At 66.5% G+C, this 41,802-nt stretch carries 39 protein-coding genes and 1 pseudogene; 31 read left to right on the top strand and 9 right to left on the bottom strand.

Going from position 1 to position 41,802, the window contains the following annotated elements; genetic code table 11:
* Both NK1_RS29730 and abc-f read right to left on the bottom strand, forming a co-directional pair.
* Window positions 1-405 (bottom strand): LbetaH domain-containing protein (locus NK1_RS29730; RefSeq protein WP_501193610.1); only part of this gene is annotated, 405 nt, incomplete at its 3' end.
* 53 nt (window positions 406-458) lie between these two features.
* Window positions 459-2,066 carry a ribosomal protection-like ABC-F family protein gene (gene abc-f / locus NK1_RS29735; RefSeq protein ID WP_063014071.1) on the bottom strand — a complete coding sequence of 536 codons (1,608 nt, stop codon included), beginning with the start codon at window positions 2,064-2,066 and terminating at the stop codon, window positions 459-461.
* Between the two features lie 150 nt (window positions 2,067-2,216).
* Here abc-f and NK1_RS29740 point away from each other — a divergent pair, with 150 nt between their 5' ends.
* The 6 genes from NK1_RS29740 to NK1_RS29765 all read left to right on the top strand — a co-directional run bounded on the left by NK1_RS29740 (window position 2,217) and on the right by NK1_RS29765 (window position 6,851).
* On the top strand, window positions 2,217-2,840 hold the full coding sequence (locus NK1_RS29740) for a TetR/AcrR family transcriptional regulator (protein ID WP_063014073.1): 624 nt from the start codon (window positions 2,217-2,219) through the stop codon (window positions 2,838-2,840).
* A gap of 461 nt (window positions 2,841-3,301) precedes the next feature.
* The gene (locus NK1_RS29745) at window positions 3,302-3,874 is read left to right on the top strand and encodes a hypothetical protein (RefSeq protein ID WP_063014075.1); all 573 of its coding nucleotides are present in this window, start codon (window positions 3,302-3,304) and stop codon (window positions 3,872-3,874) included.
* A 471-nt stretch (window positions 3,875-4,345) separates the two neighbouring features.
* Window positions 4,346-5,152, top strand: a complete 807-nt coding sequence (locus NK1_RS29750) for a GAF domain-containing protein (RefSeq protein ID WP_218023192.1) — start codon at window positions 4,346-4,348, stop codon at window positions 5,150-5,152.
* 183 nt (window positions 5,153-5,335) lie between these two features.
* Window positions 5,336-5,686, top strand: coding sequence for a hypothetical protein (locus tag NK1_RS29755; RefSeq protein ID WP_063014077.1), 351 nt, complete (start codon window positions 5,336-5,338; stop codon window positions 5,684-5,686).
* Window positions 5,664-5,987: a hypothetical protein gene (locus NK1_RS29760; protein ID WP_063014079.1), complete on the top strand. Its 324-nt coding sequence runs from the start codon at window positions 5,664-5,666 to the stop codon at window positions 5,985-5,987. Before NK1_RS29755 ends, NK1_RS29760 begins: the two co-directional genes overlap by 23 nt.
* Before the next feature lie 558 nt (window positions 5,988-6,545).
* Complete coding sequence (locus tag NK1_RS29765; RefSeq protein ID WP_063014081.1) at window positions 6,546-6,851, top strand: hypothetical protein; 306 nt, start codon at window positions 6,546-6,548, stop codon at window positions 6,849-6,851.
* Window positions 6,852-6,952: 101 nt separating this feature from the next.
* Here NK1_RS29765 and NK1_RS35205 read toward each other — a convergent pair whose 3' ends face one another.
* Window positions 6,953-7,588, bottom strand: a complete 636-nt coding sequence (locus NK1_RS35205; RefSeq protein WP_167354320.1) for an NERD domain-containing protein — start codon at window positions 7,586-7,588, stop codon at window positions 6,953-6,955.
* A gap of 388 nt (window positions 7,589-7,976) precedes the next feature.
* On the opposite strand from NK1_RS35205, the gene NK1_RS34795 reads away from it, so the two are divergent.
* From NK1_RS34795 to NK1_RS34070, 5 genes are all read left to right on the top strand, one after another.
* Window positions 7,977-8,246: a hypothetical protein gene (locus NK1_RS34795; RefSeq protein ID WP_063014085.1), complete on the top strand. Its 270-nt coding sequence runs from the start codon at window positions 7,977-7,979 to the stop codon at window positions 8,244-8,246.
* Between the two features lie 486 nt (window positions 8,247-8,732).
* Window positions 8,733-9,590: an alpha/beta fold hydrolase gene (locus NK1_RS29780; RefSeq protein ID WP_063014087.1), complete on the top strand. Its 858-nt coding sequence runs from the start codon at window positions 8,733-8,735 to the stop codon at window positions 9,588-9,590.
* A 955-nt stretch (window positions 9,591-10,545) separates the two neighbouring features.
* On the top strand, window positions 10,546-11,223 hold the full coding sequence (locus NK1_RS29785; RefSeq protein WP_063014089.1) for a PAS and ANTAR domain-containing protein: 678 nt from the start codon (window positions 10,546-10,548) through the stop codon (window positions 11,221-11,223).
* 421 nt (window positions 11,224-11,644) lie between these two features.
* Complete coding sequence (locus NK1_RS35465; RefSeq protein ID WP_063014091.1) at window positions 11,645-11,965, top strand: DUF4158 domain-containing protein; 321 nt, start codon at window positions 11,645-11,647, stop codon at window positions 11,963-11,965.
* Window positions 11,923-13,641 (top strand): Tn3 family transposase, encoded by a 1,719-nt coding sequence (locus NK1_RS34070; protein ID WP_281189202.1) that lies wholly within the window; start codon window positions 11,923-11,925, stop codon window positions 13,639-13,641. The genes NK1_RS35465 and NK1_RS34070 overlap by 43 nt, the downstream gene beginning before the upstream one ends.
* Window positions 13,642-13,723: 82 nt before the next feature.
* Here the strand turns inward: NK1_RS34070 and NK1_RS29800 are convergent, their stop codons facing one another.
* The 4 genes from NK1_RS29800 to NK1_RS29815 are packed head-to-tail and all read right to left on the bottom strand — an operon-like array spanning window position 13,724 to window position 16,344.
* Window positions 13,724-14,149 (bottom strand): alpha/beta hydrolase family protein, encoded by a 426-nt coding sequence (locus tag NK1_RS29800; RefSeq protein WP_063014092.1) that lies wholly within the window; start codon window positions 14,147-14,149, stop codon window positions 13,724-13,726.
* Window positions 14,098-14,673: an alpha/beta hydrolase gene (locus tag NK1_RS29805; RefSeq protein ID WP_063014093.1), complete on the bottom strand. Its 576-nt coding sequence runs from the start codon at window positions 14,671-14,673 to the stop codon at window positions 14,098-14,100. Before NK1_RS29805 ends, NK1_RS29800 begins: the two co-directional genes overlap by 52 nt.
* A 1-nt stretch (window position 14,674) precedes the next feature.
* Window positions 14,675-15,871: an FAD-dependent monooxygenase gene (locus tag NK1_RS29810; protein WP_063014094.1), complete on the bottom strand. Its 1,197-nt coding sequence runs from the start codon at window positions 15,869-15,871 to the stop codon at window positions 14,675-14,677.
* Entirely contained in the window at window positions 15,868-16,344 is a 477-nt protein-coding gene (locus tag NK1_RS29815; RefSeq protein ID WP_063014095.1) for a GbsR/MarR family transcriptional regulator, read from the bottom strand. Before NK1_RS29815 ends, NK1_RS29810 begins: the two co-directional genes overlap by 4 nt.
* 972 nt (window positions 16,345-17,316) lie before the next feature.
* Between NK1_RS29815 and NK1_RS34800 the strand changes: the two genes are divergently transcribed.
* Window positions 17,317-17,928, top strand: coding sequence for a hypothetical protein (locus NK1_RS34800; RefSeq protein WP_167354321.1), 612 nt, complete (start codon window positions 17,317-17,319; stop codon window positions 17,926-17,928).
* A 289-nt stretch (window positions 17,929-18,217) separates the two neighbouring features.
* Here the strand turns inward: NK1_RS34800 and NK1_RS29820 are convergent, their stop codons facing one another.
* Together NK1_RS29820 and NK1_RS29825 are read right to left on the bottom strand one after the other, a co-directional pair.
* Window positions 18,218-18,640, bottom strand: a complete 423-nt coding sequence (locus NK1_RS29820; RefSeq protein ID WP_063014096.1) for a hypothetical protein — start codon at window positions 18,638-18,640, stop codon at window positions 18,218-18,220.
* Window positions 18,641-18,927: 287 nt separating this feature from the next.
* Window positions 18,928-19,431, bottom strand: coding sequence for a hypothetical protein (locus tag NK1_RS29825; RefSeq protein ID WP_157104501.1), 504 nt, complete (start codon window positions 19,429-19,431; stop codon window positions 18,928-18,930).
* A gap of 186 nt (window positions 19,432-19,617) precedes the next feature.
* On the opposite strand from NK1_RS29825, the gene NK1_RS29830 reads away from it, so the two are divergent.
* From NK1_RS29830 to mobF, 19 genes and pseudogenes are all read left to right on the top strand, one after another.
* Window positions 19,618-20,193, top strand: a complete 576-nt coding sequence (locus NK1_RS29830; RefSeq protein ID WP_063014100.1) for a hypothetical protein — start codon at window positions 19,618-19,620, stop codon at window positions 20,191-20,193.
* A 634-nt stretch (window positions 20,194-20,827) separates the two neighbouring features.
* Complete coding sequence (locus tag NK1_RS29835) at window positions 20,828-21,565, top strand: hypothetical protein (RefSeq protein ID WP_063014102.1); 738 nt, start codon at window positions 20,828-20,830, stop codon at window positions 21,563-21,565.
* Window positions 21,553-22,689 (top strand): class II glutamine amidotransferase, encoded by a 1,137-nt coding sequence (locus NK1_RS35915; RefSeq protein WP_501193611.1) that lies wholly within the window; start codon window positions 21,553-21,555, stop codon window positions 22,687-22,689. Before NK1_RS29835 ends, NK1_RS35915 begins: the two co-directional genes overlap by 13 nt.
* Window positions 22,599-23,648: a hypothetical protein gene (locus tag NK1_RS29840; RefSeq protein ID WP_245660933.1), complete on the top strand. Its 1,050-nt coding sequence runs from the start codon at window positions 22,599-22,601 to the stop codon at window positions 23,646-23,648. The genes NK1_RS35915 and NK1_RS29840 overlap by 91 nt, the downstream gene beginning before the upstream one ends.
* Window positions 23,636-24,394 carry a class II glutamine amidotransferase domain-containing protein gene (locus NK1_RS29845; protein ID WP_063014106.1) on the top strand — a complete coding sequence of 253 codons (759 nt, stop codon included), beginning with the start codon at window positions 23,636-23,638 and terminating at the stop codon, window positions 24,392-24,394. The genes NK1_RS29840 and NK1_RS29845 overlap by 13 nt, the downstream gene beginning before the upstream one ends.
* A gap of 82 nt (window positions 24,395-24,476) precedes the next feature.
* Window positions 24,477-24,719 carry a hypothetical protein gene (locus tag NK1_RS29850; protein ID WP_063014107.1) on the top strand — a complete coding sequence of 81 codons (243 nt, stop codon included), beginning with the start codon at window positions 24,477-24,479 and terminating at the stop codon, window positions 24,717-24,719.
* 158 nt (window positions 24,720-24,877) lie between these two features.
* On the top strand, window positions 24,878-25,558 hold the full coding sequence (locus NK1_RS29855; RefSeq protein ID WP_063014109.1) for a hypothetical protein: 681 nt from the start codon (window positions 24,878-24,880) through the stop codon (window positions 25,556-25,558).
* Window positions 25,558-26,319, top strand: a complete 762-nt coding sequence (locus NK1_RS29860) for a DUF2786 domain-containing protein (protein ID WP_063014110.1) — start codon at window positions 25,558-25,560, stop codon at window positions 26,317-26,319. The genes NK1_RS29855 and NK1_RS29860 overlap by 1 nt, the downstream gene beginning before the upstream one ends.
* The gene (locus tag NK1_RS29865; RefSeq protein ID WP_063014113.1) at window positions 26,316-26,816 is read left to right on the top strand and encodes a TIGR04338 family metallohydrolase; all 501 of its coding nucleotides are present in this window, start codon (window positions 26,316-26,318) and stop codon (window positions 26,814-26,816) included. The genes NK1_RS29860 and NK1_RS29865 overlap by 4 nt, the downstream gene beginning before the upstream one ends.
* Window positions 26,817-27,297: 481 nt before the next feature.
* A complete protein-coding gene (locus tag NK1_RS29870) occupies window positions 27,298-27,549 on the top strand; it encodes a hypothetical protein (protein ID WP_063014115.1) in 252 nt (83 codons plus the stop codon).
* A 145-nt stretch (window positions 27,550-27,694) separates the two neighbouring features.
* Window positions 27,695-28,057: pseudogene (locus tag NK1_RS29875) on the top strand (DNA-processing protein DprA); the annotation flags it as partial.
* Between the two features lie 9 nt (window positions 28,058-28,066).
* The gene (locus NK1_RS34810; RefSeq protein ID WP_157104502.1) at window positions 28,067-28,222 is read left to right on the top strand and encodes a hypothetical protein; all 156 of its coding nucleotides are present in this window, start codon (window positions 28,067-28,069) and stop codon (window positions 28,220-28,222) included.
* 402 nt (window positions 28,223-28,624) lie between these two features.
* On the top strand, window positions 28,625-28,987 hold the full coding sequence (locus NK1_RS29880; RefSeq protein WP_174552765.1) for a VOC family protein: 363 nt from the start codon (window positions 28,625-28,627) through the stop codon (window positions 28,985-28,987).
* A gap of 296 nt (window positions 28,988-29,283) precedes the next feature.
* The gene (locus tag NK1_RS29885) at window positions 29,284-29,871 is read left to right on the top strand and encodes a DNA-processing protein DprA (RefSeq protein WP_063014119.1); all 588 of its coding nucleotides are present in this window, start codon (window positions 29,284-29,286) and stop codon (window positions 29,869-29,871) included.
* A gap of 83 nt (window positions 29,872-29,954) precedes the next feature.
* Window positions 29,955-30,995, top strand: a complete 1,041-nt coding sequence (locus NK1_RS29890) for a DUF4192 domain-containing protein (protein ID WP_157104503.1) — start codon at window positions 29,955-29,957, stop codon at window positions 30,993-30,995.
* A 394-nt stretch (window positions 30,996-31,389) separates the two neighbouring features.
* Window positions 31,390-33,081 (top strand): ParB/RepB/Spo0J family partition protein, encoded by a 1,692-nt coding sequence (locus NK1_RS29895; RefSeq protein ID WP_063014123.1) that lies wholly within the window; start codon window positions 31,390-31,392, stop codon window positions 33,079-33,081.
* 92 nt (window positions 33,082-33,173) lie between these two features.
* The gene (locus tag NK1_RS29900; RefSeq protein WP_063014125.1) at window positions 33,174-33,731 is read left to right on the top strand and encodes a single-stranded DNA-binding protein; all 558 of its coding nucleotides are present in this window, start codon (window positions 33,174-33,176) and stop codon (window positions 33,729-33,731) included.
* A 409-nt stretch (window positions 33,732-34,140) separates the two neighbouring features.
* Window positions 34,141-35,583 (top strand): hypothetical protein, encoded by a 1,443-nt coding sequence (locus tag NK1_RS29905; RefSeq protein WP_063014127.1) that lies wholly within the window; start codon window positions 34,141-34,143, stop codon window positions 35,581-35,583.
* A gap of 535 nt (window positions 35,584-36,118) precedes the next feature.
* Entirely contained in the window at window positions 36,119-41,668 is a 5,550-nt protein-coding gene (gene mobF, locus NK1_RS29910) for a MobF family relaxase (RefSeq protein WP_063014129.1), read from the top strand.
* Window positions 41,669-41,802: the final 134 nt, after the last annotated feature.

Consider the following 41,802-nt stretch of genomic DNA (forward strand, 5'->3'; position numbering starts at 1 on the left):
GGGCAGCACCGTCGCGCCGTAGCCGATCCAGACGTCGTTGCCGACCAGCGTGTCGCCGCGGTTGGGCAGCTCCATGAGGAGATCGACGTGCCGCGACCACGCGCCACCCATGGTGGGGAAAGGAAAGGTCGAGGGCCCGTCCATGCGATGGTTGGCGCCGTTCATGATGAACCGCACGCCGGTGGCCAGAGCGCAGAACTTGCCGATGATCAGCTTCTCCGGACCGTAGTGGTACAGGACGTTGCGGGTTTCGAACGTGGTGGGGTCATCCGGATCGTCGTAGTAGGAGTATTCGCCGACCTCGATCAGCGGCGAGGTGACGAGGGGTTTCAGCAGGACGACTCGCGGCTGTCCCGGCATCGGATGCAGCGTGGTGGGGTCCGTGACGGGGAGTTGGTCGGGCATGCGGAATCCGTTCTGTGAGTTGGTGATCGAAGGTGGTGGTCGATGATCGAAAATCAGGCCGAGGCCGGTGTGCGCATATCGAGCCGGGCGCCACGCCAGCGGTCTCGGAGCCGGCGATCGTGGCTGACCACGACCAGCGCACCTCGATAGTCGGCCAGGGCGGCTTCCAGCTCTTCGACGAGTCCGGGCGAGAGGTGGTTGGTGGGCTCGTCCAGGAGCAGTAGCTCCGATGGTTCGCTGACCAGTCGTGCCAGTTCGAGCCGCTGCCGCTGCCCGGTGGACAGATTCTCCACCCGGTTCGTGAGCTGGGCGCGGGTGAACAGGCCCAGTGACAACAGCCGTTCGGTGTGATCGCCGGGCGGCCCCGAACGGCCCTGAGCGAAGGCAGACAGCAAGGTCTGACCGGGCACCGGGGGACGCGGTTCTTGAGCGAGATAACCGACTCGGCCGCGCCGGATCACGATGCCGCAGTCGGGCGTGAGCTCACCGGTCAGTACCCGTAACAGGGTGGACTTGCCAGCGCCGTTCGGGCCGGTGATCAGCAGCCGTTCTCCCGCGGACACCCGCACACTCGCGGGTTCGAGCCTGCCGTGCACCGCGACATCGGTAGCATCCAGGACGATCCCCTGCGCGCGTCCTGCCGGGGGAACCGCCCTGAACCGCAACGGTTCCGGGGGCGGCGGTACCGGGTCGGCCAGTAGCCGCCGCAGGCGTTCCTCGGCATTGCGGACCCGGCCCGCGAGCGACTGCTGCACCCGGCCGCCCGCCCGGTCGTAGGCCATCTTGTTGTTGTCGGTCATCGGGCGCCCCGGTGCGACCCGCCGTGCCGTGGTGGCGACGGTTTCCCGCAGTTGGCCGGCCTCGTTCTCCCAGCGCAGATGGGCCTGTACCCAGCGTTGCCGCGTCGCCTCGCGTTCGGCGAGGTAGCCGCGGTATCCGTTGCCGTGGCGCACGACGCATCGGCGATCGGAATCCACTTCGAGCAGCGTGGTTGCTACCCGCTCCAGGAAGGTGCGGTCGTGGGAGACGGTGACCGTGGTACCGCGCCGAGTCCGCAGATGCTCCTCCAACCAGGTCAGCGCCTCGTCGTCGAGGTGGTTGGTCGGCTCGTCCAGCAGTAGCACCTCGGGCGCCGCGGCGAGCAGGGCTGCCATACGCAGGCGGACCTGCTCCCCGCCGGACAGTCCGCCGACCACTCGATCGCGCCGAACCACTCCCAGCCCGAGTCCGTGCAGGGCTCGCTCCACCCGGGCATCGGCGTCGTAACCGCCGCGCAGCTCGAAAATCGTTGCCAGTTCGGCATATTCGGACAGGCAGGACTCGTCGCTGGTGGACATCCGCTCTTCGAGACAGCGCATTCGATCTTCGATCCGGCGCAGCTCGTGCAACGATCGGTCGATGATGTGCTGGACGCTCAGGTGCGCGGGGAGTTGCTCGTCCTGAGCGAGGTAGCCGATGCCACCCTCGGCGTGTACGACGATCTCGCCCTGATCGGGCTGCTCGCATCCGGCGAACAGACGCAGCAGCGTGCTCTTACCGGACCCGTTCTCCCCGATGATCCCGGTGCGTTCACCCGCGCCGAGCGAACAGGTGACCGCATCGAGAACCGTGCGGCCGTTGAAGGACTTGCTGACCGCGAGCGCGGTGATTTGAGTGGGCACGAACTACCTCCGAAGCATTCGGCGACGACACGGTCAGGGGCGACCGCTGAGCCTGGTGAACGCTTCGAATGAGCATTGGCGACCTCACTAGTGCGACGGATGTTGCGTTAGGATTGCACATGATGTTCCGCTGAGCAACCGGAGAGTCTTATGGCCCCCGTCACAGAGGCCGCCGTCGCGCCGCGTTCACGCCCCGGCGGCCGTACAGCCCGCATTCGCGCTCAGGTCCTCGCGGCCGTTGAGGCGGAACTGACCGAAAACGGCTACGACGCACTGACCGTCGATACGGTCGCTGCCCGCGCGGGCGTGCACCGCACTACCGTGTATCGCCGCTGGCGCGATGTGGGTGGCCTGATCGCCGATGTGTTCGCCGCCGCAAGCGATCTGGATTGGCATCCGCCCGACACCGGTTCGCTGTGCGGTGATCTCGCGGAGTTGAACCGCGAGATCCAGGAGTCGTTCACCGAGGAATCGTCGATCGCGATGGCGCTGATCGCGGTATCTTTCCGCTCGGAGGACGCGGCGCGAGCACTGCGGCAACTGTGGGAGGACCGCTACACGCAGTGCGAGATCGTCGCGGAGCGTGCGATCGAGCGCGGTGAGATCCCGGCCGAAACCGATACGCGCGCACTGCTTGTCGCGGCTACCGCGCCGGTGTATCACCAGCTGGTGTTGTTGCGCACTCCGGCCGACGCAGGTTTTCCGGAGCGTGCGGCCGCGGCGGCGATGCTGGCCGCGCAGGCCGGTGCTTTCGAATCGTTCGTGTCCTCGTAGTCAACACACCTTGGGCGATGGTCTGATGGTCGGCGTGTTCGCGCCCGGTTCGGGCGACGAGGTCAGGTGTCGTCTGCTGGTAGTGGGAGCACCGTGTTGCCGGTCTGGGGCCACCGACGGCAGGCCATGCGCCGAGAGAACGCATTTCAGATCCGCCACGCGGACCGACAGCGGCGAGCGCAGCTCTCGCTCTGATTGATGTCAGCCGCCGAAATACCCACAGCCAAGAGGAGTCTCGCGTTCGGACACCGCGGCAGCCGCAGGCCGACTTTGTCGCGGTGTGCCAATCGGCCGCGGGGGACACCGAAGACCCGATAGACTCGGACCGGCGTTGGGGCGAGATCTTCACTGGTCCAATGGATCTCGGGCTCGCAGCATCGACGCACGAGCTCCTCTCGTCAGAGTCGCCACCCGGGGCGATTCGTTTGGCGCTGTGGCCGGGCGAGTCGCATGGAGGAAACATGAACGCTGACGAAGCCACGTTCTATCGAGACCGCGACTACTCGGGGCAGACGCAGACCTTCAAGGTCGGCGAGGTGGTGCCCAACGGATTCCGGTCCTTCCGCCTCGGAGGCATGGCGAAGGTATGGCGGCTCAACCTGGTGGCGGGGTGGAACTCGTGGAAGGTGGATTGCCCCAACCTTTCCGATTATCCCGACGCGGTCATCCGCGTAGTTGACCGTCGCACCGAGGGCATCAGTGTGCGCCTGCGGGACGACACAGGCGCCGCGGAAGGACGCTACAGTCTGAAGGTCGTTTCCTACGAGGTCGGTGAAGTAACGACACTCTCGGGCGATTCCGTGTTCAGATTGGTCGGTTCCATGCCCTATGACGGGCCGCCGGTGACGACAGCGTTCTACATCCGCGACGAGCAGACCTTCGAGTATCTGGCGATTGGGGCGATCCACTTCGTCTGGAATCCCGCAACCAAGGCTGTCGACATCGCCGATCAGGCCAACCTCCCCGGCAACGTGGCCTGCGAACGGTACCGCGAGGAGCTGTTCGACTTCCGCCTGACATCGTCCACCCGGTAGCCGGTGGTGCTCACCGTCGAGTAATCCTCGGAACAACCTCGATAATCTCCTCACGCACCGATACCCGGTGGTCTGCCGCCGGGTATCGGTGCGGCAACAACGCAGGAGTCGGCCGAATGCGGGGTAACCAGCCGCTGCGCGGGCGTTCTGCGCAACAATTCCCACCACGGCTGACCTTGCGATTGCACCACACAAGGCAACTGGTTCAGGTCCGCGAGGAGTTCGGCCGCGGCGCATTCGCGCGGTCGGCACGAGTCACCGCCGACGTTTTGATGCACGTCGATCCGGCCATGCCCCAACCCCACTACATGGCCCGAGGCCGCGCCCACAGAGCAGCTGCGGATGCGCTGGACCGAGCCGTCAGCGGACAGTTCTGACGCACCAGGGCAGCCAGCGGATGCGCCATGACCGCCGCAACCACGTATTCTCTACCCCGGTCTGAACACCCCCATGGGAAGCGAGCACCACACCGTGTCGATCACTGCTGACAGAGCCGCTCTCACCGACCCTGCCCGGCTAGCTGCGGTACGCCGTTACGAGATCCTCGACGCTCCAACCGACGGCCAGTTCGACACCATCGCGGCGACCGCCGCAGCGGTGTGCGGCACCCCGATCGCCACGGTCAGCATCGTCGACGCCGACCGGGTCTGGTTCGCTGCGGTCAAGGGGCTGGATGGTGTGGCGCAGGTCGGCACGGAACCGGGACTGTGCGCGTCGGCGTTCTGCGCCGAGGGCACGTACGTGGTCAACGACGCGGTCACGGATCCGCGCACCCTCGATCATCCGTTGGTACGTGGTGAGCTGGGGCTGCGGTTCTACGCCGCCGCCCCGATCGTCACCGCCGACGGGCACCACCTCGGCACCGTTACCGCAATCGACGCCATGCCTCGGGAGTTGAGCGAGGTGCAGAGGACCGTGCTCGGCTATCTCGCCGACCAGGTCGCGCAGCACCTGGAGCTGCGTCTGGCCACCATCAAGGCGGTACGCGCCGAACGCCGGTTGCGCGACGATGCCGAGCAACGCGCCGCTGCCGCCGCCGAGCTCGCCGCCCAGATGCGAGCCGCGGCTGCCGTACAGGCCACCACGCCGCCCCCTGAGCACTGCCAGCTCGGCGGCACTGCCGGGTGCACCGCGCCGGCCGAGCTGAAGGTCGCCGATTCCTGGGGCGACTCGGCCTGGGGCTGCATCCCCCACGTCGAAGAGGCCATCCTCAACGTCCGTTCGGTGTTCATCGCCAGCGAGGAACTCGGTGGCCTGGCCGCCTACCTCAACCGCTGACCGTCACCACGAACCACCCTCCGGCCCGGGGGGCCGTAGTATCGGCCGAATTTCGGGCGGATATGGCGTAGCTGGTCAGTGGGTGCGGGACGCGCCGGGGCCGGTGAGGTCGCCAAGTTCACGCATGGCCCACTATGGAAATCAACGAAACGCAAAGGCTGACAGGTTTTGCGGCGTGGCGCGGTGACGATGGCCGAGGCGGAGGCGATGCGTTCCCGGCCGTCGGTCACCCGCGATCTCGGCGATACGTTGTTGCTGCGGCTGTGTATGAGGCCGCTGGGTGAGGCGGCCGAAGACCTGTTCGCGCCGATGTTCAAGCAATATGCCTCGTTGCTGCAGCGCGATCGCGATGCCACCGCCGGTGTCGCTGAACCGGTGACATCTGTGTTGATGGCACTGGCGGGCGAGAAGACGGGAAGCGCCCACACGGACGAGAGCACTTCGGCAGCGTTGCACATGCTGCGGGCCCGGACACGACGACCGCGGTTACGCGTTGAACGTGCATGCTCGGGTGATCACGGCGCGGGTGCGTGACGGGCCTACCCACGCCGCCTTCGGCGCCGAAATGCTGGGCGGAGTCGACCTGCGCGCCGACGACGAGCGCACCGCCGAGGTGGCTGCGATCGAACGGGCCTCCCTGCTGGCCCGGCAATGGGAAACGATCGATCCGCCAGAACCAGTCTCGAACACGACATTCGCGGCATCGCCGAAAGCGTGTACTAGCCAATCAGCGGCACCCGGCCCGCATAATCGACGACTGTGGCACATCGAGGACGACCTGACAATCCGCGCCTGGGGGCACATGGTCGCGGGCACGTCTTCGTCGACGACATAAGCATCGCCGAGCGCCCACACTCGAAGCCCGCGCCCGCGGCACCTAGTGACCACCCCGCATCCTGCTGACTTACCGCACCCGGCTCTCGTGAACGTCGCGGACCGGCTGCGTCGATCGAGTAAGAATCGAGGCAGCCACCGGTGTGCATGAAGTCGCTGTGTCCCGCCACCGGCACCGAACTCGGAATCGAGGTACGCGACGACGATCCAGCGGTCACCCATGCAGTAGAGAGCACGTCCGAAGTCTGCGCTACGCCTCGGCCAACCAACTCGCCTGCCGCCATACTCATTCGCATGGGCTGTCTCCCGAGGCAGGCGCCTCCCCTAGCTGACCGCCGCTTCTGTCCATCCGATCGCATGAGGTAAGAACCGGCCGCGACGCGTAGTCAACGATTGAGCCAGTGAAGTCGGAGGCATCGCGGCCTGTGCAGAGGACCGGCGACGGCGTGAGGGGCGTTTGGTGACCCGGCCTGAACAGACACTGCTCGCAGTTGTGATGTAGCACGGCGAATACGCTGGTACGGAAGGGGTCGGGCAACGAGTAGCTACTGTGGCCGGTATGGAGGTCGTCGTCGATCTGTGGGATCACACGCTGTGGGCGGACGGCGAGGTACGGGCCGACGGGAAGGTCCTGATGGTCGCCGCGGTCGGGGTGAGCGGGACGCGTTGTGTCGGTGCGCCGTGGCTGCGTTGTACCGACGGGACCAGCTACACGATGCCGATCTGCTTCCATGACTGGGTCATCTCGGTCATCGCCGCGGAAACCGAGCGACAGCAGCGCGGAACGACGATGTTCCCGATGACGGTGCGACTGACGGCTACGACAGCGGTCGCCTCGAGTCTGTCCCCCATACCGAACAACTGAACGCGCGCGGCGAAGCCCGGGCCGTGCTCGCCACCCCTCACGGTTGCCCCCCACCAGCAACCCGGCTCACACGGGTTTCAGAGACGGTCGAGGTGCCCGCTTCACCAGTCCGCTCCGGGATGGGTTGTTGCCGGGGCGATCCCGACTGATTCCAGCGCTTTTTCGACGCGTGCAACTCGATCGGCGGTCATTCGTATACGAGCATCATGGGTAGGTCGTGCGAGCCTGTTCATCAACTCCTCCACCGACACCACGTATCGTCGCTCCGGCGCCGGCACGACCGCGCGCACGCTGTCATTGGTCAGACAGACCAGCGCGCGGATGTATACGTCCTCCCCCACCGCGCGCAACAGGCGCGCGAGGGCTGCGCTTTTATGCGCGGTCACCTGCAGTGGGTCGGCATGCTCGATCACGTCACCAGCCTCGGTGGTCTGCGCCCAGGTGCCGCCACGCACCTCGATGCCGCCACGCCAGGATTTCAGCTCAACCACGTAAAGGCCGTTCGGCGCGGAGATCAGCAAATCTACCTCGTACATGACGCCCTGCGCGGTGGCGAAGCTGAAGTTCGACCACGCCCGCCAAGGATCGACATCGGGCAGCGCCCGGCGGAGACGCGCCAGACCGGACCGCTCGTGCGGGAAGACCGATTCATTGATCGCCGTCCAGCGCGAGTGACCGTTCGGCCTGCGCGCTGGAACCATCGACGGATGCGGCGCCTGATTGTTGAGATCGCCCACGGTATCGCTCTTCCTCTGCCCGACAACGTTTCCCACTTCTACCTGTCGTAGTCCGATCTCCGTCGCAAAACCGCGTCCGCCGAGTCGAACTCGCCTGGAGGCAACCACAGCTGCTCGGCGAGATCGGTTCCGCCGATCCGGGCCATGACAACCGAGCCGATCCACACATCGGCGGCGAAAACACATTTTTGACATCATGTGTTTCCAACTACGGAGACGATGCGGTAAAACTATTGGCGCAGACCTTCTTTCAACCGTCGAGCTGCGGCAGTGGCCGGTGGCTGGAGGCAGGAACGCGGCAGCGGGCCAGTGTGCGGTCTGCTCGCCAGGTCGGGGCACACAGACGCGAACCATGCACGTGGTCGCGCCGCGCAGATCTGGAGAACAGATGTTCACGATGGAAACCGCCACCAAATACGTCACCAGCCTCGTCGAATCCACCGGCGCCGCACAAGCCACCGACTTCGACATCCCCGCCATCGTGGACACCCTGCACCGCCTGGTCGAGGACTGGGACTTCGACATCATCGACCAGCGCACCTTCTGGGGCGTAGTCGCCAGCCACATCCTGTCGCCGAGCACCGACACCGCGACTCACACCGGTTCCCCTGTTGCGTCGCTCGCCGTCGTGAAGGATCCGGTGCCCCTTACCCAGTGACCCAGCGCGAGAGGGCCTCCGCGATATTTCGCACCGCGCCCGCCACGGGCCGCCGTTGCCGACAGGGCCCGGATCGGTGATTCGCCGGTCCTGAGGGGCAGGACCAGATCGTCGGTAGCGGCGCGTTATCGGAACCCCAGCGCCGCAACCGTTTTCGGCCGTTGCCGTTGCCCGTAGCGGTACGGTCACAATGTCACCATCGGCGGCGGTATCCGTGATGTACTGCTGCCCGGGCTTGCAGGCGGCCGCCGAGGTCGCCGCACCTTTGTATGAGATCTCCTGCCGCGATCTCTTCGCCATGGCGGCGACTGCGGTTGCTCTATCCGTTGCGCGGCGACCCCGGTGTAGGCAATCATGGACAGGCGGTGGTGTTTGCCGGTCATCGAAGTGGACCATCGCGATTCTCCGATTCATGAAGACCCGAGTACTGCTCGTCCTGCAAGCTCTGCGTTTGCCATGGTCGTCCACAACTCCGGGAGGTTTGTCATGAGCGATGCGATCGACCGATTCGCCGACCTGTCCAAGGTCAGCATGTGTTACCGCGACGAGGGTGACCCGGCGGGGGATCCGCTGTTGCTGATCATGGGTCTGAACTCTCAGTTGATTCATTGGCCCCAGGAAATCGTCGACAACCTCGGTGCACGCGGTTACCGCGTGATCCGCCCGGACAACCGCGACAGCGGTCTCACCGAGTGGACGGTCACGCCGGGCCCGTACTTCTTGCAAGCGATCGCGAGCGACACCGTCGAACTGCTCGATCACCTCGGGATCGAGAAGGCGCACGTCGTCGGCGCTTCGCTCGGCGGAATGGTCGCCCAGCTCCTCGCGATCCAGCACCCCGCCCGGGTACGGTCGTTGTGCTCGATCATGAGCACGCCACACGCCAGTATCGGGGCCCCCGGCAACGAGGTGCGCGAGGAGATGATCAAACCGCTTCCCTCCGACCGCGAGGCAGCGATCGAGCAGATCGCCGCCCTGTATGCCCTCATCGGCTCGAAAACCTACGCCGACACCGAACGCGAGCGCCGCCACACCATCGCGACCCTGGCATACGACCGTGCACGCGGTCGCCACCCCGACGGGCCATTCCGCCAAATGTCGGCGGCCCTGATGGCCCCCGACCGCACCGAGAGCCTCCGCAGGCTCCAGGTGCCGACCCTGGTCATTCACGGCGCCGAGGATTCGCTCATCACGATCGCCGGCGGCGAAGCGACCCATGCGGCGGTCCCCGGATCGACCTATCTGCCGTTCGCGGCGATGGGCCACGACCTGCCCGCCCCGCTGCTCGACGACATCGTGACAGCCATCGACGCCAACGCCGCCCGCCGCCCCGCGGTCGTGTAGACCACGTCGCTGCCACAAAGACCTTCCCGAACGACTTTGAAAATACTGCCCTTCGGGATGGTCGGCGGAGCGCGAGTCATGGGGCACGATCCTGCGGCGGCGACACTGCGTGAAGGTGCCGCCCACAGGCCAGGTCCTCGATGTCGAGTGTGGCTGAATGACATCGGTGGACGCGCGGCAACGGCGAAGACACAGCGGAAGTGGTAGCGTGGCCCGCGATTTCCCGGCTGGACACGGTGCCGGCGTGAGATGACCAGTGGCAGGGCTCCCTCGCCGGCACCGGGCCTTCCGGTCCCTCGATTCCCCGGCTCAATGAGGAAGTCGAAGGCACAACAAGCCGGTTGGGCTACCGGCCCGCGGAAACCCGTGGCACACACCAAAACATCGGCGAGATCGCCGCCCCGACAGCGTGTGATGTTGTGGCGCTCCGCAATTTAGCGCATCCCCCCGGGCGAGCAAACCCACATCCGGCAACTTCACAGCCACGAAACCGACGGCCCTGCTGACCGTTTCGCGACGACGAGCCGATGGCAGCATGCCACGGTCAGTACGACAGTCCCGGCGGACCAATCCGCCGAGGCCCTCGTCGCTCTTCGCTGTCAACGGCCGCGGGTGTTGACGGACCGCGAAGGCGCGGGATTTTTCTGCCGTCAGCCGGGTAGTGCGTCGGTAGGTCACCGCATCCGCCCGGGTGTATGCGGAGATCGAGAGCGCGCCGGTTCAACTGGGCAGCCGGCGCGCTCGCTCGCACCTACGGGCAAGCCAGTCGCGCGGCGAACCGGCCGCGCGGGAGAGGAACCGAAAACTCCCCTGCCCGCCGCAGTGTCCGCGGACTTCGCCGCCGCGGTCGACCGCCCACCAACGTCCATTACGGACTACGCGATAACGAAATCCGACTGCACGGTATTTCAGCCCCGCCGCGCCCGACAAAGAGTGGATTCCGGATAATTCACTCGTGCACAGACACAGCCTCGACAGCGGCGAGAATCCCGCACCACAACGACCGGCTGCCGCCGACGCCACGCCGGCGGTGGGCTCGTTTCGGTTCTGGTTCGCCACACGCCGCTGGGAATGGTCGGAGGAGGTGTACCAGATGCATGGCTACACCCCCGGCTCCGTGGTGCCGACCACCGAGCTGCTGCTGTCACACAAACACCCCGACGACCGCGACGACGTCGCGCAACGCATCGCCCGCTCACTCGACCTCGGAGAATCGTTTTCCAGCCGGCACCGCTTCATCGACACCGCCGGCGAGGTCCACCAGGTGATGGTGGTGGCCGACCGCCTCCTCGATGACACCGGAACCGTCGTCGGCACGGCGGGGTTCTACATCGACCTGACCGACACACTCGCCGAAAACCAGCGCGACACCCTCTCGACCACGCTGCCCGGCGTCATCGAACACCGCGCCGTCATCGAACAGGCCAAAGGCGTGCTGATGCGCATGTACCGCATCAACGCCGACCAGGCCTTCAAAGTCCTGACCTGGCGCTCCCAGGAAACCAACACCAAAATCCGCGACCTGGCCGCCCAACTCATCGCCGAACTGCCCACCCTGCCCCAAGCAAGCCCGCAAACGGTCAATGAATTCGACCACCTGCTACTCACCGCCCACTCCCGCATCCCACGCTGACGACGGACAACTCGCAGCCCCTGTCACGCGCAATCACCACTGTCGGCGCCGCCGACGTCCCGCACCCTGGACCATTCCCCGCGCTCACCACCGCTTCCTTCCCGTGATCTGGAACTTCCAGCGCAGATCCGGGGTGAAAAGCTGCACCGATCCCGCGATGACGGTAGGTTTGCGACCGGGAGCTGAGGTCTGCGCCACATGCATCCCCTCTGTGCCCCAGCTTCCTCAATCGCCGGATATGTGGTGTTCGGCTCCCGTGTCTGCGGACCGTCACCCGAGCGGCTCCGCCCTCGCCCAGCCCCTCCATCCCGGGCGAGGTCCGACACCGACTCGGGGTGCCGTTAACGATCGTGTCACCTGGTACATGAACGCTCCTGAAACCCCGCCGAGAGGGGTTGGCGCGGTGTAGTTTTCGCGCGTAATGAGGGAGCTTGACCAGGATGAGCTGATCGACCGGTGGACTCTGATCGGCAAGGAGCCGGAGTTGGTTGCCACGAAGCGGGGTGCAGCGAAAATCGGGTTTGCGCTGATGCTGCGGTTCTACACCGAGAAGGGCCGGTTCCCGCGCGGCCGGTCGGAGATCCACGATGACGCGGTCGAGTACGTGGCCCGGCAGATCGGAGTCGACCGGACCGAGATCGCGTTCTACGACTTACCGGCCGCACAAGCAAGGCTCACCGAGCCCAGATCCGCCAGACGCTGGGCTTTCGTGAGTGCAGCGTCGCCGACGCCGAGGCTTTGACCAGGTGGCTGGTGGACAACATCACGCAGGCTCAGCGGGGTGTCGATGCGGTTCGTGACCATGTGTTGGCGCGATGCCGGGAGGAGAAGATCGAGCCGCCGACTGGTGGCAGGGTGGACCGGATCGTCCGTTCGGCGTTGAGTCTCGGCGAGGAGCTGATGTTCGAGCGGGTCAGTTCCCGGCTGACGGGCGAGGCGGCTGATCGGATGTTCGCGTTCATTACGAGGCACTGCGCAAACCGTTGGACGGGTCGGAGTTCATCGCGGCGATGCGTGGAGATGCGCGCCGAACTCGACGCCCTGCATCTCGCGTTGCCCGAGCGCGACTGGTTGGAGATCAAGGAACGAAAATCTGGCGCGATCAAGCTGACGCCGGTGCCCAAGCAGCCCGAGCCGACGAACCTGCGCAAGATGAAGAGGGCGATCCGCACCAGGTGGGGGCAGGTGCCGTTGATCGACATCGTCAAGGAAACCGTGCTGCGCACCGGCTGCCTGAGATCGGTCACCTCCGTCGCGGACCGGGGCGTCATGCCCGAAGACGTCCTTGCCGAACGGCTCCTTCTGGGGCTCTACGCTTACGGCACCAACACCGAAATCCGATCGGTCGCCGGTGGCGACCACGGCCACAGCGAAGAGGACATCCGTTACGTGCGACGCCGGTACCTGACGCCGGAGTCGGCGCACCGGATCGCCATCGAGATCGCCAACGCGACCTTCCGGGTCCGGCGCGCGAGCGTGTGGGGCGAGGGGCTCTACCGCGCGGTGGCCAGCGACTCGGCGCATTTCCGGTCGTGGGACCAAAACATCTTCACCGAGTGGCACTCCCGCTACGGCGGGCGCGGCGTGCTGATCTACTGGAGCGTGGAGAAGGGCTCGGTGGTCATCCACTCCCAGCGAATCAACTGCTCCGCCAGCGAAGTTCACGCGATGGTGGAGGGCGCGGTCCGCCACGGCACGGAGATGAAGGTCGAAGCCAATTATGTGGACACTCACGGCCAGTCCGAGATCGGGTTCGGAATCACGAAACTTCTCGGGTTCGACCTGTTGCCGCGGATCAAGCGGATCAACAAGTGCAAGCTGTACCGGCCTGCGGCCGGTGAGTCCGGGCTGTGGCCAGGTCTCGGGCCGGCGATGACGCGCCCGATTCGGTGGGAGTTGATCGCGCAGCAGTACGACCAGATGGTGAAGTACGCGACGGCGATCCGCACCGGCACCGCGTCGACGGAGGCGATCTTGCGGCGGTTCGTGAAGGCCAACGCGGCCCACCCGACGTATCAGGCGATGATCGAGCTGGGCCGGGCGCAGAAGACGATCTTTCTGTGCCGGTACCTGCGCAGTCGAGAACTTCAGCGGGAGATCGAGGAAGGGCTCAACGTCATCGAGTCCTGGAACCGGGCCAACAGCGTCATCTACTACGGCAAGACCGGCGAATTGTCGTCCAACCGCGTCGACGAGCAGGAGCTGAGCGTGCAGTGCCTGCGGATCGTGCAGGCATCCCTCGTCTATATCAACACCCTGATGATCCAAGGTCTCATTGACGACCCTGACACCGGGGACGTCCTCGTCACCGCCGCCGACAAGCGTGGGGTGACCCCGCTGTTCTGGGAGCACGTCCTGCCTTACGGAGAGGTCAAGCTCAATATGAGCAGCCGCCTCACCCTCGGCGAAGGGGTGTAGACCGGGCCGCCGAGGGTGAGTGCCTGATCGGAGCAAGGCGCAGCTTGTTTTCGGGTTCTGTTGTGCTGCTGTTGTGTTCGTGTCAACGGAATTCTGTGCGTAGGCCTTGGGATCGGACTTGGCTGGCGGGTGGGGAGGTGGTGATGGTGGCTGCTGTGCGTAGGTGGTGATCGAACCAGTCGATGGCTATGGACATGGCTTGGCCGAGGCCGGGCTCGATGGTGAGGCCGCGTTCGTCGTAGGGCAGTATCTCGAGCTGTTTGGGTTGGTGGGCAGCGGCGAAGGCGGTGAGGACTTCATCGATGTCATGGGTGAGGTCTGCACTTCCGGTGACCATCAGCAGCGGCCGTGGCGCCACTCGGGTCAGGAAGACTTCCGGCGTCCAGGCGAGGATGTGGGCCAGGGATTCCACCTGCACCTCGTCGTCGAAACTGGGAAATGCTTCTTTGGCCAGGGTCAGGTAGTCGACGATGTGGGGATCGCCGGTACCGAGCAGCGGGATGCGCATTCCGGTGCCGGTTCCAAAGCGTTGTTGCTGGTCGCGGTCGATCGTGTCGAGCAGGGCTTGACACCAGCGCGGCCGCGGGCCTTCTCCAAGGCTCGCCAGCCGTTGAACATGCTCGGGTTCTGGCAAGCGAGGCAGGCGATCCTGCGGTCGATCGCAGCTGCCTGGATGGCCACGGTCGCGCCGAGACTGTGGCCCCACACACCGATCCGCCGCGGGTCGATGTCAGGACGTGTTTCCAGATAGGACACAGCGTTGCGGACGTCGTCGACGTAACGGTCGGGAAAGACCTGGCCCCAGGGTGTGCCTTCGCTGGATCCGATGGTGCGGTAGTCGACGGCCAGTACGGCATATCCGGCCCGGACCAGATAGTTCGCATGAGGTGCCAGTGCCTCCTTGACCATGTGCACGCTGTGACCCATGACGACCGCGGGAAGGGGGGATGGATCCTCGGTCTCGTCCGGCAGATAGAGGTCGCCGGCGCATCGGACCTGGTCACTGCGGAACATGACGTGCTCGACAGTCATGTCATTCGCCTTTCACCGTGGTGGGGTGTGTGTTGATGGTGGGTGGGGTCCAGTCCCACAGGTGGGCGGACTTGCGGGCGCCGATACCGCTGCCGGCCAGGCTGGTCAGCCTGGTCATGAGGCTGTAGGTGAACGGGTTGGTGGACAGGCTGATTCGCGGGTCCTGGCGGGCCATGCGCTCCACCCGTTGGCTGCGGGGCCGGCGCAGCCGGTCGTAGCCAGCCAGGGCATTGGGGATTTCGGTGTCGCGTGATAGTTGCGCGGCGAGCACGCACGCGTCCTCGAACGCCTGACAAGCACCTTGAGCCAGGAACGGAGTCATCGCGTGCGCGGCGTCGCCGAGCAGCACGACCCGGCGATCGGTGTACGACTCGAGCGGCTCGAGGTCGTAAATATCGTGGCGCAGAAGCGATTCCGGCGGTGTCGCGGCGAGCATGGCGGGGATTGGGTCGTGCCAGTCGCCGACGCGGCGGCCGATCTCGGTGAGATCGTCGTCGTATCGAATGCCGGGCTGGTCGCAGCGGATGGCGAGGAACCAGAACACGCGCTGCCCGGCCAGCGGGTGTGCCCCGAACCGTGCGCCGCGACCCCAGGTCTGGAATCCGTCGACCGGCCACACCACGCCGGGCATGGTGACCCCCCGCCAGCACAGAATGCGCTGAAACACCGGTTCGGGCGCTTTCGGGAAGACGGACCGCCGGATCGTGCTGCGGATACCGTCGGCTCCCACGACCACATCGGCGGTGGCTCTCCGCGATCCTTCCGCAGTGCGGTAGGTGACGGTGGCCTCGCTGTCGGATTGCTCGACGCCGATGACTTCCGCGGCGGGGACTACGCATTCGGCCGGAAGGTTCGCATGCAGTACACCGTGGAGATCGGCGCGGTGGTTGGCCACCAGTGCTGTATCACGGCCTGGACGGAATCGCATGAGATAGCGGCCGTCGGGGGTGCGCAGCGTCGCACCGGCCTGTGTCGGAACCGACACAGCACGGAATTCTTCGCCTATCCCCAGCGCATCCGCGGCGCGGACGGCGTTGGGTGCGAACGACCAGCCAGCCCCGACCTCGCCGATATCGGCACGTCGCTCCAGTACCGTGACCGACCATCCGGCCCGCCGCAGCCCGATCGCCGCGGCGAGCCCGCCGATCCCGCCACCAACTACTATCGCGGCCCGGCCGCGCACTACAGATTCGGTCATCGCTTGCTGTCCTTTCCGAAAGGCAGAGGTTCGTCGGTGAGTCGCTTGGCCATCCAGTCGTAAACGTCGTGCGCGGCCCGTAGCCGCCGGGACCGGGCCGACTCTGTTCCCGACAGGTCGATTCCCGTGGCGATGACATCACGGAACGCGGCCAGGGAGGCCACCCGGCGGCGCACCACGGTTTCCCACGCGTCGTCGTCCATCCGGTAATAGTTCGTGCGCTCACCCGGTCTCGAGCGGCGCCGTATGAAACCCGCATCGGTCAGCACTCGCATGTTGGTCGCCAGCGACGCCCGGCTCGCACTGATCACCCCGCAGATCTGCTCGGCGGACTGCTCCGCCGGATCGCAGATCATCAACCAGCCCAGGATCCGGCCCGCGATCGGCGGCACCCCGTACTCCGCCGTGCAGAACATCGCCACCTGCTCGACCCACTCCAGTAGCCGTTCGTTGTCGGCACCCGGTTCGCTCATCGCCTCCGACCCTCTTACATGTCTAGTAGTTTCAGTTTTTACTGAAACTACTAGGATAGTACAGCGTCGTACTGTTTGTTCGAAAGCGTCAGGTCTTCTCGATCGAGGAATATCCGGTCAACTCGAACGATCGTCTATCGCACCCGGCTGCGGTGATCGTGCGCCGACGATGCGCGGAACCCCGCCGGATACGTGTGGGCCTTGGCCGCTGTCCGTCACGACCGTGATTGGGAGAGGCTCTACCGCGTTCGTCGCGACCGCGGGGACCGACACACCGCGGCACTGCGCAGACTGTTCAACGTCATGCTCGGCAAACTCCACCACTGCCTCAAGACGGGCAGGGCCTACGACCCCGCACATGCATTCGGCGCGGCACAGAACTCAGCTGCCGCTTGACATCTTGTGTTGGTGAGATGTCTCGACGTAGGCGAACAGTGCGTTCTCGATACCGTTTCGCTTCATTTGGAGCTCGTAGGGGTTAGGGGAATCGAACCCCTAACCCTGCCTCACAAAAAATCGAGCTAAGGCTGCGGATACAACGTCTCCGCTGGTAGCAACAGGAACTTCACGAGACTTCGCGCAATTTCCGGCGCAAACGATACCTGTTCCCTGCTGACGCCGTAAACACTTCATCCCTGCTACTGACGGCGTTAGCAGACCAATCGACAACATTCACGGGTCCAGGAGGGCATCGCGTTCGAGCAGGCCGACGCTCGACGCGCGTACTTCACAGATTCATACAGATAGCAAGTACACCCCTCTACGAAGGTCGTGTGATGTGCGCCATATTCGTGTGGCAGATGAGGAGGTACATGCCCGATGGGTGACACAACTGTGCGTTTTACCTATCGACAGGCGCCGGGGGGAGGTGTTCGATGGATGCAACCATCTCGACACCGGCTACGAGCAGAGACGTTGTTGCGCACCCGCGATCATCCCGGCGCAGCGGCGGTCGGAGGGAATCGGAACCTCATGAGCGTCGATATATCTTGTCCCTCTTGCGGTTACGACGATTGCGTGCAGAGTGTTCCTGCGATCCGCGCTTCGGGGACCTCGACGGTCTATGGCACCGACTCTTACTCCGGTGTCGGTGTGAGTTCGCTGGGTCTGGTGCCGGTCATGGGCTCCTCGCTCATGGAGCGGACGCAATCCAGTTATCTCGCACAATCACTCGCGCCGGAGCCTGGATTCCGGGGCGCTGGCCGCCTCACAACCCTCGCAGTGGTGCTGAGCTTGCCTGCAGTTGGGTATTTCGCCGCTGGAGCCGTGCTGATTAGCCGTCCACAGCCCGACGTCTCGGCTGCTTCGATTGTGATGGGGACTTTTGGTTTTGCGCTTTTCTTTGCGCTTCCGTCCTTGCTGATTCTGTGGTTCGCGTTCCGGAGGCTGCGACGGTCGGCCCGGATTCGCCGTGGTGCGCCTGCGGCTTATGCGGTGTGGCGTGCCGGGGTGTACTGCCATCGATGCGGCATATGCTTTTGGCCCTTCGCACCGACCGCCGGGATTCCGGTGCGGCATCCGGTGCCCCCGGGCGGTTTTCAGGGGATCGTCTGGAACGCCGGGGGTTATCTCAACGACGCGTGATCTCCACTGACACAGGAGTCGCAGGCCACTAACGTCGCCAGGCCGAGCTTGCCGGCGGGCCGTCGGCTCGCCGGTCCGGAGGGTCCGGGGGTCCGGGAACATCCACGAGAAAAGTCACGCTATGCAGTTACCGCAGATAGTGATACACCATCTGCGATAACTCGAACGGCGACCAGGCGGTTGTCCGGACCGGCGGGGGTCAACTCCGGGAACTATCTGCGGTAGTGGTCCGGACCGGGCTCTGCCGGACAGGAAGACCAGGCCAAATTCGCTCCGGGATGCCGGAGGACTACTGGACGATTGCGTACCTCATGACGGAGTCGACCACTTCGTTTTGGCCAGGCGCAAATTTGATGAGTTCTACGGTGAGCTCGATCTTTTGGCCTTCCCGGTAGGCATCCTCTAGAAAAAGGCCGCCCTCCACGGCGTCGCCGACTCGCGCAAACGACTCCACTGAGACCGTTGTCGTGCCGGGTTCACCGTCACAGACTACGTGCACCCATCCCCGACGCACCTCGCCGGCGAGGTCACCGTTCTCGGCCATGACCTCCAGTCGATTCGCCTGACCGGGATCACAGGCGTAGGTGATCTCGACATTCAGTGGCGACGCCGGATCACCGGGTGTCGCTATGCGTGCCGGCCCGACCGACAGCCTCGTATCAGCGGCGGCGGGCCCGGCCGCAGCGAGCATCAGGGCGCCGGTCAACGCCACGGTCGAAGCGAAAAATGTTCCACGAACCATAATCTCGAGCCCTTCGGTAGGGGTAGGCGCTGGGACAGATCCTTCGAGCGGACAGCAGCCTAGCCCACACCACACACCAGTTATGCATAGTTCCTATGAATGGCGGCATGGTGACGGTCGACTAAACCACCCCTACCTGGGCGCTCCCGAATCAATCACATCGACATGAAATCGCCAGTTCAGCAATAGGATCCCGCCCATCTGCTTAGCGCGACTTTTCTTCCGGATGAGCCTCAACTCCCGGTCCGCTCGGCGGGCTATTGCCCGGATGCCGGTTTCGGCGATTGCTCTGCCGATTCCGCAGACCGCTGCGGCTCGTTGAGTCTCTGCTCGCTCTGACGATGTGCCGTCTGCACACCGGGTTCACGCTCTGCCCGCCCGGCGGCCAGTAGTTGGCGAGCGCCTTTGAGGCTGATTTCGAGCAGTTCGGCGATGTCGTCGGTGCTACATCCCTGCTCGTTCATGCGCGCCACAGCCGCCGCTTGCCTGTCGTGGTGTACCGCGATTTCAGTTGCGGCGGCTTGTTCGAGGTGGCCGATCTTGTCGCGTAACGCACGGACGCGGCGGTCGCGGCGTTGTTCAATCATCGAAATCGCCTGCCACGCAGTCCAATACTCCCGCACCGCGTCGCTGACATTCTGTTCGCGCCGACGTTCGACCGTGCGGTGGCGATCCAATACTTCCCGCGAATGACGTAGTTGGCCAGCGAGTTTCCCGGCGTCTCGTCCGCGTTCGCTCCTGCTCGCCTGGGGGTCGTTCATGTCCGTGATCTCCCGAATTCTGGGGGTGAGATCAACCCGCGCCTCGCGGTTCAACGATACGCCCAACCATCCAGCGCTCCCGAATCCGCCACAACACGGTCAGAGGGAGCGACGTCTGCCGTCAACTCGCGGTCATGTCTCGCCTCCCCTTTCTCTACTGCCCATTGCTGTCGAAAGGAGTCCCCCGTGACCGAAAGCCAGCTCGTCGAAGTTGCTGATATCGCATCGGTGGTGTCTCGGTGTCTGTCCGACCTGGAGCCGGTGTTCGAGCAGATCGACTGGGCGGAAGACGAAATCGCCCGCGCGCAACGCCGCCATCCGCGCCACCGCAACACCCTCTATCACTCGTTCGGGCTGCTGATGCCGACCCATGAGCGGATGCGCCAGGAATTCGTCTACCGGTCGCACTGCCGCGAACTGCTCGACCGCGTCGCCGCGGGCCTGTCCCCGGTTCCGGGGACCGCCGCCGAGGTCGCGCTCACGGTCATGGCGGCCAGCCAGAAAGTCCCGCTCAACACCGCCGCGTTCGGCCTGTACACGCGGATGTGGATCCGGGCCGGATTCCCCCCTTTGGAATCGGCGACCGATTCGCACGAGCACTACGAAGCGATCGCCAAGTCCCGCATCGATGATCTCGAAGCCCAGACACGCACGCGGCTCTCGGTGGCCGACCGCGTCCTGCGATCTATCGAATGTCCGGGCCGCCACCACGGCCAACCCGCCGACGACTGCGAATACGCGCGTTCACGCTTGGCTGCCTGAGCGGAAAACCTAGACCTCGCGTCCTCTCGCCCTGACGCAGCGGCTCGGGCACACGCGAGTCTCCGCTTCTACCGAGCGCTCACCTCGGTTCTTGTTTGCCCTGTTTCTGTCCGTTTTCCGCGCCGGTCGACTCCCCTTGTCGGCCGGCGCTTTTCTGTTGTGGAGGGTGTGTGCGTTCATGACCGATCCGATCCTGGGTCCACCGTGCGCGGTCTGCGACGGCGCGGCAGCCGATACGGAGCTGTGCATCGCGAATCCCGCTGTGTGCGACTCGTGTTGGCAACAGCTACCCCGCTGCGCCTACTGCCGGACCCCCTCCTTGCGGTTGACACGCACTGCCGACGAGGCCGAGTTGTGCGCGCACTGCCTGACCGGGTGGGCCAGGTGTGTGTCGTGCCAGGAGTTGACCGGACCCCAGTTGCGCACCGATACCGACGACCCGGTGTGCCCGCGGTGCGCGAGTGTGTTGTTCGCCGCGTGTTTCAGCTGCGGCCGGTTCAGTGCCGAGAGCCGCTACATCTCCGGAGGGCACCGCGCCTGCCCCCGCTGCGCCACTCGATTCCGCGCCTGCCCAGATTGCGGCACCCTCGTCCAACCCGGACACCGATGCGACGGGTGCGCCACCCGCGGGAAGGTGTGGAACTACACCTACCGCCCCGACCCCCGCTTCCACGGCACCGGACCCCTGTATCTGGGGCTCGAACTGGAAATCATCGTCCCCGAACACCGCTTCGACACCTGCGCCACCCTGGCCACCGACCACCTCGCCGGCCTCGGGTACCTGAAGCGTGATTCGTCGATCAGGCCGTCCGGGTTCGAGCTCGTCACTCACCCCCTTTCCTACCGGTATGCGATCGAGTCGTTTCCCTGGCCGCTGCTCGACCAATTGCACCGGCTGGGGTGTGAGGCCGACGCGTCGGTAGGGCTGCACGTGCACGCCAGCCGGGCCGGGTTCGACAGCCCGGCGCATGTGTATCGGTGGCTGAAACTGTTGTACCGCAACGAGGAAGCGGCCACACGGTTGGCGCGCCGCCGCACGCATTACGCGCAGTTCGATAGCGCCGCCCGAGCACGTGCCCGTGACACGGCCAAGGGTCCACAGCACGCGCTGGGACTGGAGCGATATCAAGCGATCAACCCGCTGCCACCCAACACCCTCGAGGTGCGGGTGTTCGCCAGCTCGCTGGATGTGCAGCAGGTGCAGGCCGCGCTCGCGTTCACCGCCGCCTCCATCGACTACACCCGCGGCCTGCGGATCGCCGACATCCGCGCCGGCGCCTGGGACTGGGCCCGCTTCGCCACCTGGGTCACCACCCGCCCCGACTACCAGCCACTGGCTCAGGAGATGGAGGCCCTGCAATGTGCCTGCTGACCTACTACCCCGCCGGCGCCCCGATCGACACCGGCGCGCTGCGGTTCGGCGCCGATGCGAACCCCGACGGTCACGGCTTCGCCATCGTCACCAGCGGCCGCATCATCACCGGGAACGGTATGAACCCCGACACCGTGATCGGCACCTTCGCCCGCACCCGCGCCGACCATCCCCACGGCCCGGCGTTGTTCCACTCCCGCTACGCCACCCGCGGCGCGATCGACCTGTCCAACTGCCACCCCTTTCACCTCGGCGGTGATGCGCGAACGGTGTTGGCGCACAACGGCACTCTGCCCAAACGGGTCCATCCGCGCGCGTATGACCGGCGCTCGGATACCCGGATCGCGGCCGAGGACTACCTACCGACTCAACCGTTCGGGCCTATCGACACCGTCGCCGGTGCACGGGGGCTGTTGGGCTGGCTGGGGACGAGCAAGCTCGTGATCTTGACCGTCGACCCCGCCTACGCCCACACCGCCTACGTGTTCGGGGAACGAGCGGGGCAGTGGGTGGGCGGGATCTGGTATTCCAACCGCTCCTACTGCCGCCCGAGCAGCGGTGGCCGGCCCGGCGCCGGACGGTGTGCGGGTACTGCCTGGACCGCGATCTCGAACGCACCAGCCGCTACTGCCGCACCTGCGGCTGGTGCTTCGGCTGCCAATCCGCCCTGTTCTCCTGCACCTGCGAGTCCGCCCCCACTCGCCGAACACCGACTCGGTTCCCAGCATCCAGCTGACTCACAGCTCATCGCTGCTTCGAACTGCTTCTCACCGCATCACTCCTGCGCCCCGCTTCGTGCCGCTGCCCGGCTCGCAGCGGGGCGTCGTCGTTTGTCCCCCATCTTTTGGAAGGACGTGAATCCTGCATGCCCGCATCCACGCTCACCGATCGGCGGTGTGACGACTGTTCACACCCGATCAGCGACAACACGACCATCGCCACCGTCGACGGTGATCATCTGTGCCGCGCGTGCGCCGACCAGCTCGACACCTGCGACAGCTGTGCCACCCCCGCCCGGGAGCGACGCTCCACCGTGCACGACACCGAGCTGTGCAGCGAATGCTCGACCGGCTGGCGCCGGTGCCGCGATTGCGACCGCTTCGACAGCGAACTGGTCACCGTGATCGGCCATGGCGAGGTCTGCGACGACTGCGCCGACAGCTACGCCGTCTGCGACGACTGCGACTCGCGCGCGGACGAGCGCAACGAGACCGAATCCGGGGCCTATGTATGCCAACGGTGCGAGGACGCCGACTACCGCTGCTGCGGCGGCTGCGACATCCTCATCCGCTGCTGGGAGGACTACTGCGACACCTGCGCCAACCAACATCCCGACCATCGCGGCGTCCACGGCTACGGCTACAAACCCGAGCCCGACTTCCATGGCACCGGGCCGCTGTATCTCGGACTGGAACTCGAAATCAAAACCCCCCGAGACGTTTTCGATGAAGCCGTCGAGCTCGCCATCGACCAGCTCGGCGACATCGGCTATCTAAAGGAGGATGGAAGTATCCAGCCGTGCGGATACGAGCTTGTGACGCATCCGATGTCGTATGAGTTTGCGCACCAAGGGTTTCCGTGGTCGCTGCTGCGCCGGTTGCGGATGCTGGGAGCCTACACCGACACTAGCGTCGGCATCCATGTGCACGTGTCCCGCGCCGGATTCTCCTCACCCGCGCACGCCTACCGTTGGTTGAAGTTCGTCTACCGCAACGAGTTCCACGTCAAATTGTTGGCTCGCCGCGACCCCGAGCAGTGGGCTGTGTTCGACCCCGGTGCCCGCGCCAACGCCGCCGCCCACGCCAAGGGTGAGACAGGAGGCGCGTTCCGGTACCGGGCGATCAATGTCTGCCCCGAGGACACGTTCGAACTGCGGGTGTTCGCCAGCTCTCTTGACGCGCGGGAGGTGCAGGCCGCCCTCGCCTTCGCCGACGCCTCCGTCGAATACACCCGCACCCTCTCAGCCGCGGATATCGCTCGCCGCCGTGGCTGGGAATGGGCGGCGTTCACAGCGTGGCTGGCCGCCCGACCTGAATACCGCTGCCTGACCGACGAATTGGAGGCCCTCGCGTGTGCATCCTGACCTTCTACAAACCCGGCCAGGACCCCGACCTCGACGCCCTGCACGGCGGAGCCCTGGCCAACCCGCACGGCCACGGCTACGCCATCCACACCGGCAAGGCCATCCTCGTCGGCCACGGCATGAACAGCGACGACGTGATCGCCGAGTTCGCCGAACAACGCGCCAAGCATCCCGGCGGTCCGGCGTTGTTCCACTCCCGCTACGCCACCCACGGCGACCGAGACACCAGCAACTGCCACCCCTTCACCGTCGGCGGCGACCCGCGAACCGTCCTCGCCCACAACGGGGTCTTACCCCCCAACGTGCACCCGGCGGCCGACGACGCCCGCTCGGATACCCGGATCGCGGCCGAGGACTTCCTGCCCACCAAACCGTTCGGGTCGCTGGACAGCTGGGCAGGGCGAGACCGGTTCGAACATTGGCTCACCGGCAACAAGGTCGTCATCTTGACCACCGATCCCTCCTACAAACACCCCGCCTACGTGTTCGGGGAACGCCACGGGCACTGGGTCGGGGGCACCTGGTACTCCAACGACAGCTACCTGATACGCGAATGGGCCAGCGCCGACACCGACTACATCGGATTCTGCGAACACTGCGGCGCATTCGAAGACGACCCCTTCGGCCCGCACTGCGGATGGTGCGGATACTGCGCCGACTGCGCGCACCCGTTCCCCCGCTGCGCCTGCCCGCAATTCGACGGCGCCGACCGCTACGCCGACCTGCTCGGCCTGCCAACCCACTGACCAGCCGACCACCAATCACCGGGCCCGGCCCCGCCACCGCTTCGCTGCCGTGCCCGTACTCGCTGTGCAAGGAGTTCTTCCCGTGAGCGAATCCACCTTCAAACCGTTGAGCCGCGACGAGACCGTCGCCCTCTTGGTCGAGGCCCTCGGCCCCTACATCGCCTCGACACGGCATGCGCTCGGTATCGCCCACACCATGGCCACCGTCGTCGGCGGCGAACCCCTGACTCTGCTCAACCACGCCATCGCCGACTACCGCACCCACGAACGGCTCATCCGCGTCACATATCGCGCACTACGCAGCCCGGCAAGCGCCCACGAGTAGAAGGCGTTCCCGGACTCCCCCGCGACCGGACTCGCGACCGAACGTCACAGCTCACAGCAGTAACCCGAGAGAAACGACGGTGCTCGCGACGACCGGACCGGCTCACCACAGCACTGCCCCCGTTGCTTTTCCCCTTTCGATCCGAATGGAGGTACCCGATGCCCGACACTCCCGGCGGCGCCATCCCGAGCCCGGTTCCGGTTCCGCAGCGTCTGGCCGAGGCGCCGGTCTCGGCGGGCATGGTCGTCCCCTACATCACGATGACCCACCGCGACCCCGCCAAGCCGGTGTGGGGCGCGGTGAATCCCGCCCGGCTGCAACAGATCTGGCAGCACAGCCTGTGTCAGGTGTGTGGTCAGCGCCTCGACGGCCCGTGGGTGGTGGTCTACATCAGGCCGCAGGACTACCTGCGCGGCATCGGCCCAGAACCCGCTCTGCACCCCGAGTGCGGCCTCTATTCGACACGAACCTGCCCCATGCTGGCCCGACACACCGATCACTACAACCGGCATCCGAACCGGCGCCCGTGCGGCGACCCGGAGTGCACCTGCCGACTGTGGGCGCCACCGACTCCCCAGCCCGGCGAAGGCCGGCGTGAAGGCCAACCGGCCGAGGCCTGGTACGAGGCATGGATCGCGATCGAGGACTACACCCTGATCCGGGCACCCGGCAGCGAACACAGCATGGAGATGTTCGGTGTCGAACTGCGCCCCGCCTCGCGGCTGCGCAAACTCCGCAAAATCCGCGACGCCGCACCCAACGACACCGGTGATCAGCCCCTGGATCTGCTGGCCGCGATCACCGCCACCCACACCCTGTTCACCGGAGACGTTGAATGATGGCCGATACGGACAAGTTGCTCACCCGCATCGGAGCGTTGATGCGCCAGGCCGAGGGCACCGACAACCCGCACGAAGCCGAGGCCTTCCTCGCCCGCGCCCAGCAATTGGCGACCCAGCATTCCATCGACCTGGCCGTGGCCCGCGCCGCCGCCGACCGCGGCCGTGCCCGCCCGATGCCGGGCATGCGGCGCATCGAGATCGGCGCCAAACACACCAAGGGGCTGGCCACGTATGTGCAGTTGTTCGTGGCCATCGCCCGCGCCAACGACGTGCGCGTCGACGCCGCCCACAACTCGACCTGGGTGATCGCCTTCGGGCTCGGCGCCGACATCGACACCACCCAGCTGCTCTACACCCACCTGCTCGCCCAAATGGTGCGCGGCTCACGCGCCTACCTGCACTCCGCGGCTCACCAACGCCACCCCGTCGCCGGTGTCACCGCGCGCCTGGCCTACCAGCGCGCCTTCGCCGCCCGCGTCGGACAACGCCTGCGCGCCGCCCGCGACCAGGCGCGCGCCGACGCCCTCGACACCAGCGCAGCGGCCGCGCCGGGCACTGCGCTGGCGTTGCGGGACAAAGACATCGAGTTGCGCGACTACTACACCGCCCACTCCACCGCGAAAGGCACCTGGCCCGGTCACCGACGAACCACCGGCCACGCGCCCGCCGCCGCCGAGGCCGGTGACCGCGACGGGCAACGCGCCCGCCTGCACCGTCTCGGCGAGATCGACGGACCGCGAAAAGGTTTACCGGCGTGACCGCACGACCACGTGATAGCCAGCGACGCAAGGTCTACGACGCCGAGCACAGGCTGCGTGCCCTGTTCGATCTCGCCGACCGCACTCCCGGACGCACCGTCGAACTGTTCGGCTCTCAGATCTGTGTACCGGTCGAAAGACGCATGGGCACAGTCTCATCGGTGTCCGCGTACCTCGCAGCCGTGATGGCGCTGCCCTCGATCCGTGCCCGGTACCCGCGGGCCGCCGCGCCAGTGCGGGTACGGGCGCGGCGCGGCAGCCGTTATGCGCACTACGAGCCCGCCACCGCCACGATCGCGGTCCCGCTGCGCGAACACGCGGTGCGAGAACTACTGGTACTGCACGAACTGGCCCACCACCTGCAACCACGCCCCACTGCCGGGCACGGGCCCGAGTTCTGCCGCGTGCTCTGCGATGTGCTCGACACCGTCGTCGGCACGGAAGCCGGATGGCTGATGCGCACCCTGCTCCACGACACCGGAGCCCACCTCACCTAGCACGCACACCACCGACTCCCCACCCTGCGACCACGACACGAACAGTCGTGGTCGGAGTCCGCTCACCACTGCCGCAGCCGAACGGTGAGGTCTAGACTTCGCGATGGGATCGGGGGGATCGAGGGGATACACAGGTGGCTCGCACCATCCCCTACCCCGATGAGCCCCGTCATCATCACGGTGCGTTTACACACCGTTGCAGGGCGAAGGGTGCGAGAACGGGCCCAGTCCAACCCCTCCGGACACGCCCGTTCTTCTCCCACGCGACCCGCGCCCCGAGGCGGCGGACTCAATCGGCTGGTAGTGGCCAGTTTTCGCCTGCGCCATCCACTGCGAACACCGATGCGCTGTCCCGGTGTCATGCACCATCGTGGCAGAGGGCTCGTCCGGCTTTCCGGCACACCCGCTTGCTTCGGCGCTGCGTGGTCGCCGCCCCCGCTGCGCTGATCGACTCCCCCAATTCTTCTCTCAGGAGATTGCCGTGTCCGCTTCCGCCCCTGCCTGCGACGAACGCTTCGCGCCGTTGAGCGCGCAGCGGCGGTTTGCGTGGGCCGTCGCTGCTCGCGCCGCGTTGACCAATTCCCTTACCGTGTCGGCACTTCTGGCTGACATCGACGTCGAGCAGGTCGCCGAACGGTTGTGCACCGCTCCCGAGCTGTTCCAGATTCCACCCGCGGTGCGGGAGCCGTGGCCGATCACGATCGCGCGGCCGCGGTCGAGGCGCTGCTTCTGACTCCCGAGGACCTTGATTGGCCGACGGCCGCGGTCGCCGACCTCGAACGCGCGGACATCGCTGCCCCGGTCGCCTTGTGGGGCGCGGCCCCGCACGCACTCACCGTCTCCGTTGATCGCCCCGTGGCAGTGACGGGGCGCGGGCGGCCTCCGACTACGGCATCCACGTCGCCCACCATATGGCGACCTACTTTGCCGAGCGCGGCTGGTGTGTCCTCAGTGGCGCCGGGTACGGCATCGACACCGCCGCCCACCAGGCCGCGCTGCTGTCGTCGGCGCCGACAATCGCGGTCGTAGCCACAGGAATCGACCGCGCCTACCCGACCGGAAACACACCGCTGTTCGATCAGCTCGCCGAAGGCGGGCTGATCGTTTCCGAGTATCCGCCCGGCTCCCCGCCGACCAAATCCCGTTTCTCCGAACGTAATCGACTCGTCGCGGCCCTCTCGACAGGCCTGGCGATCTGTGAGGCCGGTGCCGGCTCGAGCACCCTCGACACCGCGTCGTAGGCGCGACGATTGCACCGCCGCATCGCCGCGGTCCGTGGACCGATCTACTCGGCCACCTCCACCGGATGCCACCACTTGCTGCGCGAGCACACCGCGCACCTGGCCGCCAGCGGAAGCGACGCGCTCGACATCGTCACCGACCTCGGCGCGGGACCGGCCTCGTGACCGCCACCAGCACCTGCGACCTGCTGGACCGAACCATCGTCGCCGCACACTTACCACCAGCGATCACCGAACGCGTGGTTGTGCCGGTGAATTCCGGCGTCGTTTGTCGGCGAATCTCGACGTCACGTGGGAGCAGGCCTCAGCGATCGTGACGGTCGAAAAAGACGTCACCGGCAGGGTGGGGTGGTTGCTGTCTGCTGGTCTCCGATGGGTCGGCCGGTGTGCTGGGGGCGTGGTTCGTGGCGACCCAGGTGTGCGCGGACGGGACTTGGAGTTGTCCGCCGCCCGAAAAGGAGTGGAGCCGACCCACGACAGCGCGGTTGGATGACTACCTGCGGCTGGATGACTACCTGCGGCGGGCCGCCGCGCGGCCCGCGAACACCGATGAGTGAGGAGTAGACGATGCCGAAAGCCACACTGCGAGGCGTGACTCTGGACTGCGCCGATCCCCGGGCTCTTGCCCGGTTTTACCAAGAGCTGACAGGCATGCAGCTCGGCTACGACGCTGACGAATTCGTGGCTCTGACCGATGGTTCGGGTTGCGACCTGGGCTTCCAACGGGTCACCGGATACAGGGCCCCATCGTGGCCCGGTCAGGACGCACCGCAGCAGTTGCACCTAGACCTCAGGGTCGAGGACCTCGACGCGGCGGAGAGGTTTGCGTTGGGGTTCGGCGCGGTCAGGGCGAACCACCAGCCGGGCGGCGACCAATGGCGGGTGCTGCTGGATCCGGCCGGTCACCCGTTCTGTCTGGTCGTCGGCTGACAGCCGGAGGATCCTGCCACCACACCCCGCAGCGTGAGCCAAACCACTCCGTACTTGGCCTGCAATACCCTGCCCGTGATCCCTGCTCAGACATCACGCCGGATCGCGGTATACAGCTCGGACTATTGACCGACGGGCATCGGCGACTTCACTTGCACGGTCCAGGATGAAGCACACGCATCCTTGCAGCGCCACCACGATCACGACGTCAGAATTCGCCGACACGAACATCTCCCGATCTCCAGCGACGCTGACATCCACCGATCGGTGACGTCATAAATCACCGATAGAACCAAATGCGCCTGCTGTGGCAGTCCAAACCCATCAGCGAGATAGCGGATCGGATCCGACGCGTACACACCGGTTTCCTTACCCGTTCCGATCTCGGCGACTTCGCACGCCGCGACGTCGATCGCCTCAATGAACTCACCACTCTGGGCCGGAATGTCGTGGCGGGCAGCGCGTACGGCGTCGCCGCGATCGCACACAAAGTCGCGCTAGCTGCTCACGGCCATCCGGTCGCGGTTCTCGCGGCCGGGATCGACGTCGCTCACCCGCCCGGACATTCCGGGCTACTCGCCACCATCGCCACCAGCGGACTGTTGGTATCCGAATACCCGCCGGGTACGTCGGTGACCCGGGCGCGTCGCCGCGCCCAGTCTCGCCTGTTGGCCGCGCTGTCGCGGGCGGTGCTGATCATCGAGTCCACACCAGGCGGTGAACCCGCCACGATCGCGGCGCACGCTGTGCGCCATCGGGTTCCGGTGTTCGCGGTGCCAGGGCCGGTGACCAGTGCGACCACCGCGCTGCCGCACGAGTTGATCGCCACCGGCCGCGCGCGCCTGATCACCAGCGGCCACGACATCCACCACTTCATGAGCTGACCGCGACGCGCCGACCTTGCTGCCCGCGACCCAGTCAGCTGTGTCGGCCGTCTCCGATTCGTTGTCCAGTGAAGGGATTGTTCATGATTCAGCCGACGACCCTACGCATGTCCGCCCCGGGTGAATTCATCGCCGCCGTGCCGGCCCTGCTTGGCTTCTACCCCGTCGATTCATTGGTCGTGGCGCTCCTCGAACGCCGCCCTCCCGCCGACGAGGTCTGCGTCAAAGTCGTCGCCCGCCACGACCTCCACATCGGCGACAGCCGGCTCGACGCCGTCGTGACGCAACTGGCCGACGTCGCTGCGAACGAAAACGCTTCGGCAGTATTGGTTCTCGTCGTCGACAGCACCGCGCAACCAGCGTCCACGCCCCCTGGCAGGCACACCCACACCCTCGAGGTCCTCGACCGAGCCCTCACCACACGCGGTGTTGTTCTCTCCTCGGCGTGGGCGACGCGCGTGATCGAAGCAGGCGCGCCGTGGTGGAGCCTGCCCGGTGCCACCGAGTCCGGCGTCGTGCCCGACCCCGACACGACCACGCTTGCCGCCACGTTCGTCGCCGCGGGACATCCGATGCGCCGGTCACGCGAGGAACTGACCCGCCTGATCGAGCCCGACCCGGCGCTGGCCGACCGGGTCCGCGCACTGCTGCCCGCCGACACCGGCATCCGCACACAGTGCGAGCCCAGCGAGATCACCGCCACCGTCGCGACGGTGGTCGAGCACGTCGACTCACTCGCGGCGGGTTCGACGCTGACTCCGGTGGATATGGCCGCGCTCGCGGTGGCGTTACGCACAGCCGCCGTGCGCCATTGCATGCTCGGGCTGGCCGGCACTGCCCGTGTCGACGCGGCTGAACGGTTGTGGGCGCTGCTCACCCGCAGCCTGCCCGATCCCGAACGCGCCCATGCTGCGGCGCTGCTGGCGTTCTCGGCCTATCACCGGGGCGATGGAGCGCTGGCCTCGATCGCGCTGGACGCAGCCCTGGACTCCGACCCACAGCATCGGTTCGCCCGGTCCCTCGACACCACACTGCGAGACGGCACACCCCCACCCCGACTCGGTGCTGTCGTCACCTACGCACACGACATCGCCGACGCACTCGGCATCGATGTGCACCGCTGACCAAGGTCGCCTCTTTTCTCGTCTCCTCGTTTCGTTCCCGATCAGAAAGGTCAGTTCATGCCGTCCGCGAACTCTGTCCCGACCCTGTCCCGCGCGGAATTCGATCACCTCGAACACCGCGGCGCCGCGGGCACCACCGTCGTCCTCGCCGAGATGGATTCCGCTGTCGCCGACCGCTGGCGCGGCGAGACACCGGGTGGCGCGGTCGTCACTGGGCCTATCTCGACGACGAGCACGGTGTGCTGCGCCTGCACCCGATCAACGTCACCCGCACTTCGAGTCAGGCAGCCGCCTGACCCACCTCTGTTCCGGTTCACCGTCCAGATCGGCGCGGTCCCACCGCTATTCATATCGGTGGGGCCCGCGCCGTTCGTCATCTCATAGGAGGTCTCCTTTGAGCCCCACCACTCTCACCGTCGTGCCCGACATCGAACCCGCCGCCGCCTCGCCCACCCCCCTCGGTGATGCCACCGGTGCGGAATCCGCCACCAGTGCCGAGCCCGCCGAGAATGAGCGCGACCCGCACCCCGCCGGCGGGGCCGAGCTGGAGGTTCCGCCGAATGCGACCGCGGCGTATATGGATCCGCGGGAGTTGGTGATCGCGGAGAATGTGCGCACCGGCTTCAACGTCGCCGAGCATCCGAAACAAGCCGACTCGATCCGGGAGTTCGGTGTCGGCGCCCCGGTGCTGGCCGAACGCGAACCCGACGGGTCGGTGCACGTGCTCGACGGTCAGGTGCGGGTGTTGATCGCCCAAGCCGTCGGCCTTACCCGGGTTCCGGTGTGGATCACCGACGCACCCACCGACGTCGATGTGAAGCAGCGTCGTATCGATCGCACGATGGCGCAGATCAATCTCAACGAGCGTCGGATCCCGTTGACCCAGGCCGACTACGCCGCCGGGGTCGCGCTCATGCTCGATCTGGGTGCCTCCCCGACACGGGTGGCGAAAGGACTGCAACAGACCAAACGCGCCGAGGTCCGCAAGCTCGCCGCGGTCGGCCGTTCGGCGACCGGACGCGAGCTGGCCGATGCCGGCCAGTACAGTCTCGACCAGCTCGCCGTCATCGCCGACTACGACAACATCGGCGACACCGACGCCGTCGAAAAGCTGACGACGACCTCCCGCTACAACTTCAGCTACACGGCCAAGGCCATCGCCGCCGATCGCGACGAAACCCGCCGCCGCCTCCACGCCTCACTCCCCTACGCCGCCTACGGATTCGGGATCCTCACCGACGAACCCGGCCCCGACGACGCCTACCTGCCCGCCACCGAACTCACCCGCGCCGACGGCGAACCGGTCACCGATGACGACGTGTACGCCGATCCGGCGCGGTGGGTGGTGTGGGTCGATGTCGAGGAAAACGGGGAGCTGGTCGATACCGCCACCGGCGCGCTCGTCGATCCCGACACCGTCGACTGGGACACCCAGTACGACCCCGGCACCGAACCCGGCGAGGGGTTGCGCCGCGCGGACGGGCTCGCCTGGCGTGATCGCTGGATCCCGGCCTATCACCTGCCCGCCGACCAGCTCGACACCACCGGACTACAGCGGCCTGTTCCGCCGGCCGCTGACCCCCACGAGGCTCTGGCCGCCGCCGAACACGCTGCGGCGGTGCGGGAAGAAGCACGGTTGGCGCGCCGCCGGGTGCGGGAGCTGAACAAGCGTGGTGTTGCGGCGGCTGAGCGGCGCGAGGAATTCCTGTCGAAGTATGTCCAGCGGAGCAAGCCGCCGGTGCAGGCCGCGCATTTCGTGGCCGAGTACCTGGCGCGGAATCTGGCGCCGGGGGCGTTGCAGTTGGTGACCAAGCTGCTCGGCATCGGCTGGTCGACCGAGGAGTTGGTGAAGGTGATCGGTGCCGCCTCGACCAACCAGGCCTGGGTGCTCGCACTGGGCACGGTGCTGGCCAACCAGGAAGTCACCCTGGACAAGAGCCTGTGGCGAACACGATCGGAGACAACTAGCCGGTATCTGCACCTGCTCGCCGACATCGCCACCCCCGACGACGATTTCGCGTTGGTCGACGTCGAACAGGCCGCCGCCGGCGACATCGACTACCACGACATCCCCATCGACAAATAACTACCCCTGCTTCGCCCCGGGCCCTGCTATGCCCCGGCAGGGCCGGTCCTGCATTCCATCCGATCTGTTGCCGATGATTGAGGAGGACGTCCATGGCCGGTGACACGGTCTTGACCGTCATAGGAAACCTGACCGACTCGCCGGAGCTGCGGTTCACTCCGGCCGGCGCGGCGGTCGCGAACTTCACCGTCGCTTCCACACCGCGGTATTTCGACCGCACCGCCGGTGAGTGGAAAGACGGCGATCCGTTGTTCCTGCGCTGCAATCTGTGGCGGCAGGCAGCGGAGAACCTCGCCGAATCCCTCTCGCGGGGAGCGCGTGTCATCGTCACGGGCAGACTCAAGCAGCGCTCGTTCACCACCCGGGAGGGCGACAAACGCACCGTCGTCGAACTCGACGTCGACGAGATCGGTCCCTCGCTGCGCTACGCCACCGCGACCGTCACCCGAATCTCCGCCGGCACATCCGGCGGGCCACGCACCGACCGCGCCGTGACCGCGCACCGCGACGGGTTCGGCGGCCCCGCCGCGGACACCAGCACAGGATTCGACCAGCCTGTGACTTCCCCGTCCGGTGGTGAGGATCCGTGGCGGGAGCCGGTGATGGCTGGGGCCGCCGCAGGTTTCGGAGACGACGCGCCGCCGTTCTGAGCTCATCACCTCGCTCCACCCTGCTCGTGCCGACTCACCGCGTCCGGAATCCTCCCCTGGTTCTGGGCGGGGTGAGTTGCGTTTCGGGGCGGGCGCCTGGCCGGTCGCGGCGACCAGCCGTCCGAGGGCTACCGGGGCGGGCGGCGCCGCGCGTGACGGCCCGCGCCCGCGCCCACGAATTCCCCTGCGCGCCGACCCTAATCTCCATCACCGGTTTCGGTGGTGTGCGCGGGAATTCGTGCGCGCACGCCCCGGCGCGTTCCGCCCCTGCCCCGCACGTCGCCTCCCGCCCCGGTGCTTGCGCCCTCGGCTGGTCACCACGACCAGCCCGACACCCGCGTGTTCCATCGGGGCCGTGAGGGCCCTGGCGGGTGCTCGCACATCACCCGATCGACGACAGGACGAACTCGTGACCGAAACCAGCACCTTCCTCGATGCCATCGCCCACCTCGACTACAGCATCACCAGCGACCGCCGCGCCGCGCGCCGGACCTTCACCACCGCACTCACCCACGCCACCCCCGTCGAGCGGGAAGTGCTCGACGCCATGGTCGACACCTTCACCCTCTACCCGTTCCACACCGCGCTGCTGCGCTTGGAAGCCGCGTTCCGCTGCGACGAACCGAAGCGGGATCTGCTGGCGCGGTTGCTGCCTGACAGCGACCCCGGCCTCTACGTGCGCGAGCACCAGGAGCGGATCGCGATCCTGGAACAGCGCGCTAGCGCCAACGGCAGTAGCGTCGAGGAGGAAGCCTTCCGCGACTACGCCCCACTCACTGCCGCCGAGACCGCGCCGACCTCGATCCGGTTGTGGCGCAACCCGCCCGCCCGCGTCTACCTCGCACCCTCACGGGCGACCGACAAGCCCCGCATGACGCCCGAACAGATCACCGCCCGTGTCCGCGCGCGCGGCAAGCGCCGACCCGCGCCCATCGAGCCCGACGTGGTCACCGGCTACATCGCCGAGGACCTGCACCGCGACACCATGGCCCGCGAGATCGCCCGCACTCGCGCCACCGAGCAACGGTTCCGCGAGCGCGGCCTGCTCGCCGAACCCACACCCTCTCCGTCGCTGCGGGTGCAGGGCGCGCAGCCGCGTAGCGACGAGGATGTACAGGCGCGGTGGGACCTCGAGTTCGTGCACCACGTCGCCGAACAGCACACCCACGACGCCGCGACCGCCGAACCCAGCCGCCGCGTCTCCCACGACAACGCGCTCGCCTACGCCGACGCTCGCACCGGTGTCCGCGGAGACCTGCGGCCGCAGTTGCCGTTCCACGGCGACAGCGTCGACTACACCCGCGAAGCCATGACCTCGATCTCGGGGTGGCGCTGCGTCGCCTGCTTCATCGAACGCTCCACCCGCGACCAGCGTCCCATCCACTCCGTCGCTGGACGGCGGCGTAGCGACGACGGGCTGTGCGACTCCTGCCGCAGCGACGACCGCACCCCGCGCCTGCCCGAACTCCCCACCGGATTCACAGCCACAGACCTCGCCCGCACCTACTGCCATTTCCTGACCACCACCTACCCGGGTGCCGCGCCCGCCCTGCTGGCCGAGACACGCCGCCGCGCGCCGCGCTGGCTGACCGCCATCATCGACGAGCACCTTCCCCAGCCCGAACACATCGAGCAGACCCCCGACTCGCAGACCGCCGCCGAAACCCGTACGGCACAGGCGACTCCCGCGACGCGGCGCCGTCGCGGCCCGGTGGCCGGTGCCGGGCAACGCCAGGCCCGCTGCGAAGGGTGCACCCGCATCCGCGCCATCCACGACGACGGGTTCTGCACCGAATGCCGCGTCTGGCTCGGCCTCGTCACCCCACCCACACGCCAGACCGTCGCCGCCTAAACGCGCGAGTCTCGATCCCCGGTCCGTCGCGGTGACACCCCTCCCGCGACGGACCGGCCACCACTCATCCTCTCCTAAGGAGTTCTCGTGCACGACCTGCTCATCTTCCTCGTCGGACTGCTCATCGGCCTCGCGCTCTCCGGCCACCCGCTCATGACCGTCCCCGACACCCACACGCCGCGCGACGACAAGCGTCCGCGCGACTGACCCGGCCCGCCGCGCGACCGCGGCGCTGTCGCGCTCGCTGCGACAGCGCGGGGCCTGCGACAACCCGCAGGCCCCAGCACCACTGTCCACATTCACTCTCACCCACACACCTCTACACTCACTCACCCACCTATTCCACTCACACCCATAACCCCCATAATCCCCATCTCCCCATAACCCCTCACCCCCATTTACTCACCCACCGCAAACCTCTTGCATCGCGGAAGATAAGAATTTCCTTACAACCTGGCGAAATGCGCACTTTTGATACAAACTACCTCCCTTCGACCTCTGGAAATTACTGGCACATTGAGCTTGTGATGGATATGTGACGGCGACACTGCACAAAATTCTCGCCGGAGACAGCTACCGCTATTATCTGCGTCAAGTCGCTGCTGCCGACTCGACCGACCGCGGGCCGGGAACTTTGGCCGACTATTACTCCTCTCATGGTGAGCAGCCCGGCACGTGGTGGGGCAATGGACTGGCCGCCCTGGACCTGTCATCCGGCGACGAGGTCACCGAAGAGCAGATGAAAGCGCTGTTCGGTCAGGGCCGGCACCCCGACGCCGAAGCGATCGCCGCGCGCATCATCGCTACCCAAATCGCCTCGGGGGCCACCGCCGAAGAAGCGAAAGCAACAGCCGAGCGCGCTACGCGTTTGGGCAACCCGTATCGAACTTTTTCCGGGGAAAACGAGTTCCGGAAACGGTGCGCGGAGGCATTCGCCGCGCACAATATCGATGCCGGTGTCGATCCTCGGGCGGCGATTCCGGATGAGGTTCGGGCCCGGTTACGCACTGAAGTGGCGACCGCGATGTTCGCCGAAACCTATGAGCGGCTGCCGTTGGATGATCGTGAGTTGTCGGGGTTCGTCGCGAAGATCTCGCGCCCGAAATCGGCGGCGGTCGCCGGTTTCGATATCACTTTCTCTCCGGTCAAGAGCGTGTCGGCGTTGTGGGCGATCGCCCCGAAACCGGTCGCCGACCGGATCGCCGCCGCCCACGACGCCGCTGTGAACGACGCGCTCGACTGGCTGCAGAAGCACGGGATCTTCACTCGCGCGGGCCGCAACGGGGTACGCCAACTCGACGTCGACGGCATCATCGCCGCACGGTTCATCCATCGCGAATCACGGTGCGGGGACCCGGATCTGCACACCCACGTCGTCATCGCCAACCGGGTCCGCGGCAGCGATGGCCGCTGGCGCACCCTCGACGCGGCGGTGATCTACCAGTACATGGTCACCGTCAGCGAGATCTACAACACTCGCCTCGAACACCACCTGCACGCCGATATCGGTGTCGAGTTCACCGAACGTCCCGGCACCGACCCGAACAAACGCCCCATCCGCGAAATCGCCGGCATCCCGATAGCGTTGATCCGACACTGGTCACGCCGCGACACCACGATCCGCCACCGCCTGGGTGAACTGACAGTCGACTTCCACCAACAACTCGGACGTGAACCCACCTCGACGGAAATGTGGCACCTCGCCCAAGTCGCGACCCTGCAAACCCGGCCAGCCAAACACCTGTCCCGATCCTGGGCCCAGCAACGCCGCGACTGGCATGCCGACGCCGCCACCATCCTCAGCGGGCACAACCACCTCCACCACCTCCTCGCCACTACCCTGAACCGGCCATCACACCCGCGGCCGAGCCCCGACCAGGCCGCCGTTACCGATATCGCTCGCACGGTCGTGCAGGTGGTATCGACGCAACGTTCGGTCTGGAACTACCACCACGTCCGCGCCGAAACCGAACGCCGCATCCGCGCGGTCACCAACCGCGACAACTGGGCTTCGGTCGCCGACGCCGTTGTCGCCGAAGCGCTCTCGCCCCGGCATTCACTCGCACGCACCGACCCCGACATCGCTGCCGAGCCCGCCCTGGCCACGGTGCCCGAACCGTTCCAGCGTCGCGACGGCGCCAGCGTCTACACACGCTCCGGCACACAGGACTTCACTTCCGCGCGCCAACTCGATCTCGAACACCGCCTCGCCGAACTCTCGGTGCAACCCGGCGCACGCACGATCGACGAGAGGTTCGTGACCGCCGCCATCACCGCCTACAACGCCGATCCGGCGAACCACGGCAAGAAACTCAACGCCGGCCAAACCGCCATGGTCACCCACTTCGCCACCTCCCCCGCCCGCATCGCCGTCGCCTCCGCACCCGCGGGCACCGGGAAAACCACCGCCATGCGGGTGCTCGTCGACGCCTGGCGCGTGTCCGGCGGAACAGTTCTCGGCCTCGCACCCGAGGCCGCCCCCGCCGCGATCCTCGCCGAAGCCACCCGCGCACGCGTGGAAACCGTCGACCGACTCCTGCACATCCTCGACCGACACCGGCCACACCACGACACCGACGAGGTGCGGACGACCCACGATTTCCCAGCCTCCGTACCGATGTGGGTCCACCAAATAGACGAGCAGACGCTCGTCATCGTCGACGAACACGTCAAACTGTCGGATCGAAAACGGCTGCAGCTGTTCGAATTCCTCACCGCCCGTGGCGCCACCGTCCGCGGCGTCGGCGATGACAAACAACTGCCCGCCATCGACGCCGGCGGCGTCGGAATCGACACCACCCACAGCCCCGACACGATCACCCTGACGCACGTGGTCCGCTTCGCCGACACCGCCGAAGCCACCGCCGGACTCCAACTCCGCGAGGCAGATCCTGCCGGGTTCGGCTACTACCTCGACAACCAGCGCATCCATTCCGGCAGCGCCGCCACCATCGCCGACAAAGCATACGGCGCATGGTTCGCCGACCACCACGCCGGACGCGAAGCCATCATGCTCGCCCCGACCCACGACATCGTCACCGATCTCAACCGCCGCGCCCGCGCGGATCGCCTCGCCCAAGCCCCCGAAACCCCCTCTGCGGCGACGGCATTGGGCGACGGATTGACCGCCTCCGTCGGCGACATCATCTGCACTCGGCGCAACAACCGCCACGTGCGACTCGGTGACACCGACTGGGTGCGCAACGGTTACCGATGGCGCATCGACACCGTCCACCCCGACGGCAGCCTCACCGTCACCCACTTACACCCCGGCGCAAAACCCGGCGCCGCCACCGTTCTGCCACCCGAATACGTCGGCCTCCACGTCCGGCTGGGCTATGCGATGACCATCGATTCCGCGCAAGGAACCACCGCCGACACCTGCCACACCGTGCTCACCGGCAGCGAATCCCGCAACCAGCTCTACGTCGCGATCACCCGCGGCATCCACGCCAACCACCTCTACGTCCCCACCACCATCGACGCCAGCGAACTGTCGTTCTGGACCGAACCCGCCATCCTTCCCCAAACGGCAGTCGAAGTCCTCCAACACATCCTGGCCCGCGAGACCACCCACACCAGCGCCCACACCGCACTACGCGACGCCCTCGACCCCCATCGGAGGCTCGGTCGCGCCGTCGACGTCTACCTCGACGCGATCGGCGTCGCCACCGAACACATTATCGGCGCCGACGCCCTCACCCGCCTCGACCACGACGCCGAAACACTGCTGCCCGGCCTCACCAACGCACCCGCCTACCCCGTCCTCCGCCAACACCTGGCCACCCTCGCCCTCACCGGCCAAGACCCCGCCACCGCCCTACGCGAAGCCATCGACGAACGCGAACTCGACACGGCCAAAGACCCAGCAGCCGTGTTGGACTGGCGACTCGACCCCAGCGGCGCACACTCCACCGGTACCGGCCCCCTGCCCTGGCTACACGGACTCCCCCCTCAGCTCGCCGACGTGACGATCACGGCTCAGCTCCGCGCACGGCGCCGCATCGTGGTCGACCTCGCCACCCAGATCACCACCGATGCCCGCGAATGGACCGCGGCCACCGCGCCGGTGTGGGCGCGGCCCCTTCTCGGCAACCCGGAACTCATCGCCCAACTCGCGGTGTGGCGCGCCGCCAAGCACATCCCCGACACCGACCTACGCCCCACCGGCCCCACCCGCTTCCGCACCCGCGAACGCGACCACCAGACACAACTCGCCACCCGCGTCACCGACACCCTCGGCGACCTCCACACCGCCACCCACACCTGGCAACCACTCGCCAAACGCCTCGACACCCGCATCACCAGCGACCCCTGGTGGCCCGTACTCGCCAACCACCTCGACACCGCAGCCGCAGCCGGACTCGACACCGACACACTGCTCACCAACGCCGCCAACCAGCGGCCGCTGCCCGACGACATGCCCGCGGCCGCCCTCTGGGCCCGCCTACGTCTGGACCCCTCCGCCCTCGCCACACCCACCGGACAACCCTTACGCCCCGAGTGGACCCCACACCTGCACGACGTCGTGGGCCGCGCGATCGCCGAACACGTCATCGACGCCCCGGCATGGCCACGCCTGGTCGCCGCTATCGACAACGCCACCGCCGACTGGACACCACACGACCTACTCGCCACCGCATACGAATTGCTCCTCGCCGCCACCGACGACACCACGGCACCACCGCGCGCCGATCAACTCGCCACCGCCCTGGCCTGGCGCATCGAAATACTCACCCACCCGACACCCGCCAGCGGAAACCCCCACACCTCAAACGAAAACGAGAACCGCATGCCCTCACCTGACCCCGGCCACCGCGATTCACACCTGGACAACCACACAGCGCGTCCCGCGCCGACCGACATTGTTCACACCATCGGTGAACTGGTCTCCACCGGCCGCGTGGATGAAGCCCGACAAGCCTTCACTCGCCTCACCACCGACTTCGACGACACCGAACGCGACATCCTCCGACGCGTCATCACCACCCTGATCACCCGCGCCTATCCCACCGCGGTAGCGCGCCTACGCTGGGCCGCCGACCGCTACCCCGACCACCGCGCCCTCATCCTCGCCGCCATCCCCACCACCAACCCCCACCTCCACCGACCCGCCAACAACACCGAACCCGGACGCGACCCGCGCACCGCAGCACGCGATCACACCGAACGAATCGACCCCGCCCACCGACGCCCGAGCCGCCCCGACCGAGGCCGCGCATCCTTCGACACCTACAACCACTCCTTCGCCGACATCGACACCGACCCCACCCACATGCCTGTCCCCGAAGGCACCGGCACCACCCGACATCAGCCCACCCGCGAAGCCCCAGAACGCGCCGACACCCTCAGCTTCCTCGCCGGCGCCGACCACACCATCGACTACGACCGCTACGCCGTCCCCGACCACCACCACCTCCCCTGCCTGGCATGCGGACTCGAACGCGCCCGCACCGACACCCAACCCGACCACTGCGACGACGGCCTCTGCACCACGTGCCGCGACGACAACCAACCCGGCATCCCCGACCACACCCCCGCCGACCACACCACCGCCCGCTGCACATTCATCACCAACCACCACCCGCCCGCCGCAGCACTGGGCTTTCTGCGAAAAGACTGGCGCCACACCCGAAACCCCGACGAGCGCGCCACCATCGAAACGTTCGCAGACATGCTGCTCGCAGCCGACACTCCACACAACGAGAGCTCAGTACCCGATATCCACTTCGACGGCGGATTCGACCCGTCCAACCCCACACACATGCTCACCGACACCGAACTCACCCAGGCCATCGGCACACTCGAACGGCGTGTTCAACTCGCCGACAACGAAGCGATCATGTACGGGCCAGCACCCGGCACCACCAACACACCGACCGCCATCGATACCGAATGGCTGGAACAAGAACTCACCGACCTACACGCAGAACTCACACGCCGATCCGGCCTCACAGTCGAACAAGCCGGCGCCGAAGAAACACGACGCGCCCATGACACCCACCACTCCAAAAATTGGTCGAGATCCGAACAACCCAGCCTCGGCACCCGCGCCGCCGCCGAAGCTGACGGCCCCCAGCTCTAGCAGTACCCGACCCACCTCGAACGTTTCAGTGCGGCCGACTATCGAAGCGGTCTGAGCTTCAGAGCCCCGACTCGTCACGACTGCCGCAGCATTCGGGCGACGGCCAATGCAAATTATGAAACCAGATCGACTCG

The sequence above is a fragment of the Nocardia kruczakiae NBRC 101016 genome (assembly GCF_001612965.1).
GTDB classification, from domain to species: domain Bacteria; phylum Actinomycetota; class Actinomycetes; order Mycobacteriales; family Mycobacteriaceae; genus Nocardia; species Nocardia kruczakiae.

What these genes read in the sequence shown, in the direction of transcription:
- NK1_RS29740 (WP_063014073.1), top strand. Translation starts at nt 2,217, where the DNA reads ATGGCCCCCGTCACAGAGGCCGCCGTCGCGCCGCGTTCACGCCCCGGC.
- NK1_RS29745 (WP_063014075.1), top strand. Translation starts at nt 3,302, where the DNA reads ATGAACGCTGACGAAGCCACGTTCTATCGAGACCGCGACTACTCGGGG.
- NK1_RS29765 (WP_063014081.1), top strand. Translation starts at nt 6,546, where the DNA reads ATGGAGGTCGTCGTCGATCTGTGGGATCACACGCTGTGGGCGGACGGC.
- NK1_RS34795 (WP_063014085.1), top strand. Translation starts at nt 7,977, where the DNA reads ATGTTCACGATGGAAACCGCCACCAAATACGTCACCAGCCTCGTCGAA.
- NK1_RS29780 (WP_063014087.1), top strand. Translation starts at nt 8,733, where the DNA reads ATGAGCGATGCGATCGACCGATTCGCCGACCTGTCCAAGGTCAGCATG.
- NK1_RS35465 (WP_063014091.1), top strand. Translation starts at nt 11,645, where the DNA reads ATGAGGGAGCTTGACCAGGATGAGCTGATCGACCGGTGGACTCTGATC.
- NK1_RS29800 (WP_063014092.1), bottom strand. Translation starts at nt 14,149, where the DNA reads ATGCGCATCCCGCTGCTCGGTACCGGCGATCCCCACATCGTCGACTAC.
- NK1_RS29805 (WP_063014093.1), bottom strand. Translation starts at nt 14,673, where the DNA reads ATGACTGTCGAGCACGTCATGTTCCGCAGTGACCAGGTCCGATGCGCC.
- NK1_RS29810 (WP_063014094.1), bottom strand. Translation starts at nt 15,871, where the DNA reads ATGACCGAATCTGTAGTGCGCGGCCGGGCCGCGATAGTAGTTGGTGGC.
- NK1_RS29815 (WP_063014095.1), bottom strand. Translation starts at nt 16,344, where the DNA reads ATGAGCGAACCGGGTGCCGACAACGAACGGCTACTGGAGTGGGTCGAG.
- NK1_RS34800 (WP_167354321.1), top strand. Translation starts at nt 17,317, where the DNA reads ATGAGCGTCGATATATCTTGTCCCTCTTGCGGTTACGACGATTGCGTG.
- NK1_RS29825 (WP_157104501.1), bottom strand. Translation starts at nt 19,431, where the DNA reads ATGAACGACCCCCAGGCGAGCAGGAGCGAACGCGGACGAGACGCCGGG.
- NK1_RS35915 (WP_501193611.1), top strand. Translation starts at nt 21,553, where the DNA reads ATGTGCCTGCTGACCTACTACCCCGCCGGCGCCCCGATCGACACCGGC.
- NK1_RS29855 (WP_063014109.1), top strand. Translation starts at nt 24,878, where the DNA reads ATGCCCGACACTCCCGGCGGCGCCATCCCGAGCCCGGTTCCGGTTCCG.
- NK1_RS29860 (WP_063014110.1), top strand. Translation starts at nt 25,558, where the DNA reads ATGGCCGATACGGACAAGTTGCTCACCCGCATCGGAGCGTTGATGCGC.
- NK1_RS29880 (WP_174552765.1), top strand. Translation starts at nt 28,625, where the DNA reads ATGCCGAAAGCCACACTGCGAGGCGTGACTCTGGACTGCGCCGATCCC.
- NK1_RS29885 (WP_063014119.1), top strand. Translation starts at nt 29,284, where the DNA reads ATGCGCCTGCTGTGGCAGTCCAAACCCATCAGCGAGATAGCGGATCGG.
- NK1_RS29890 (WP_157104503.1), top strand. Translation starts at nt 29,955, where the DNA reads ATGATTCAGCCGACGACCCTACGCATGTCCGCCCCGGGTGAATTCATC.
- NK1_RS29900 (WP_063014125.1), top strand. Translation starts at nt 33,174, where the DNA reads ATGGCCGGTGACACGGTCTTGACCGTCATAGGAAACCTGACCGACTCG.